Origin of the sequence: Pseudomonas sp. p50(2008) (assembly GCF_015351605.1) — a bacterium.
GTDB lineage: Bacteria > Pseudomonadota > Gammaproteobacteria > Pseudomonadales > Pseudomonadaceae > Aquipseudomonas.
This window is the reverse complement of sequence record NZ_JACMYF010000003.1, coordinates 571,270-628,940: the sequence shown is the minus strand read 5'-3', so window position 1 is coordinate 628,940 and position 57,671 is coordinate 571,270. Positions and strand designations below refer to the sequence as shown.

The window sequence follows — 57,671 nt, the reverse complement described above, 5'->3', positions numbered from 1 at the left end:
ATTGACCGATGAAGTCGACACGCGCCTCAAGCAAGGCGAAAGTGCCGAAGCGGCGTGGATGGGCGTGATCGAAGCGGCGGCCAGACAACAGGAATCGCTGCAGGATGCCTTGCTCGCCGAACGCGCGGCCGACTTGCGTGACATCGGTCGTCGCGTACTGGCGCAACTCTGTGGGGTCGAAACCCCGAGCGAGCCGGAGCAACCGTATATCCTGGTGATGGATGAGGTCGGTCCCTCCGATGTGGCGCGGCTCGATCCCGTGCGGGTCGCCGGCATTCTCACCGCGCGTGGTGGCGCGACGGCTCACAGCGCGATCGTCGCCCGTGCCCTTGGCATTCCGGCGCTGGTCGGTGCTGGCGCCGCCGTGTTGTTACTGGCGCCGGGCACGCCGCTGCTGCTTGATGGCCAGCGTGGTCGATTGCATGTCGACGCCGACAGCGCCACGTTGCAGCGCGCGACGGAAGAACGCGACACCCGCGAAGAACGCCTGAAGATGGCCGCCGAGCAGCGGCATCAGCCGGCACTCACTACCGACGGTCACGCGGTCGAAGTGTTCGCCAACATCGGTGAAAGCGCGGGGGTGACCAGTGCGGTGGAGCAGGGCGCCGAAGGCATCGGCCTGCTGCGCACCGAGCTGATTTTCATGGCCCATCCGCAAGCGCCGGACGAGGCGACCCAGGAAGCTGAATACCGCCGCGTGCTCGACGGGTTGGAGGGGCGGCCGTTGGTGGTACGCACCCTCGACGTTGGCGGCGACAAACCCTTGCCGTATTGGCCGATTGCCAAGGAAGAAAACCCGTTCCTCGGTGTGCGCGGCATTCGCCTGACCCTGCAGCGTCCCAAGGTCATGGAGGCGCAATTGCGTGCCTTGTTGCGCGCTGCCGATAACCGTCCGTTGCGCATCATGTTTCCCATGGTCGGCAGCGTCGATGAATGGCGCCAGGCCCGAGACATGACCGAGCGCCTGCGCCTGGAAATTCCGGTCGCGGACCTGCAACTGGGGATCATGATCGAAGTGCCGTCGGCGGCATTATTGGCGCCAGTGTTGGCCAAAGAGGTCGACTTCTTCAGTGTCGGCACGAACGACCTGACCCAGTACACCCTGGCCATCGACCGTGGTCATCCGACCTTGTCGGCACAGGCTGACGGCTTGCATCCGGCCGTACTGCAACTGATCGACATCACCGTGCGCGCGGCCCATGCCCATGGCAAATGGGTGGGCGTGTGCGGTGAGTTGGCGGCCGATCCGCTGGCAGTGCCTGTACTGGTCGGCCTCGGCGTCGATGAGCTGAGCGTTTCTGGCCGCAGCATCGCCGAGGTCAAGGCGCGCATTCGCGAACTCGACCTGACTCAGGTGCAAACCCTCGCTCAACAGGCCCTGATCGTGGGCAGCGCGAATGAAGTGCGCGCATTAGTGGAGGCGCTGTAATGGCCCGGATCCTGACCCTGACACTTAATCCGGCGTTGGACCTCACCGTTCAGATGTCGCGTATGGAACCCGGTCAAGTCAACCGCAGTGACGCGATGCACACCCACGCCGCAGGCAAGGGCGTGAACGTGGCGCAAGTACTGGCGGACCTCGGGCATCAGCTCACCGTCAGTGGTTTTCTCGGTGAAGACAATCTTCAGGCCTTCGAAGCCCTGTTCGCCAAGCGCGGTTTTGTCGACGCCTTTATCCGGGTTCCCGGCGAAACGCGCAGCAACCTCAAACTGGCGGAAGCCGACGGGCGAATCACCGACATCAACGGCCCCGGACCGCTCGTGAGCGAAGCGGCGCAGCAGGCGTTGCTTGATCGACTCGATCAGATTGCACCCGGTCATGATGCGGTCGTCGTCGCCGGCAGCTTGCCCCAAGGTATCAGCCCTGCGTGGTTGCAGGCGTTGATCGTGCGGCTGAAAAATCTGGGGCTGAACGTTGCTCTCGACACCAGTGGCGAGGCTTTGCGCGCAGCGCTCAAGGCCGGCCCGTGGCTGATCAAGCCCAACACCGAAGAACTGGCCGACGTGCTCGGTTGCGAGGTGGTGTCGGTGGCCGCTCAAGCTGAAGTGGCGAGCCGCCTGCATGCCCAAGGCATCGAGCACGTGGTGATTTCCCACGGCGCCGACGGGGTGAACTGGTTCAGTGTCGGTTCGGCCATGCACGCCACGCCGCCCAAGGTCAGCGTCGTCAGCACGGTGGGCGCGGGTGATTCATTGCTGGCGGGCATGCTCCACGGTTTGCTCAGCGCAGACACGCCTGAGCAGACCTTGCGAACCGCCACTGCAATCGCCGCCATGGCGGTCACCCAGATCGGTTTCGGCATCGGTGATGCCGCGCAACTGGCGCGGCTTGAGCAGGGTGTGCGCGTGCGCCCCCTGACAGAACAATAAGAGGGTTTGTCATGAAGTTAGCCATTGTTACGGCCTGCCCGAATGGCATGGTCACCAGTGTGCTGTGCGCGCGCTTGCTCGATGCCGCCGCGCAGCGTCAAGGCTGGAGCACCAGCGTCGAAGTCACTGATGCCGCGCACCCGGAACGCCAAATGTCGGCCGCCACGATCGAGGCGGCCGAGTGGATACTGCTGGTGACCAGCGCGCCCGTGGACATGTCGCGATTCGTCGGCAAGCGCGTATTCCAGAGCACCCCGGCCCAGGCCCTGCAGGACGTTGAAGCCGTGCTGCGCAAGGGCGCGGAAGAGGCGCAGATGTATGTCGCCCCTGCCGCCGTTGTCGAGCCGGTTGCCACAAGTCAAAACGCCCCCCGAATAGTCGCCATCACCGCATGCCCGACCGGTGTTGCGCACACCTTCATGGCCGCCGAAGCCCTGCAACAAGCGGCCAATCGTTTGGGCTACGACTTGCAGGTGGAAACCCAGGGCTCAGTTGGCGCACGCAACCCGTTGAGCGCTGCCGCCATTGCCGACGCCGATGTGGTGCTGTTGGCCTGCGATATCGAAGTCGCTACCGAGCGTTTCGCCGGCAAGAAAATCTACCGCTGCGGCACCGGAATAGCGTTGAAGCAAGCGGAGGCGACGCTGAAAAAAGCCTTGGCCGAAGGCAAGCAGGAAAGTGCTGCAAGCGGCGCCAAGGGCGCGGTGAAACAAGAGAAGACCGGCGTCTACAAGCACCTGCTGACCGGGGTGTCGTTCATGCTGCCGATGGTGGTGGCGGGCGGTTTGATGATCGCGTTGTCGTTCGTGTTCGGCATCACCGCATTCAAGGAAGAAGGCACCCTCGCGGCCGCCCTGATGCAGATCGGCGGCGAAACCGCGTTCAAGCTGATGGTGCCGCTGCTGGCGGGTTACATTGCCTACTCCATCGCCGACCGCCCGGGGCTGGCGCCGGGGATGATTGGCGGGATGCTCGCCAGCACCTTGGGCGCGGGTTTTATTGGCGGGATCATTGCCGGTTTCATCGCCGGTTATGCAGCCCAGGCGATCAATCGTTATGCACGGTTGCCGCAAAGTCTCGAGGCCCTGAAACCGATCCTGATCATTCCATTGCTGGCGAGTCTGTTCACCGGTCTGGTGATGATTTACGTGGTCGGCAAACCGGTCGCCGGGATGCTCGAAGGCCTTACCCATTTCCTCGACAGCATGGGCACCACCAACGCGATTCTGCTGGGTGTACTCCTGGGCGGGATGATGTGCGTCGATCTTGGCGGGCCGATCAACAAGGCGGCTTATGCCTTCTCGGTGGGGCTGCTGGCTTCGCAAAGTTATGCACCGATGGCCGCCACCATGGCAGCGGGCATGGTGCCGCCGATAGGGCTGGGCATCGCCACGTTCATTGCCCGGCGCAAGTTCGCACAGACCGAACGCGAAGCGGGCAAGGCGGCCTTGGTATTGGGGCTGTGCTTCATTTCCGAGGGAGCGATTCCATTCGCCGCCAAGGACCCGCTAAGGGTGATCCCGGCCAGCATCGCCGGTGGTGCGTTGACCGGCGCGCTGTCGATGTACTTCGGCTGCAAACTCATGGCGCCGCACGGTGGATTGTTCGTGCTGGCGATCCCGAATGCGATCAACCACGCATTGCTGTATCTGCTGGCGATTGTCGCGGGAAGTCTGCTGACGGCAGTGACGTATGCACTGCTCAAACGGCCGGAAGTGGTAGAGCTGGCCGTAGAGCCCGTCAACGCCTGACCCATTCCTCCTGTGGGAGCGCGCTTGGTCCGGGCGGCTCCCACAAGGTTTTTCCAGTCAGTAGACGTCGCGGCGATAGCGGCCTTGCTCGATCAACCGGTCGACCTCGGATATCCCGAGCACTTCGTTGAGTACGTGATCCACGCCCGACGCCATGCCCTGCAAACTCCCGCAGATGTAAATCACCGCACCGTCAGCCAGCCACTTCTTCAATTCTTCTGCTGATTCGCGCAGTCGATCCTGCACATAGATCTTCTCCGCCTGATCCCGCGAGAACGCCAGGTCCAGGCGCTCCAGATCACCCGAAATCAGCCATTCCTGAAGCTCGTCACGGCAGAGGAAATCGTGCTCGCGATTACGCTCGCCAAAGATCAGCCACTGCCGTTGCTGGCCGTCGGCAATCCGCGCCTTGAGCAGGCTGCGCAAACCCGCCAGACCGGTGCCATTGCCCAACAAAATCATCGGTGCCGGCTCGACCGGCAGATGAAAACCGCTGTTGCGACGTACCCGCAGGCTGACAGCGCCGCCCACAGGGGCGTGCTCCGTCAACCAGCCGGAACCGACGCCGAGGCTGCCGTCAGGATGGACTTCCTGGCGCACGATCAGCTCGAGCACGCCATCGGCCGCGATCGAGGCGATGGAGTATTCACGCATGGCCAAAGGCACCAACGCATCCGCCAGCGCCTGGGCATGCAAGCCGACCAGGTGGGTTCGGTTCTCGGGCAGTTGGCGGCTGGCAAGGGCCTGATCCAGTGTTTGCGACAACCCATCAAGTTCCACGGTGGCACGCCCGTCGATCCCCAGGCCGTCGAGGAAGTGCTCGATCGCCCACGGGCAATTACGTGGCATCACTTCCACCAGATCTCCGGCCAGCCAACCGCTAGGAGCAGGGGGCGTCAGACCTAACAGGTAAACCGGTGAACCTGTGCTGTCCGGGTTCATCAATTCCCGGCGGGTCAGCGTCCAGTTGTCATAGCTGGGCGCTTGCCAGGTGTCCACGGGCGCCTGACCGGTCACCACGCCGAGCTGTTGCTGCCAGTGACGCAAGGCGTAAGGGTCGCCGCTGTCGACTTCCACGGGCGCAAACAGCGTCTTGCCGCCGTGCTCACCCAGCCAGCCGTGCAAGCGTCGGGCGAATCCACAGAAGTGTTGATACTGCCGATCACCCAAACCCAGTACGGCGTAGTTCAAGCTGTCCAGGCTCGACGCGCGACCCAGCACTTTGCGCTCGAAACCCCGTGCACTGTCAGGCGCTTCGCCGTCGCCAAAGGTGCTGACCACGAACAGTGCATTATCCGAATCCCGTAAGTCCTGCTCGCTGACAGTGGCCAGCGGCTGAACCTTCACAGGCAGACCGGCAGCCTGCAATTGCCCGGCGGTCTGCCAGGCCAACTGCTCGGCAAAACCGCTTTGGCTGGCGAAACCGATCAACCACGCCGGCGTATCGCTACCGGGTTGTGTCAGGCCTTGGCGCGCATTTTTGATCTGCTTTTTCTTGCGACGACGATCGAGGTACAGCAACCAGCCGGTGACAAAAAACAGCGGCATCATGAGTGCGGAAATTGTCAGGATCACGCGCCCGACAATGCCGAAATAGCTGCCGACATGCAGGGCATAAATGCTGGTCAGCAATTGCGCATTAAGGCTCTTTTCGGTGTAGCGATCATGGCGCTTGACGATGCCGGTCGCCGGATCGAGGGTGATCTGGTTCAGGGCACGGTCGTGGGGCGAGGTGTTAAGCAGGTAGAACACGGTTGCCGGTTGCCCAGCCACCGGCGGCATACGAATGTTGTAGGCGGACAGGTTCGGACCGGCAGCGCTGTAGATGCTGCTCCACATGGCTGCGTAATCCGCTGTCGGCGCCGGACCGCTTGGGGCTGGGCCACGACCGCCACGGACGCGTTCGTTTTGCGGCGAGTCGGAGAGCAATCGGGTGAGGCCCTTGTTGTACCACTCGTAAGACCAGGACAACCCGGTCAAAGCTGCCAAAAGGTAGAACACCAGGCACCAGGTGCCGGCAACCGAATGCAGATCCCAGTTGAAGCTGCGGCCCTTTTTCTTCCAGTCGAGGGTCAGCCAGGCGCGCCAGCTTCGCCACTGCCGTGGCCAGCGCAGGTAAAGTCCGGACAGGCAGAAGAACACCAGAATCAGCGTGCAGGCACCGGTGATCTGCCGGCCGGTATCGCCCATGGCGAGGAAGCGGTGCAGTCGCAGCATCAGGCCAAAGAAGTCCTGGCCGGAGGCATCGCCCATGAACTCGGCGTTGTACGGATTGAAGTAGCGCATCTCGCCGCGACGCTCACCCGGTTTCGGCGTGAACCACACCTTCGCCGCCGCACCGCTGTCCGTCTCGACGGTGAGCATCGAGACCTTTTTTCCGGAAGCGGCTTCGATGTGCTCCACCAGCTCGGCGGGCGGCAACACGCCGGCCACCTGCTTTTCGACCTGCAGCACCGACGGATTCAGTGCGCTCAGGATTTCATCCTGAAACGATACCGTCGCCCCGGTAATGCCCATCAGGGCCAGGACCAGCCCGGCGCTGATGCCGAAAAACCAGTGCAACTGGAACAGGGTTTTCTTCAACACGTCGCTCGCCTTGTTCGTTCGAAAATGAAAATCACGGCGTGCATTATGCCGTGGGTTATCGAGAAGCCTTCTTTATTACGCACAAAAGCCCCGCTCATCTGGATGAACGGGGCGTTTGAAAATCAATAGTGCTTTTGTGGCGAGGGGGCTTGCTCCCGCTAAGCAGTCATGCGGTTTAACTGATAGACCGCACTGTCTGGTATTGGGGTGGCACCGCCACCCCCGCGGGAGCAAGCTCCCTCGCCACAGTTATGCATTCGACCACCGACTAATGATCAGAAGTGGAAGTTGGTGCTCAGCAACGCTGTACGGCCCGCCGCCTGGTTGGCGAAGTGGGTCGAGAACGCTTTGTCGTAGTAGGTTTCGTCGGTCAGGTTTTGCACGTTCAGCTGCAGGTCGACGTTTTTGGTCAGTTTGTAGGCGACCATGGCGTCGTAACGCACGTAGTCATCAACCATCGTGGTGTTGGCCACGCTGCCGAATACGTCGTCGACGTAGAACGCGCCGCCACCGATGGTCAGCTTCGGCGTGACCTGATAGGTCGTCCAGAGGCTGGCACTGTTTTTCGGCGTGTTAGGCAGTTCGTTGCCATCGTTGGCTTTGTTAGCCGGCAGGTCACCACCATCGACTTGCTCGCTGTCCATGTAGGCGTATCCGGCGAAGACTTGCCATTTCTCGGTGATCTTGCCGGTGGCCGACAATTCAACACCTTGAACACGGGTTTTGCCGACGTTTTCGTACGACGTGGTGTCGACTTGAACGCGGGCGTTGTCTTTCTCGGTGCGGAAGATATCGGCGGTCAGGGACAGGCGATCGTTCAGCAGATCCCACTTGGTACCGATTTCGTAGTTCTTGGTGGTTTCCGGCTCCATGTCGCTGCTCAGCAAGTTGCCGGCACGGTCGGTCGAGCCACCCAGCGGGTTGCCTTCCTGACCTTCGCCCAGGGTGTTGCCTGGCGGAGTGGCGGAAGTCGCGTACGACGCATAGATGCTGCCGTTCTCAGCGGGCTTGTAGACCACGCCGAACTGGCCGGTGACGAATTCGCTGGTGTCTTTGCCTTTGGACGCAACGCCGTTGGTCACGACGGTCGCGCCGGCTGCGTTGTAGGTTTTGTACTTGGTGTCGAAGTGGTCGTAACGCAGACCCATGTTCACCAGCCATTGCGAGGACAATTCCAGGGTGTCGAACACGTACAGTGCGCGCGTGGTGCTGGAAGTGTCGGTGCCGGCGTAGTTACGTGCGATCGAACCGTTCCATGGATCGCTCGGGTTCGGGTTGGACAGCGAGGTGCAGTTGTAGCCACTTGGTGCGCCGATCATTGCCGGGGTGCAGTTGGTGGTCGCGGCGGCGGTGCCTGGCGTGGTGTCCGTGTTGACGGTGTACGAGGATTTTTCGCTCTTCTCGTGGCTAAGCTCGATACCGGTGGCGAAGCTGTTCTTGAACCCGGCGATGTAAACGTCACCAAACAGATCGGTCTGGTTGGTCGTTGTATCGGTGTTGCTGACACGGGTGTTGGCCCGCCGCCACACGCTGCCGTTGTTGACGTTGCCCTTGGAGTCGTCCGGCTGGGTCAGGATGTAATCCTGCATGCTGCTGCCGTGGCGCAAGGTGTTCTTGACGGTCAGTGCATCGTTCAGGTCGTGCTCGATGGCGATGGTTGCGGTGTCGGTACGACCCTTGCGGAAGTCGCGGCCGTCGAGACCGTAGAAGTTACTGCTGTCGCCGCCGTCGTCCGGCGTGCTCGGATTGGACTTGGTGCGCGCGGCAGAACCGGCCACCGGAATGCTGTACGGAATACCCGAGTCCGGGGTGTCGTTGCTTTCCAGATGGTAGTAATCAAGGTTGACGCGAGTGTCGGTGCCCAGGCCGAAGGCCACGGATGGCGCGATGCCCCAACGGTCGTAGTCGACGCTGTCACGGCCAGCGACGTTGCTTTCGTGGCTCATCAGGTTCAAACGGCCAGCGGCGGTGTCAGTGAACTGGTAGTTGCCGTCGAAGGTGTAGCGCTGGGTCTGGTCCGAACCCCAGGTGAATCCGCCGTCGAGCGAATCGCCCAGGTGGGCTTTCTTGCTCACCAGGTTGATGCTGCCGCCGGCAGCGCCGCGACCGCCAATGGCCGAGTTCGGGCCTTTGCTGACTTCGATCGATTCGACCGCGAAGATCTCGCGGCTTTGCGAACCGGTGTCGCGTACGCCGTCCAGGTACGTATCGCCCTGGGCATCGAAACCGCGAATGAATGGACGGTCACCCTGTGGGTTGCCCCCTTCACCGGCACCAAAGGTGATGCCCGGAACGGTGCGCAGCGCATCCTGCATGTTGAGGGCGCCGGTGTCCTTGAGAACTTGTTGTGGAATTACGGTAATCGAGCGCGGCGTGTCGACCAGCGGCGCGGTGTACTTGGGCGAGGAGGCTTTCTCGACGTTGTAGCTGGTAGCGTCCTGCGCTTCGCCAGTGATGGCGGTGGCGTCCAGGGAAATCGCATTGCCCGCTGCTTTGGCGTCGGTCTTTTCAGCAGCGAAAACCATTTGGCCAGCCGAGCCGGCGGTGATTGCCACGCCAATTGCAGACGCGAGCAAACGCGGTGAACTGACAGGTAATTGTGGTTGTTGGCGTGACATCGGAATTCCCCTCCCCAAGGATTTGAGGTCGCGGAATATAGGGTAGACGCGTATTTGTATCAATTGCGAAACGTTACTATTTGCGAAGAATTTACATTCTTTACAATTTACCCTTACGGTTTTTGGTGTTTCATTCGTCTGGGGGGTTTTACACAGGCAATAAGAATCAATACCATTGCCGCCCCTTTGCCTTCAGGTGTCTTCCCATGTTGCTGCACATTCCCGGCTTGTTCGCGAAAGAAGAAGTGCAGCGCATCAGAGAGGCCCTGGAGCAAGCTGATTGGGCGGATGGCAAAATCACTGCGGGTTTTCAATCAGCGAAGGCCAAGCACAATCTGCAGCTGCCCGAAGGTCATCCGCTGGCCAAGGAAGTCGGCGCGGCGATGCTGGAGCGGTTGTGGAAAAATCCTCTGTTTATGTCCGCCGCGTTACCGCACAAGGTCTTTCCGCCGTTGCTGAACTGTTACACGGCGGGTGGCAGTTTCGATTTTCATATCGACAACGCCGTGCGCCAGCCTAAAAACAGCATTGAGCGGGTGCGCACCGATCTGTCCGCGACGCTGTTTTTCAGTGAGCCTGAGGACTATGACGGCGGAGAGCTGGAGATCCAGGACACCTTCGGCACCCAGCGAGTGAAGTTGCCCGCTGGCGACATGGTCCTGTACCCCGGCACCAGCCTGCACAAGGTCAATGCCGTCACTCGCGGAACACGCTTTGCCTCATTCTTTTGGACCCAAAGCCTGGTGCGTGAGGACAGCCAGCGCGCCTTGCTGTTCGAAATGGACGGGGCGATCCAGCAGCTGACCCAGGACATGCCCGACCACCCTTCGCTGATCCGCCTGACCGGTACTTATCACAATCTGTTGCGTCGCTGGGTCGAGGTGTAAGTGGCGGACTTCCGTTTACGCCGCGAAGAAGTACTCGACGGTGACGGCCTCAAATCCATGCTCGACGAAAGCCCGGCGCGCGCCGCTCAGGCGATTCTGAGCGCTGCCCGCGAAGACATCGTCGATGCTCAGGCGCTGCTCGGTCAGATCCTCCTGGATGGGCAAGGAATCGAGCAGGATCAGCCGCTGGCCGTGCGCTGGTTCGAGATCGCCGCACAGCGTGGGCATCTGATGGCGCGCAACATGCTCGGTCGTTGTCATGAGCATGGCTGGGGGTGCAACGCCGACGCATCATTGGCGGCGCGGCATTATCGAATCGCCGCTGAAGCGGGCCTGGATTGGGCGATGTATAACCTGGCCAACCTCCTTGCGACCGGTCGCGGGGTGGTCGAGGATCAAGTGCAAGCCTTGGGGTTCTACCGCCACGCCGCCGAGCTCGGTCATGCGAAATCGATGAATTTGCTCGGGCGTTATCTGGAAGAAGGGCAGTTCTGTTCAGCGGATCCGCAGGCGGCGCGCAACTGGTATCGGCGCTCGGCCGTCGGCGGGGATTTTCGCGGGCAGTTCAGTTATGCCGCCGTGCTGGCGGGCGAGGGGAATATCGAGCAAGCGCTGGACTGGTTGCGTCAGGCACTGGCTGGCGGGAATCTGAATTTCCTGCGGGTGGCGAGTAAAGAGCTGATGAACGCAACCGATCCACACATCCGCGCAATGGCCGATGACTATGCCCTACGCACCGCCGAATTGGAGCACAACCTCACCCCACTGTAGAAGCGGTCGAGTGCAACGAGGCTGATCTTGTTTTAGAGCGTGGGAACGATCATCGCAGCGAATGGCAGACACAAAAAAGCCCATGACATGTCATGGGCTTTTTGATGGCTGCGTCGACGTTTACACGTAGAACGATTTCAGTGGCGGGAAGCCGTTGAATTCAACAGCGCTGTAGCTGGTGGTATAGGCACCGGTCGAGAGCCAATACAGGCGGTCGCCAATGGCCAGGTTCAGCGGCAGGCCGTACTTGTAGTTCTCGTACATGATGTCGGCGCTGTCACAGGTCGGGCCGGCGATGACCACTTCTTCCATCTCGCCTTTCTTCTCGGTCCAGATCGGGAACTTGATGGCTTCGTCCATGGTTTCGATCAGGCCGGAGAACTTGCCCACATCCGTGTACACCCAGCGCTCGACGGCGGTACGGGATTTGCGCGCAACCAGCACCACTTCGCTGACCAGAATACCGGCGTTGGCAATCAACGAACGGCCTGGCTCCAGAATGATTTCCGGCAGTTCGTCACCGAAATCTTCCTTGAGGAAGCGGATGATTTCTTCGGCGTAGGTTTCCAGGCTGTTGGTGCGGGTGATGTAGTTGGCCGGGAAGCCACCGCCCATGTTGATCAGCTTCAGGTGGATACCGTCTTCTTCTTTCAGTCGCTCGAAGATCACTTTGACCTTGGCGATCGCCGCGTCCCACACGCTGATGTCGCGCTGTTGCGAGCCGACGTGGAACGAGATGCCGTAAGGCACCAGGCCCAGGTCGCGGGCGAGAATCAGCAGGTCCATGGCCATGTCGGTCTGGCAGCCGAATTTGCGCGACAAAGGCCAGTCAGCCGTGGTCGAGCCTTCGGTGAGGATGCGCACGTAGACTTTCGAACCCGGCGCGGCCTTGGCGATGTTGCGCAGGTCGGCTTCAGAGTCGGTGGAGAACAGGCGCACGCCCTTGTCATAGAAGTAGCGGATGTCTTTGGATTTCTTGATGGTGTTGCCGTAGCTGATACGGTCGGGGCTGACGCCACGGTCCATCACTTTGTCCAGCTCATAGATCGACGCGATGTCGAAGCTCGAGCCTTTCTCTTTGAGCAGGTCGATGATTTCGACGGCCGGGTTGGCCTTGACCGCGTAATAGACTTTGGCGAATTCGAAACCGGCGCGCAGGTCGTCATAGGCCTGGCTGATCATCGCGGTGTCGATCACCACGAACGGGGTTTCTTGCGTGTCGGCGAACGCCTTCAATTTGTTGAAGGTATCGCGCGCGTAATAGTCTTCGACGTTGATCGACATGCTGGGAACTCCTACTGGCAAACTAGATTAATCAATGGGTGCGAGGGTGTGTCATCAATGAAATCGCGAGTGCGTTGCGCCTGAGCGCGGGCCAGGCAAGGCGTAGGCCGCTGCTCATGGTCATTCCCTTCGCAAGGCCTGCAACGCAGCATGGCGCGCGCTCAGGCACAACCCGAAGGGTCGGGCCTGCTTTTGCGCAGGGCTGCGTTGCTCGTCCCTTATTTGGAACAACCAAATCGCGGGCCTCGCGCCTTGCGCTGCACAAAAGCAGGCTCCGGCGCACTCGTGATTTCATTGATGACACACCCTCCTGAACGTCCTCCGTATCCCCACTTTGGTTCGCCTACTTCCCAAGGCATGTCGCCGAAAGCAAAAAGGCCACGGGAGGTGCAGCTTCCCTTGGCCTTGCTGTCTCGTCGTCAGTACTTGAGCCGGATGGATCGTTTCCAGCATGGACGTTCGGCGCGAACTTTAGGGCGTGAGGGGCTTGAGATCAACAAAAAATGTCGCGTTTTTGCACGCTTCCGTCGTGCGGTCCCTGACAGCTACTGATGTAACCGACCTGCATGACAGTGTGATGTTCCCCGAATGGGGATTTTCGAAGGGATTGGTGGTGCTGTTGTGGCGAGGGGATTTATCCCCGTCCGGCTGCGAAGCAGTCGTAAAACCTTAGCGTGCGGTATATCAGGTACACCGTGGGTGCCGGTTTCAGGGCTGCTGCGCAGCCCAACGGGGATAAATCCCCTCGCCACAGGGTTGTCAGGCCAGCGCAGTCTCAGCTGGCGAAACAATACTGGTCTTGCCACCACGGGACTTGCCGGAGCTCAGATACTCGGCAATCGATTCCTGGGTCACTTCACCCAGGAACACCCGATCGGCATCCATCACCGGCAGCCACGAGCGATTGAACTCGTACATGCGCGACAGCAGGATGCGCAGATGTTCGTCGTACGCCGCCGTGGCGTTGAACTCGCGCAGGTACTGCGCGCACGTACCGGTCTGACGGTGCAGATCGCGACGTCGTACGTACCCGAGCGCCTTGTTCTCACCGTCGGTGACGACGACATAACGACGGTCATGCTCGTCCATCAGCTCCAGCGCATCCGCCACCGGCGTTTCCGGGCTCACGGACGGGGCGTTGTCAGCGGCGTCTTCGGCTTTTACCAGCAACAGACGCTTAAGCGTGCTGTCCTGGCCGACGAAATTACTGACAAATTCATCTGCCGGGTGCGCCAGCAACGTGTCCGGATGATCGATCTGCAACAGTTTGCCGGCACGGAAAATCGCAATCTTGTCACCCAGCTTGATCGCCTCGTCGATGTCGTGGCTGACCATGATCACGGTCTTGTTCAGTGCACGTTGCATCTCGAAGAATTCGTTCTGGATCATCTCGCGGTTGATCGGGTCGACCGCGCCGAACGGTTCGTCCATCAACAGCAGTGGTGCATCTGCTGCCAGGGCGCGAATCACGCCGATCCGCTGCTGCTGGCCACCGGACAGTTCACGCGGATAGCGATTCAGATACTGCTTGGGCTCGAGCTTGATCATGCTCATCAACTCGCGGGCGCGGTCGTGGCATTTCTGTTTGTCCCAGCCCAGCAGGCGCGGAACGATGGTGATGTTTTCCTCGATGGTCATGTTCGGGAACAGACCGATCTGCTGGATCACATAACCAATGTTGCGACGCAGGGTGACGGCGTCGAGGTCGGTGGTGTCTTCGCCATTGATCAGGATCTTGCCGGAGGTCGGCTTGATCAGGCGGTTGATCATTTTCAGCGTGGTGCTTTTGCCGCAACCCGATGGCCCGAGGAACACACAGATCTCGCCTTCATTGACGGTCAGGCTTACCGAGTCCACGGCTTTTACGTCTTTGCCGTTGCTTTGGAAGGTCTTGCTGAGGTTTTGAAGTTCGATCATTTCAGGAGTCCTTTTGGAGTCAGCGTGCGTTGCAGCCATTGCAGTAGCAGGTCGGCGAAGATGGCCAGGAGACTGACCAGCACGGCGCCGACGATCAGCATCGACATATCGCTGCGGCTGATTGAAGCGAGAATAAGTACACCAAGGCCACCGGCACCGATGGTCGCGGCGATGGTCATGACACCAATGTTCATGACCACGGCGGTGCGCACACCGGCGAGGATTACCGGCACGGCGATCGGCAGTTCGACCATGCGCAGACGCTGGCCGAAGGTCATGCCGATGCCGCGGGCGGCTTCGCGGATGCCCGGCTCAACGCCGGTCAGCGCCAGGTAGGTGTTACGCATGATCGGCAGCAGCGAGTACAGGAACACGGCGGTGATCGCTGGCATCGGGCCCAGGCCCTGGCCGAATTTCGAGTAGAACGGCAGCAGCAGGCCGAACAGCGCAATCGACGGCACGGTCAGCAGCACTGTGGCGCTGGCTTGCAACGGGCCGGCGAGGCTCGGGAACCGGGTCATCAGGATGCCCAGCGGCACGCCGACGAGGATCGCCAAGGTCACCGCAATGCCGACCAGGGTGATGTGCTGCCAGGTCAGGTGCGCGACCTGCGCCCAGTCGAGATGGGAAAAGGCGTTCAAAAATTCCATGTCTTTTCCTCCTCAGTTGAGTGGGTGCTGGCGCAGGAAATCTGCGGCAACGGATGAAGGGCTTTCGTGGCCGACATCGACCCGCGCATTCAGCGTACGCATGGTGGCGTCATCGAACAGCTCAGCCAGCGGTTTGATTTCTTCCGCCAGTTTCGGATGGGCGCTCAAGTACTCCTGACGCACCACGGGGGCCGCGGTGTAGTCCGGGAAGTAGTGCTTGTCGTCCTCCAGCAGTTTGAGCTTGAAGGCGTTCAAACGACCGTCTGTGGTGTAGACCAGACCGGCAAACACTTGACCATTACGCAAGGCGGTGTAGACCAGCCCGGCGTCCATCTGGCGGGTGTTTTTACGGGTGAGGTTCATGCCGTAGAGGTCGACCATGCCGGCCATGCCGTCGGAACGGTTGGCGAACTCGGTGTCCAGAGCCACGAGGTGGTTGGTTTTCGCCTCAGCCTGCATCACCGTGTTCAGCTCGCTGATGGTGTTGATCTGCGGATAAGCCTTCGCGGTTTTTTCCGGCAGGGCCAGGGCGTAGGTGTTGCTGAACCTCGACGGCGTCAGCCAGACCAGGCCTTTTTTCGCGTCAAGTTCTTTCACCTTGGCGTAGGACTGAGCGCTGTCGAGTTTGTCGGTGATGTGGTTGTAAGCCACCAGCGACACGCCGGTGTATTCCCATATCAGGTCCAGTTGGCCGCTTTCCTGAGCGCTGCGGGCGAGGTTACTACCCAGACCACCCGTAACCTGGGTGTCATATCCCTTGGTGCGCAGGTACTGGGACGTGATTTCCGCGAGCAGGGTTTGCTCGGTGAACACCCGGGCGCCGATACGGATCACGGGTTTGTCGGCGGCTTGGGCAACTCCTGCAAACAGCAGGACACAGCCCAGTAACAAGCCGAACTTCTTTGAAAAGTAGGTCTTCATGATTATTCCTTTGCCGAGGCTTAAGACGGGCGTAGGCCGCGTTCGAGCCAGAGACGACTGGCCAGTATCACCAGGCCGTCGAGCAGCAAGGCCAGCAGGGCGGTGCAGGCCGCGCCGAGCATTAGTTGCGGCTGATTGTTCAGGGCGATGCCAGGGAAAATCAGGCTGCCCAGACTATTGGCGCCGATCAGGAACGCCAAAGGCGCAGTACCCACGTTGATCGCCAGGGCGACACGCACACCACCAATGATGATCGGCACCGCGTTCGGCAGTTCAACCCGCCACAGCACCTGAGCCGGTGTCATGCCGATGCCGACGGCCGCTTCCTTGAGTGAACCCTGGACGTTTTTCAGCCCTTCGTAGGTATTGCGCACAATCGGCAAGAGCGAGGCGAGGAACAGGGCGAAGATCGCAGGGCCGCTGCCGATGCCGAGGATACCCAGGGCGATGGCCAGTACGGCGAGAGGCGGCACGGTGTTGCCGATGTTGAAGATCTGCATGAAGCGTTCGGCGCGTCCAACCATGGTCGGGCGGCTGAGGAAGATACCGGCGGGTATGCCCACGACAAGGGCGGCCAGCATGGAGACAATCACAAGAATCAAATGAGCTTGCAGGTAAAACAACAAATCGTCGCGGTAATGTTCGATCGTGTTGATGCCAATCCAGTGGACCAGCAGGGCCAGAAGGGCGACGACAACCGCTCCTCCTATCAGCCCTTTGCCATAGCGAATAGCCACAGGCGGACTCCTTTTTTCTTTGTCGGCGAACGCAGTCCCGTGTGGCAATGCCATTCCTGGCTGCCGGGTGTTTGGCGTTCGCGAGAAGCAGCTCGTTCTATGTCCGCAAAGGGACATGAATCGGGCCATAAGCGCAGCCTCGTCAGGCTAACTTGCTGATTTATCAGCCCCTGGTACGAGTGCAGTAACAGGGGAGTGGACGTCTGCACCTTTTAAAAGGTTCCATATTTAGCAGCAATTAGCCACCCTTGATGGCCCAACGGTCCCGTTAATCGCCGTGGGCGACTGGGTGAACGGTGGTCTGTCGAGGTCGGTTTGCGCTATACTCGCCGCCCTTTTTTGAATCACCGCCAGGCGATTTCCCATGACCAAACAGGCCGCCGAAGTCGCGAAACGCCGCACTTTCGCCATTATTTCCCACCCCGATGCGGGTAAGACCACCATCACCGAGAAGCTCTTGCTGATGGGCAAGGCGATTGCGATTGCGGGCACGGTGAAGTCGCGTAAATCCGACCGCCATGCCACCTCCGACTGGATGGAAATGGAAAAGCAGCGGGGTATCTCCATTACCACGTCGGTCATGCAGTTTCCGTATCGCGATCACATGATCAACCTGCTCGACACCCCGGGCCACGAAGACTTCTCCGAAGATACCTACCGCACCCTGACGGCGGTCGACTCGGCATTGATGGTTCTCGACGGCGGTAAGGGCGTAGAGCCACGGACCATCGCGCTGATGGACGTCTGCCGTCTGCGTGACACGCCCATTGTCAGCTTCATCAACAAACTCGACCGTGACATCCGCGACCCGATCGAACTGCTCGACGAAATCGAAGCCGTCCTGAAGATCAAGGCCGCGCCAATCACCTGGCCGATCGGTTGCTACCGCGACTTCAAAGGCGTTTATCACCTCGCCGACGACTACATCATCGTGTACACCGCCGGCCACGGCCATGAGCGCACCGAGGTGAAAATCATCGAGAAGCTCGACTCCGATGAAGCCCGCGCGCACTTGGGCGACGAGTACGATCGCTTCGTCGATCAGCTGGAGCTGGTGCAAGGCGCCTGCCATGAATTCAATCAGCAGGAATTCCTCGACGGCCAGCTGACGCCGGTGTTCTTCGGTACCGCACTGGGTAACTTTGGTGTCGATCACGTGCTCGACGCGGTGGTCAACTGGGCGCCGAAACCGCTTGCCCGTGTCGCCAACGAACGCACCGTGGAGCCGATCGAAGAGAAATTCGCCGGCTTCGTGTTCAAGATCCAGGCGAACATGGACCCGAAACACCGCGACCGTATTGCCTTCATGCGTATCTGCTCCGGCAAGTACGAGAAAGGCATGAAGATGCGCCATGTGCGCACCGGCAAAGACGTGCGAATCGGCGATGCCCTGACGTTCTTCTCCTCCGAACGTGAGCAGCTTGAAGAAGCCTTCGCGGGCGACATTATCGGCCTGCACAACCACGGCACCATCCAGATCGGCGACACCTTCACCGAAGGCGAAGTCCTGGGCTTCACCGGTATCCCGCACTTCGCCCCGGAACTGTTCCGCCGCGTACGCCTGCGCGATCCGCTGAAATCCAAGCAACTGCGCCAGGGTTTGCAGCAACTGGCGGAAGAGGGCGCCACCCAGGTGTTCTTCCCCGAGCGCAGCAACGACATCATCCTCGGCGCCGTCGGCGTGCTGCAGTTCGATGTAGTCGCCAGCCGCCTCAAAGAGGAATACAAGGTCGAATGCTCGTACGAGCCAATCACCGTGTACTCCGCGCGCTGGATCGATTGCAGCGATAAGAAGAAGCTCGAAGAGTTCCAGATCAAGGCCGTGGAAAACCTCGCCATCGACGGCGGCGGTCACCTGACCTACCTGGCCCCGACCCGGGTCAACCTGGCGCTGATGGAAGAGCGCTGGCCGGACGTGAAATTCCGCGCGACGCGTGAGCATCACTAAGCGCTGATCCGAAACACCAAAACCCCGTTTCGAAAGCCGCGGGGTTTTTTGTGGCTGAACACAATCCCTGTAGGAGCGAGCCTGCTCGCGATCGCAACGGATCATTCAACATTCATGTTGACTGACACTCAGTCATCGCGAGCAGGCTCGCTCCTAGACGTTTTATGTTGACAGTCGTTACGGGGAATCAATGTTCCTTGATGAAAAACCATCTGCCATCGATCACCCTGCAGACGCCAGATCGAACTGCGCAAGCTTGTGACAGGGGTGATGGAGCCGGTGTGACAGTGATAGGTCACCAATGCCGTGTTGGGTGAGAGCTGCTTGACTGCGAACTCGCTGATGGTCCGTGGGGTAAAGGGTTGATCAGGCAGGTGCTGGACGATGTCAGCTTTGTGCCAGACGCCGCCGCTAGCGCCGAATTCCGTGAAGTCGTCGGCGATCAGGCCCGAAATAACCTCGGCATTGCTTCGAGTAGCCTGCGACATCAGGCATTGCTCCAGCTCGAACAGGGTTTGCACTAGATCCATTGTTCCGACACTCCTCTCAGATACCAGGCCCGACACTTGTAGGCGCAAAGCTTGCTCGCGAGGGTGTGTCAGTTGGCATCAAGTTAGCTGACACACCCTCGCGAGCAAGCTTTGCTCCTACGAGAATCCCTTCCTTCGTAAATAACCAATCGCCCTAATGATTATGCAAAACCAGTCTGGCGATCATTGGCATTTCCACCCATTCGTTAGCGTCCTATCTGGAGAACCGAGTCAATCGGAACTAGATTTCATTCAGCGCCCACACAGGCACTTCCATGCTTCACCCTTAAAAGGATGGATTCAGCTATGAGCATTTTTCAACGCATTGTGCTGTTGCTTAAGGTTTTGGTGATGCTGGCCGTCGGCATGTCAGCGGCGTGGGCCGAATGCCCGGAAAAGGGTGAGCACGTGTCGAACGGGCAGGTCGTGCACACTGGCATGATGATCGCCAAGTCCGAATCGGAACCGGGGGATAAAGGCCAGGGTGGCAGCGCGGACGATGATGACTCCACCACCGATGAGCCGGACTCCGATGACCCGGATGAAGGCGATAGCCAAACGTAAATCCCAGGCAAAAGAAAACCCCTTCAGCCCCGACTGATGCGCAGCCGGGGTGGAAGGGGCTTGGTCAACGCTGAAACTGTGGGAGCAATGTTGCTCCCACTTTTTTACGCCGCGCCGTCCAGAAACTGCTCGGCGTAATGGCAAGCCACCTGCCGGCTGTCGAGCAGGCGCAGGGCCGGTTCTTCAGTGCTGCAGCGCTCGGTGGCGTACGGGCAGCGCTTGTGGAAGGCGCAGCCGGAAGGCGGGTTCAGCGGGTTAGGGAGTTCGCCGACAATCTTGATCTTCGGCTTGTTCGGGTCCGGGTGAATGGTCGGGGTGGCCGACAGCAACGCCTGGGTATACGGGTGCAGAGGACGGGCATAGATGTCGTTCTTCGGGCCCATTTCCACCGGGCGACCGAGGTACATCACCATCACGTCATCGGCGACGTGTTGCACGACCGCCAGGTTGTGGGAGATGAACACGTAGGCGGTGTTGAACTCTTGCTGCAGGTCCATGAACAGGTTCAGTACCTGAGCCTGAATCGACACGTCCAGTGCGGAAGTCGGTTCGTCCGCCACCAGCACTTTCGGCTGTAGCATCATGGCGCGCGCGAGGGCGATCCGTTGGCGCTGGCCGCCGGAGAACATGTGCGGGTAACGCTGATAATGCTCAGGGCGCAAACCCACTTGCTTCATCATCGCCTGCACTTTCTCGCGACGTTCAGCCGCCGACAGATTGGTGTTGATCAGCAGCGGTTCGCCGAGTTGATCACCGACTTTCTGCCGGGGGTTCAACGACGCGTACGGGCTTTGGAACACCATCTGCACGTCTTTGCGCAGTTGCTTGCGCTGAGCCTTGTCAGCACCGGTGACTTCTTGCCCGGCGATTTTCAAGGAGCCGGAAGATGGCTCCTCGATCAGCGTCAACGCACGGGCCAGGGTGGACTTGCCGCAACCCGATTCACCCACGACAGCGAGGGTCTTTCCGGCTTCCAGTTCGAACGACACACCGTTGAGGGCGCGTACGGTCGCATGGCCCTTGAACAGGCCACGGGACACTTCGTAGTGACGGGTCAGGTCGCGGGCGGTAAGTACGACGGCCATTACGCCACCTCCTGGTTCAGCGGGTAGAAGCAGCGGGCGAGGCTGTTGCTTTTCGGGTCAAGGGCCGGACGCTGGGTGCGGCAATTCTCTTGCACATACGGGCAGCGCGGCGACAACAGGCAACCTTGCGGGCGGTCGTAACGACCAGGAACGATGCCCGGCAATGTCGACAGGCGTGACGCACCGAGGCTGTGTTCCGGAATCGCCTTGAGCAGTGCTTCGCTGTACGGGTGTGCCGGGATATCGAACAGTTGCGGCACCTGACCGACTTCCACCGCCTGACCGGCGTACATCACGCACACACGCTGAGCGGTTTCGGCCACGACGGCGAGGTCGTGGGTGATCAGCACCAGGCCCATGTTCTGCTCTTTCTGCAACGCCAGCAGCAAGTCCATGATCTGTGCCTGAATCGTGACGTCCAGTGCGGTGGTGGGTTCATCGGCAATCAGCAGTTTCGGTTCGCCGGCAATCGCCATGGCGATCGCGACACGCTGGCTCATACCGCCGGAGAGTTGATGCGGGTAGGCGTCCATACGGCTCGCAGCACCCGGGATTTCAACTTTTTCCAGCAGTTCGATGGCACGTTTGCGCGCTTGCTTGCCCGACATTTTCAGGTGCAGGCGCAGCACTTCTTCGATCTGGAAGCCGACGGTGTAGCTCGGGTTCAGCGCGGTCATCGGGTCCTGGAAAACCATCGCCAGGTCTTTGCCGACGATTTGCCGACGCTGACGGTTGCTGAGCTTGAGCATGTTCTTGCCATCGAAATTCAGGGCGTCGGCGGTGACGATCCCTGGATGTTCGATCAGGCCCATCAGCGCCATCATGGTCACGGACTTGCCGGACCCCGATTCGCCAACGATGGCCAGGACTTCACCCTTGTCCACAGAAATGTCGAGACCGTCGACCACCGGAACAGCGTTCTTGTCGCCAAAGCGAACGTTGAGATTCTTGATTTCTAGCAATGACATTTGAATCTCCTCAGGCGGCGTTCTTGAGTTTCGGGTCCAGCGCATCGCGCAAGCCGTCACCCATCAAGTTGATTGCCAGCACGCTGAGCAAAATGGTCAAGCCAGGCAGACTCACGACCCACCAGGCGCGTTCGATGTAGTCACGAGCCGAAGCCAGCATGGTGCCCCACTCAGGGGTTGGCGGTTGTACGCCAAGGCCGAGGAAGCCCAGTGCAGCGGCATCGAGAATCGCCGAGGAGAAGCTCAAGGTCGCCTGAACGATCAGTGGCGCCATGCAGTTAGGCAGCACGGTCACGAACATCAGTCGTGGCAGACCGGCACCGGCCAGGCGCGCGGCGGTCACGTAGTCGCGGTTCAGTTCGCCCATTACCGCAGCGCGGGTCAGACGAACATAGGACGGCAACGAAACCACGGCGATCGCAATAATGGTGTTGATCAGGCCAGGGCCGAGGATGGCGACAATCGCCACTGCCAGGAGCAGGGACGGCAGGGCCAGCATGATGTCCATCAGACGCATGATGGTCGGGCCAAGCAAGCGCGGGAAGAACCCGGCGAACAGACCCAGGAGGATGCCCGGAATCAGCGACATCACTACCGATGACAAGCCGATCAGCAGCGACAGGCGCGAACCATGGATCAGCCGCGACAGCAGGTCGCGACCCAGTTCATCGGTGCCGAGCAGGAACTGCAACTGCCCACCTTCCAGCCACGACGGCGGGGTCAGCAGGAAATCACGGTATTGCTCGCTCGGGTTATGCGGCGCAACCCACGGCGCGAAAAGCGCGCAGAAGACCACGAGCAGCATGAACAACAAGCCGGCAACAGCGCCTTTGTTCTTGGAGAACGCTTGCCAGAATTCTTTGTACGGAGACGGGTACAGCAGGCTTTGATCGACTGCTACCGCTTGATTTGCAGTTGAAGCTGGAGTGGTCATGGTCATGATCTCAGCGCTGGTGACGGATGCGTGGGTTGGCAAAGCCGTAGAGGATGTCCACTACGAAGTTGACCAGAATCACCAGGCAGGCGATTAACAGGATGCCGTTCTGCACCACGGGATAATCCCGTGCGCCAATGGCTTCGATGAGCCATTTGCCGATGCCGGGCCACGAGAAAATGGTTTCGGTCAGGACCGCACCGGCCAGCAGTGTGCCGACTTGCAGGCCGACCACGGTCAGTACCGGAATCAGCGCATTACGCAAACCATGGACGAATACCACGCGCGAAGGCGACAGGCCTTTGGCGCGGGCGGTGCGGATGTAGTCTTCACGCAGCACTTCGAGCATCGAAGAGCGGGTCATCCGCGCGATCACAGCCAGCGGGATGGTGCCGAGCACGATGGCCGGCAGGATCAGGTGGTGCAGGGCATCGAAGAATGCGCCCACATCATCGGCCAGCAGGGTGTCGATGAGCATGAAACCGGTGCGGGGCTCGATGTCATAGAGCAGGTCGATCCGCCCGGACACCGGGGTCCAGCCCAGGGACACCGAGAAGAACATGATCAGGATCAGGCCCCACCAGAAGATCGGCATCGAATATCCCGCCAGGGAGATGCCCATCACCCCATGGTCGAACAGGGATCCTCGCTTGAGTGCCGCAATCACCCCGGCCAGGAGGCCCAGGATGCCGGCGAACAACAGGGCGGCCATGGACAGTTCCAGGGTCGCAGGGAATAGAGAAGTGAATTCACTCCAGACGCTTTCACGGGTACGCAGGGATTCGCCGAGATCGCCGTGGGCCAGTTTGCCAATGTAATCCAGGTATTGGGCATACAGGGGTTTGTTGAGACCTAGGCGTTCCATTGCCTGAGCATGCATTTCGGGGTCGACTCTGCGTTCGCCCATCATTACTTCCACGGGGTCGCCTGGAATCATGCGAATCAACGCGAAAGTCAGCAAGGTGATGCCGAAGAACGTGGGGATCAGTAACCCCAATCGGCGGGCAATAAAACTAAACATCTTGTGGTGTACCTCATCAGCCGGTTAGGCGTGCCCGGTATCCCTGGGGTCAGGGACACCGGGAGTTTTCTTATCTACTTCACCTGGGTGGTGGCGAAGTTATTAGTGGTGAGAGGGCTGATGTGATAGCCCTCTACGTTCTTGCGCATTGCAGTAAACATACGGGTGTGTGCCAAGGCGATCCAAGGCTGGTCCTGGTTGAAAATCTCCTGTGCCTGCTCATAGAGCGCTGCGCGTTCGTCCGGGTTCACTTTAGCCCGGGCTTCGTCGAGCAGCGCCTGAAACTTCTCGTTACACCAGCGCGCGTAGTTTTCGCCGTTTTTGGCCGCCTCGCAACTGAGCATAGGCGTCAGGAAGTTATCCGGGTCACCGTTATCACCCGCCCATCCGGCTGCCACCATGTCGTGTTCGCCATTTTTGGCGCGCTTGAGCATCTCGCCCCATTCCATGACGCGGATGTCGAGCTTGATCCCGACCTTGGCCAGATCCGCCTGCATCATCTGCGCGGCGAGCATCGGGTTAGGGTTGGTCGCACCCCCGCCATTACGCGTGAACAGGGTAAATACAGTGCCCTCTGGCACGCCGGCTTCCTTGAGCAGGGCGCGGGCCTTGTCCAGGTCGCGAGGCGGGTTGGTCAATTTGTGGTTGTAGCCCAGCAGGGTGTCAGGGTACGGGTTGACCGCCACGGTGGCATTGCCTTTGCCAAACAGCGCGTTGACCGCTGCGGCTTTGTCGAAGGCGATGTCGATGGCTTTGCGTACGCGTACATCACTCATGTACTTGTGCGAGGTGTTCATGGCGATGTACGAAACGGTCATCGCGTTCATTTCATCAACCTTCAGGTTGGTGTCTTTCTTGATGCTCGGGATGTCATCCGGTTTTGGATACAGCGCGATCTGGCACTCGTTGGCCTTGAGCTTTTGCAGGCGCACGTTGTTGTCGGTGCCGATAGCCAGGATCAGCGCGTCTGCCGGAGGCTTGCCACGGAAGTAGTCCGGGTTGGCCTTGAAACGGACCTGGGCGTCCTTGTTGTAACGCTGAAAAACAAACGGGCCAGTACCGACCGGTTTGTTGTTCAGGTCGCCCATCTTGTCGGCCTTGACCAACTGGTCGGCGTACTCGGCGGAGTAGATCGACGCGAAGGCCATGGCGACGTCGGCCAGGAACGGTGCTTCGCGGCGGGTCAGGGTGAACTTGACGGTGTTGTCGTCAACCTTCTCGACGCTTTTGAGCAGCTCTTTGAAGCCCATGCTTTCAAAGTAGGGGAAGCCCACGGTCGACTGTTTATGCCAGGGGTGATTCGGGTCCAGCTGGCGCTGAAAACTCCAAAGCACGTCATCGGCATTCATGTCGCGGGTCGGCTTGAAATAGTCGGTGGTGTGGAACTTGACGCCTTTGCGCAGGTGGAACGTGTAGGTCAGCCCGTCTTCGCTGATGTCCCAGGACTCGGCCAGCGCCGGAATCACTTCAGTGGTACCCGGCTTGAAATCGGCCAGGCGATTGAAGATGGTTTCAGCTGCGGCGTCGGCGGTGACTGCAGTCGTGTACAGGGCCGTGTCGAAGCCTTCCGGGCTGTTCTCGGTACAAACCACCAAGGGCTTGGCCGAGACGCCGACAGCGACACTCAGCAACGCGGCAGCGATGGCCGCACGTAGGGGAAGCATTTTCATCAAGAACCCTCTGCAATCAGGTGAAAGGCAAACGCCGAACGGTCGATTCATCGCTGAATCAGCCGTTCGGCAGGCGCATTACAGAATGTTGAACGGGATGGTGGTCACGAGACGGAACTCGTTGATGCTGCCATCAGCCTGGTTTTCGCTGGCACGGTGAGCGGTGTAGGTCGCACGAATCGCGGTGGCCTTGAGCGGGCCGCTCTGCACGGCGTACGCGGCGCCGATGCCGTATTCGTAGTGAGTTTCGCCGTCCATAGCCTGCACGCCATCGTAGCCGCCACCTTTGTAGTGGGTACCGTCGATGCCCCAGCCGCGAGCCTGGTAGATGTTGAACTTCAGGCCTGGCACACCGTATTCGGCCATGTTCAGACCGTAGGCGATCTGGAAGGATTTCTCGTTCGGGCCGTTGAAGTCCGACAGCAGGGAGTTGGCCAGGTAGATGCCGTTGGTTTCGTGCAGGTAATCGAAGTACTCGTTACCGTTCACTTCCTGATACGAGAAGGTCAGGCTGTGGGCCATGTGGGTCAGGCCGAGCGACAGGGAGTAGGTGTCGTTGTCGATTTCGCCCAGCAGCTTTTTGCCTTCGTCGACGGTCTTGTAGTAGTTCAGGCCGGTGGTCAGGCTCAGTACCGAGCTGTCACCCAGCACGTGGCTGGCGCCGAAGTAGTACTGGTTCCACAGGTCTTCAGCTTGGGTGCCCCAAAGGCTGGTGGTCAGGCTGGCGAACGGCGTGTAGGTGATACCGGCGGTGTTCACGTGATCGGCTTCGGCGTCGATCGAGCCGTATTCGGAGCGGAACTTGCTCAGGCTTTCTTCGGTACGCGGTGAGTTGCGATCGAAGGTGGCCAGGTCGAAGGACAGGTTGTTCAGTTCTTCGCTGTGGATCGCGATACCTTCGAAGCTCGAAGGCAGGGCACGGTTGCCGATAACGTCGACTTGCGGGCTGCTGAAGTTCATGCGGCCGGCGGTCAGGGTGGTGTTGGAGATACGCGCCTTGACGTTGGCCAGGCCCAGTTTGCTCCACTGACCTTGAGCGTCGCCGCCTTCTTTGGTCAGGGTACGGTTGTTGCCCGCGCCTGGACGGGTGCCCGGTGCGCCGCCGTTGTTGGAAGCCAGGTTCTCGCGGTCGCGCTCCAGCGCAATGGCGTTGTAGGCAGCGACTTCAGTGCTGAAGCCAACGGTGCCTTCAGTGAAACCGGAGTTGTACTTGATGATGGTGCCTTGAACCCAGTTGATACGGCGATCAGTCGGGGTCGAAACGCCGTCTTTCTTGTAAGCGAACTTGCCGCCGCGTTTCAGTTGCTCGTTGGCGTACCAGTTACGGGTCGTGCCGCTGATCGACTGGCCTTCAACAAAGCCAGTGGCTTCGGCTTGGGCGCTTTTGGTGTTGACCGATACCGGGGTGAATTCCTGGCTTTGGGTCTCTGCGTACGCCGTGGCGGTGATGCTGCTGATGGCCAGGGCCAATAACGCGGTGCTGCTCAGTTTCATGGGTGAAGCTCCTTTCTTTCTTTTTTTTATGCCGGTCTTTTTTTGTGATCCGGCTTTTTGGTTTTGAACTCATTTGACGCATGCAAACGTTTGCAACAAGCCTGATAGGCGAATTAAGGCAATACGCTTGCGTGGGGGCGGAACCCGCCCCCAGCGTTTTTCGGCTAATCGGTTATTTTTCTATGCTGACACCCGAGAACACGTTACGACCGAAAGGACTGACCTTGAACCCTTCGATTTTGGCGCTCAACGGCTGGTTGACCGTCGAGTGGGCGACTGGCGTGATCGGCACTTGCTGCTTGAGCAACTGCTGCGCCTGTTTGTAAAGCACGGTGCGCTGGTCGCGATCGGTGACGATCTTGGCCTGCTTGATCAGCTTGTCGTAAGCCGGATCACACCACATGGAGTAGTTGTTGCCGCCAATGGCGTCGCAGCTGTAAAGCGTGCCGAGCCAGTTGTCCGGGTCCCCGTTGTCACCGGTCCAACCGATCAGGCTGATGTCGTGCTCGCCGTTTTTGGTGCGTTTGATGTACTCGCCCCATTCGTAGCTGACGATCTTCACCTTGAGGCCGATCTTCGCCCAGTCAGCCTGAAGCATTTCGGCCATCAACTTGGCGTTGGGGTTGTAGGGACGCTGGACCGGCATCGCCCAGAGGGTGATCTCGGTGCCTTCCTTCACGCCGGCAGCCTTGAGCAATTCCTTGGCTTTTTCCGGGTTGTAGGCGGCGTCCTTAATGGTTTCGTCGTAGGACCATTGGGTCGGCGGCATGGCATTGACTGCAAGCTGGCCGGCGCCTTGATAAACGGCGTTGAGAATCCCCTGCTTGTTCACCGCCATGTCCAGCGCCTGGCGCACTTCGAGCTGGTCGAATGGCTTGTGGCGTACGTTATAGGCGATATAGCCAAGGTTGAAACCGGGCTTTTCGATGAGCTTGAGTTTCGGATCGTTCTTCAGGGCCGGGACGTCGGCAGGGCGCGGATGCAGGGTGATCTGGCACTCGTTGGCCTTGAGTTTCTGCACGCGTACCGAAGCGTCGGTATTGATCGCGAAAATCAGGTTGTCGAGTTTGACCCGGCTCGGGTCCCAGTACTGCTTGTTGCCGGTGTACCGGATGTTCGAGTCTTTCTGATAACTCTTGAACACGAACGGCCCGGTGCCAATCGGCTTCTGGTTGATGTCGCTCGGCTTGCCACCGGCCAGCAGCTTGTCGGCGTACTCGGCGGAGAGGATGGCGGCGAAGCTCATGGCGATGTTCTGGATGAACGCGGCGTCGACACTGTTGAGCGTCATGACCACGGTCAGCGGCCCGGTCTTTTCGACCTTGGCGATGTTCTTGTTGAGGCTCATCCCGTTGAAGTACGGGAACTCGGTTGGATAGGCCTTACGGAAAGGCTGTTGCGGATCCAGCATGCGATTGAACGTGAAGAGCACGTCATCGGCGTTGAAGTCGCGGGTAGGGGTGAAGTACTTGGTCGTATGAAATTTCACCCCTTCGCGCAGGTGAAAAGTGTAGGTGAGGCCGTCCTCGGAAATATCCCAGCTGGTCGCCAGGCCCGGCACGACATTGGTCGCACCTTTTTCGAACTCTGCCAAGCGGTTGTACAGCGGCTCGGCGGCGTCGTTATCGGTCGCGGTCGTGTACTGCGCGGTGTCGAAGCCAGCGGGGCTGCCTTCGGAACAGAACACCAGGCTGTCAGTGGCGGCCTGGCTGATGGACGTGGCGGCCAAGAGGCCGGTGCCCAGCAATGCGGATAAAACCAAGGTATGGCGCATGACGCTCCCTCTTGTTCTCGTAGTGTTTTTCAATGAGCCCGCCGTCCCGTCCGGGGAGGAGGAGGTCTCTTTGAATCCAGACCGTGCATGCAGCAATAACCGAGAGCCCACGCATGGACTGGTCGGATCCCCCGACGGTATGAGCCGTGGGGGCCGGCAGTAAATGCGCAGAGTCCTAAAAACTCGTAGGAAAAGTCGACGCGTCGCACCTCGCTGCTGTAGTCCTCAGCGGAAGTCGACGTAGGGCGTTTCCTGCTTTCTCGGTAGATAAAGCAACGGCGACGTCAAAGACGTCGCCGTTGCCAGATCTTATTTGCTGACGCTGACGCCGTAGAAGGAGTTCAAGCCAAACGGGCTGATCTTGAAGTCCTGCACGTTGTTGCGCATGGGTTGGAACACCGTCGAGTGAGCGATAGGTGTCATCGGAACGGCGTCTTTGAGGACGTGTTGCGCCTGCTTGTACAGTTCGGTGCGCTTGGCCTGGTCGGTTGTGCGCTTGGCTTCCTTGACGATGCCGTCAAATTTCTTGTCGCACCATTTCGAGAAGTTGTTGCCTTCCAGCGAGTCGCAGCCGAACAGCACATTGAGCCAGTTGTCCGGGTCACCATTGTCACCGCTCCAGCCGATGATCATCGCCTGGTTCTCGCCGCCCTTGGAGCGCTTGATGTACTCGCCCCATTCGTAGCTGACGATTTTGACTTTGAGACCGATCTTGGCCCAGTCGGACTGCAGCATTTCAGCCATCAGCTTGGCGTTCGGGTTGTACGGGCGTTGCACTGGCATCGCCCACAGAACGATTTCGGTGCCTTCCTTGACGCCAGCTTCCTTGAGCAGCTCTTTGGCTTTCTCAGGGTCGTACTTGGCATCCTTGATGGTGGTGTCGTAGGACCACTGGGTCGGCGGCATGGCGTTAACGGCCAGCTGGCCAGCGCCCTGGTAAACCGAGTCGATGATCTGCTGTTTATTGACGGCCATGTCCAGTGCCTGACGCACTTTCAGCTGGGCCAGCGGGTTCGCCTCGTTGCTGCCCTTGACCTTGTCCATCACGTTATAGGCGATGTAGCCCAGGTTGAAACCAGCCTGGTCAGGCACTTTCAGGGCTTTGTCTTCTTTCAGCGCCTTCAGGTCCGCCGGACGCGGGAACAGAGTGATCTGGCACTCGTTCTTCTTCAGCTTCTGGATGCGTACCGACGGGTCGGTGGTGATGGCGAAGATCAGGTTGTCGATCTTGACGTCGTCAGGCTTCCAGTAGTCCTTGTTCCCGGTGTAGCGGATGTTGGAGTCTTTCTGGTAGCTCTTGAACACGAACGGACCAGTGCCGACCGGCTTCTGGTTGATGTCGGCGGCCTTGCCGTCCTTGAGCAACTGGGCAGCGTACTCGGCGGACTGCACGGACGCGAAGCTCATCGCCATGTTCTGAATGAACGCGGCGTCTACGTCTTTAAGGGTGAACTTGACGGTGTGGTCGTCGACTTTATCGATCTTGGTGATGTTGGTGTCCATCCCCATGTCGGTGAAGTACGGGAATTCGGTCGGGTACGCCTTACGGAACGGGTCGTCCTTGTTAATCATGCGATTAAACGTGAACAACACGTCGTCAGCGTTGAACTCACGAGTCGGCTTGAAGTACGGAGTGGTGTGGAACTTGACGCCTTCACGCAGGTGGAAGGTGTAAGTCAGGCCATCGTCGGCAATGTCCCAACTGGTCGCCAGGCCAGGAATCACGGCGGTGCCGCCGCGCTCGAACTGGGTCAGGCGGTTGAACATGGTTTCTGCAGAGGCGTCGAAGTCGGTTCCGGTGGTGTACTGACCAGGATCAAAACCGGCCGGGCTCCCTTCGGAGCAAAACACCAGGTTAGTCGCCGCAGAGGCGAAAGGAGCGCTAGCCAACAGGCTGGCGCCGACTAAAAACGGAATGACCGCGTGTTTAAGCATGGTGGCCTCATGATTTGTTGTCATTTTTGGAATTAGAGGACGACCTCGTGAGTCGTGCCTGCGGATACTTATGCAGGGGCCATACCCATTGCAAGATGCTGGGTGGCTACAAGCCTTAAACAGTGGCACGAACGTACCTTAATGTCGCATATGTATAAATTCACGCGCATTTGACCGTTTGCGCCGGTTTTTTTCGGTGCAGATCGCGCACCTGACGGGTGCAACCATGAGAGCGGATGCACCCGGTTGGCGCGGGGTGTTACTTATTTATACCCACTCCGTAGAAGGGCGTCAGTCCAAAAGGACTGATCCTGAAGTCGGTCACTTCCTTGCGCAGTGGCTGGAAAACGGTCGAGTTGGCGATCGGCGTGATAGGTACTTGTTGTTTAAGGATTTGCTGTGCCTGTTGGTACAGTTTGATCCGTTGCTGCTTGTCGGTGGAGACCTTGGCCTGCTGCACGAGTTTGTCGTAGGCCGGGTCGCACCATTTAGCATAGTTACTGCCTTTCACCGCCGCACAGCTGTAAAGCACGCCGAGCCAGTTATCCGGATCACCGTTGTCGCCGGTCCAGCCGTAGATCATCGCGTCATGTTCGCCATTTTTGGCGCGCTTGATGTATTCGCCCCACTCATAGCTGACGATGTTGGCTTTTATCCCGACTTTTTCCCAATCCTGCTGGATCATCTGCGCCGACATCCGCGCGTTGGGGTTCGATGCGCGCTGCACGGTCATGGCCCACAAATTAATAGTGGTACCGGGTGCAACCCCTGCTTCTTTGAGTAGCGCTTTGGCCTTGGCCGGATCGTGGGGTGCATCCTTGATGCCAGGGTCATACGACCATTGCGCCGGTGGCAGGGCGTTCTGCGCGAGTTGTCCTGCGCTTTGGTAAACCGCTTTGATGATCGCCGGTTTGTCGATGGCCATGTCCAGAGCCTGGCGTACCTTGAGTTGATCCAGCGGCGGATGCGTCACGTTGTAGGCCAGGAACCCGAGGTTGAATCCCGCTTGCTTGAGCACCCGCAGATTCGGATCTTTTTCCATGACGTCGATATCGGCCGGGCGTGGGTAGCCGCTGACCTGACACTCACCGGCCTTGAGCTTCTGCAAGCGCACGGCCGCGTCCGGGGTGATCGAGAAGACCAGGTTGTCGAGTTTCACGTCTTCGGGCTTCCAGTACGACCGGTTGGCGGTGTAGCGGATTTGCGAGTCTTTCTGATAGCGCTTGAATACAAAAGGGCCCGTGCCGATGGGCTTCTGGTTGAGATCGGCGGCCTTGTTTTCTTTGAGTAATTGCGCAGCATATTCGGCCGATTGCACCGAGGCGAAACTCATGGCCAGGTTTTGCACGAAAGCGGCATCGACATTGTTCAGGCTGAATCGCACGGTGTGATCGTCGATTTTATCGACGCTTTTTATCGTCGTGTTCAGGCCCATGTCGGTGAAGTAGGGCGATTCGGCGGGGTAGGCTTTGCGGAACGCGTTTTGGGGGTCGAGCAGGCGCTGGAAGGTGAACAACACATCGTCGGCGTTGAAGTCGCGGGTGGGGGTGAAGTAATCCGTGGTGTGAAATTTCACACCGTCGCGCAGGTGGAAGGTGTAGGTGAGGCCGTCCGTGGATACGTCCCAGCTTGTGGCAAGGCCGGGTTCGATTTCCGTGCCGCCGCGCTTGAATTGGGTGAGGCGGTTGAAGACGGTTTCAGCCGAGGCGTCGAAGTCGGTGCCGCTGGTGTATTGACTGGGATCGAATCCGGCGGGGCTCGCTTCGGAGCAGTAGACCAGTGTTGTGGCTGCCTGGGCGAACGGGGTGGTGGAGGCTAAGGCGAGAGCGAGTAACAGCGGTTTGACGGTGGTTCTTTCCATGGAGTCCCCGAGGATGTGGGCAGCGATGTCTTCCTCAGGGTAGCGTTGTTGGCGGGATTCGAGGAAATACCTGTTTTTGAGGACGACCCTCAATAACGGCATACATCGATCTCCCTGTAGGAGCAGCCTCCGGCAGCTCCTACGGGGGGCGACGCGGGTTAAGGCATCAACACTTCAATAGACCCATCCGCCGTCATGCTGACCTGGCTGGTGCCGGCCTCGACTTCCGGGGTCACTGGGGCGGCATCCATGCTGGCTGCTTTCATCATCATCGGGCCGCGCATGTACGGTTGTGGATAACCGTTGCTGTTGAGGTTCAGGTTAACGATTTTATAGCCCTTGCCACCCAGGGCATCCGTGGCCAGTTGCGCACGGGCTTTGAAAGCGGTCACGGCTTCTTTAAGCAATGTGTCTTCGCTGGCCTTGCGGGTTGGCGTAGCGATGGCGAAGTCCATGCCACCCATTTTCAGGTCGGTCAGCAGTTCGCCCGTCAGTTTCGACAGGGCGGCGAAATCCGAACTTTCCAGGCGCAGTTCGGCACGTTCGCGCCAGCCGGTGATTTTCTGGCCCTTGGTGTCGTAGATCGGGTAGCTGTTGCGGCTGCCCTGGCGCAGCGTGATGTCTTTGACTTGTTTGGCCTGGGCCAGCGCCTTGTTCATGGTGGTGCTGACGTCAGCGGCGAGCTTGGCCGGATCGGTGTTCTGATCTTCGGTATAGAGGGTCACGATCATCAGGTCGCGTGCCACTTCCTGACTGACTTCTGCGCGCAGGGAAATCTGGTTGTAATGGAGCTCATCGGCGGCCAGGGCCGGAAGGCTGGCGACGGTGCCAACGGTCAGGGCGAGAAGGGCGGCGCTGCGGCGAAAAGTGTGCATGAAAACTCCTTGGACGGTGCGCAGGGGTTAAGGTCCGAGCCTGCGTGAAACCATCAGACTCTAGCTTTATTGATCCGGTTCGCACAGTTACAACTTCAATACAGATCGACGCGATCCCCTGTAGCAGCTGCCGAAGGCTGCGTTCGACTGCGAAGCAGTCGCTAAACCGGTCCATCAGGAAAACCGCGCATACCGGATATGCGTCTGCTTCTCAGCCGAACGCAGCCTTCGGCAGCTGCTACAAGGGTTGTGCAGTGCCCAACAAGCATGTGGCCGTTTGCCGCACTTTTGCCTGTCAGGCCCTACGCTTGGTTATACTCCCGGCGATCCGCCTGGAGCGCTCATCAGGAGAGCTCATGCTCGCCCCCGTCCAAATTACTTCCGCGACTCGCCAGAACCTCTGGCGTCTGACGTTCATCCGCACTTTGGTGCTGGCTGCCCAGGCCGGCTCCGTTGGTTTGGCTTACTGGCTCGACTTGCTGCCGCTGCCCTGGTTTCAACTGGCCGCCACCCTCGGCTGCTCGATGCTGCTGTGTGCATTCACGGCCATTCGCCTGCGCACTTCGTGGCCGGTGACCGAGCTCGAATATGCCGTGCAACTGGCCTGCGACCTGTTTATCCACAGTGCGCTGCTGTATTTCTCCGGTGGCTCGACCAACCCGTTCGTCTCGTATTACCTCGTTCCGCTGACCATCGCCGCCGTGACCTTGCCATGGCGCTATTCGGTGATTCTGTCGGGTATAGCGTTGACGATGTACACCCTGTTGCTGGCGCGTTTCTATCCGCTGCAAACCTTCCCCATCGCCCGGGAAAACCTGCAGGTCTATGGCATGTGGCTGAGCTTCGCCCTGGCGGCGGCGGTGATTACCTTCTTCGCCGCGCGGATGGCCGAAGAGCTGCGTCGTCAGGAAGAGTTGCGCGCGATTCGGCGCGAAGAGGGTTTGCGCGATCAGCAGTTGCTGGCTGTCGCGACCCAGGCCGCCGGCGCCGCCCATGAGCTGGGCACACCGTTGGCGACCATGAGCGTGCTGCTCAAGGAAATGCAGCAGGATCATCCGGACCCGATGCTGCAGGACGACCTGAAGGTGCTGCAGGATCAGGTCAAGGCGTGCAAGGACACCTTGCAGCAGCTTGTTCGGGCGGCGGAAGCCAATCGGCGCCTGGCGGTGGAAATGCAGGACGTCACCGACTGGCTCGACGAAGCCCTGAACCGCTGGCACCTGATGCGCCCTGAAGCCAGCTATCGCTTCCAGCGCCTGGGGCAAGGAGCGGTGCCGCGCATGGCGCCGCCACCCGACCTGACTCAAGCGCTGCTGAATCTGCTGAACAACGCTGCCGATGCTTGCCCAGAAGGGTTGCAAGTCACGCTGGACTGGAATGCCGAAGATCTGACCATCAGCATCCGTGACCACGGTGCCGGTGTGCCGCTGGCTATTGCCGAACAGATCGGCAAACCTTTTTTTACCACCAAGGGCAAAGGTTTCGGCCTGGGCCTGTTTTTGAGCAAGGCCAGCGTGACACGCGCTGGCGGCTCAGTGAAACTCTACAGTCATGAGGAAGGTGGCACGCTCACCGAGCTGCGCCTGCCCCGTGTCGCCCGAGGAGACGAACATGAGTGACGATATCCAAGTCGAAGGTGAAGGCGAAGAACTGCCGCATTTGCTATTGGTTGACGACGACGCAACCTTCACCCGCGTCATGGCCCGTGCCATGGCTCGCCGTGGCTTTCGCGTCAGCACCGCCGGTTCCGCCGAAGAAGGCCTGACCATCGCTCAGGCTGATCTGCCGGATTACGCGGCGCTGGACCTGAAAATGGACGGCGACTCCGGCCTGGTGTTGCTGCCCAAGCTGCTTGAACTGGACCCGGAAATGCGCGTGGTGATCCTCACCGGTTACTCGAGCATCGCCACCGCTGTCGAGGCGATCAAGCGCGGCGCCTGCAACTACCTGTGCAAACCGGCGGACGCCGATGACGTACTGGCCGCATTGCTCTCCGAGCACGCCGACCTCGACACGCTGGTGCCGGAAAACCCGATGTCGGTGGATCGCCTGCAGTGGGAACACATCCAGCGCGTACTGACCGAACACGAAGGCAACATCTCCGCCACTGCCCGCGCCCTGGGCATGCACCGTCGCACGCTGCAGCGCAAATTGCAGAAGCGTCCGGTCCGCCGCTGAACCGGTGCTGAACAATTGTTGTCACACCGCGTTACAACACGAGCTGATCATCTATGATCGGTTCGTGTGTGTTCTTTTCTCCAATGAGCCTTTTCCATGAATCAGAACGCTGAATATTCCGCGGTCAACGATGCCGTGCACGGGCAGTTTTTTCGCAAAGTCTGGGCAATGATCACGCCTTATTGGCACAGTGAAGAGAAGGTCAAAGCGTGGACGCTGCTGATCGCGGTGATTGCGCTGTCGCTAATCAGCGTGGGGATCTCGGTGTGGTTCAACACCTGGTACAAGGATTTTTACAACGCCCTGCAAAAGAAGGATGAAGCCGCGTTCTGGCAGCTGATTCTGTATTTCTGCGCGATTGCGGCAGTGGCGATTGTTGGCGCGGTTTACCGGCTATACCTGACGCAGATGCTGACCATCCGCTGGCGGGCCTGGCTGACCGAAAAGCATTTTGCCCGCTGGCTCGGCAACAAAAATTACTACCACCTGGAGCAGGGCGGTTACACCGATAACCCGGACCAGCGAATTTCCGAAGACCTCAACAACTTCACCTCCAACACCCTGGAACTGGGCATTGGTTTGCTGCGTAACGTCGTCAGTCTGGTGTCGTTTTCGATCATTCTATGGGGCGTGTCGGGCAGTATTGAAGTCTATGGCTTCACCATTCCCGGCTATATGTTCTGGTGTGTGCTGGTCTACGCCGTGATCGGCAGCTGGCTGACGCACTTGATCGGTCGCCGCTTGATCGGCCTGAACAACAAACAACAACGCTTCGAAGCCGACCTTCGCTTCTCCATGGTGCGAGTGCGCGAGAATGCGGAAAGTATCGCGCTCTACAACGGCGAGCCCAACGAGAATCGTCGCCTGAGCCACCGCTTCGGGATGGTCTGGCACAACTTCTGGGACATCATGAAGGTGTCCAAGCGACTGACGTTCTTCACGGCCGGTTACAGCCAGGCGGCGATCATCTTTCCCTTCATGGTGGCCGCGCCGCGTTACTTCGCCGGCAAGATCGAACTCGGTGAGCTGATGCAGATCAGCTCGGCGTTTGGCAACGTGCAAGAGAGTTTCAGCTGGTTTATCAACGCGTATCAGAGCCTCGCCTCCTGGCGCGCGACCTGTGATCGTCTGTTGAGCTTCCGCCAGGCCATGACTGACAACGAGCAGCGCCCACCGGCGATCGATGTGCAGAACTCGGGCTCGGTGTTGAAAGTGCACAACCTTGGCCTCGATCTCGCTGACGGCCGTCATCTGCTGACCAGCGCCGATATGACAGTGGAAGAGGGTGACCGCGTGATGATCAGCGGCCGCTCCGGCAGTGGTAAATCGACGTTGCTGCGAGCGATGGGGCATTTGTGGCCAGCGGGCCATGGCAGCATTCGTCTGCCAACGGCGCGCTATCTGTTCCTGCCGCAAAAACCCTATCTGCCGATTGGCACCCTGCGTGAAGCGCTCAGTTATCCACAGACGGGTGATACCTATCCGGATGAGCGTTACGCACACGTGCTGGAAGTCTGTCGTTTGCCGCATCTGATTTCCCGTCTGGATGAAGCCAACCACTGGCAGCGCATGCTGTCTCCGGGTGAACAGCAACGCCTGGCATTTGCCCGAGCGCTGCTCTACGCGCCGCAGTGGCTCTATATGGACGAAGCGACGTCGGCAATGGACGAAGAGGACGAAGCGTCGATGCATCAGGCGTTGATTGACGAGATACCGGGCCTGAGCATCGTCAGCGTCGGGCATCGCAGCAGCCTGAAGCGCTTCCACCCACGGCATGTGCGTATCGAAAATGGGCACCTCAATGAACAGCCCGTAACGGCGTAAATTCCTCCGCCCTGCCTTTGGGTGGATCTTGTGGCGAGGGGATTTATCCCCGTTCGGCGGCGAAGCCGTCGCAAATCAGCTTCCTCGGTGTATCAGTTACACCGAGGGCAGCGGTTCTGCGACGGCTTCGCCGCCGAACGGGGATAAATCCCCTCACCACAGTTGCTCCCAAAGGGGTTAGGTGATCGTACAACCGCGTTGAGCTATGATGCGGTTTCAGCCGAAATTTTCGAGACCGATGCACACCATGGAAAATCCGATCGACGCACCACGCCTCCCTCGCAAGCGCCGCAGCCTCGCACAGGAACTGGTGACGGTGCTGTCCGAGCAGATCCGCGACGGGCACCTCAAGCGTGGCGACAAATTGCCCACCGAGTCGGCGATCATGGATGCCCATGGCGTCAGCCGCACCGTGGTGCGCGAAGCGATTTCCCGGTTGCAGGCAGCAGGGCAGGTGGAAACCCGCCACGGCATCGGCACCTTCGTGCTGGACACACCGAGCCCGAGCGGTTTCCGCATCGACCCGGCAACCGTGGTGACCTTGCGTGACGTGCTGGCGATTCTGGAACTGCGCATCAGCCTCGAAGTGGAATCCGCCGGCCTCGCTGCACAACGTCGCAGCCCCGAGCAACTGGCAACCATGCGTGCCGCCCTCGATGCGCTCAACGAAAGTGCATCCCACGCCAGTGACGCGGTGGCCTCGGATTTCGCCTTTCACCTCGAGATCGCCCTGTCCACCGGCAACCGCTACTTCACCGACATCATGACGCACCTGGGCACCAGCATCATTCCGCGAACACGCCTCAACTCCGCGCGGTTGGCCCATGACGACCAGCAGCACTACATGAGCCGGTTGAGTCGTGAACACGAAGAGATCTACGACGCAATTTCCCGCCAGGATTCCGATGCGGCGCGGGCGGCGATGCGTCTGCACCTGACCAATAGCCGTGAGCGGCTGCGCCATGCGCATGAAGAGGCTGAGGCGCAGCGCGGATAGGTAATCTGTCCGTGTCATTCATCGTCTGAATTACCGCTATCGCGAGCAGGCTCGCTCCTACAGTAGATCTCGCCACACTGAAGATCCCTGTAGGAGCGAGCCTGTTCGCGATAGGGCCATAAGCCATAAACTAAAACCTGTAGTCATTCCACATCTTCCGACAACGTATCTCTGAAACGATCTTTTATTATGTCGCTCGGAACGGTCCTCTCTGCGCCGAAACCGGCTAAAAATCTAAGTCGTAGCCTTTTTTGTCGAACAATTTTCACCCGGCAGCGATGAAATGCAGTTGACGATTATATTTTAAGTTGTACGATGACCTACAACTCGGCGAAGGCTGAACGGTTTTCCCAACAACTTAGACGTCGCTACTCAGGGTGTTCGAATAATGAATCCACAAGAACTGAAGTCCATCCTCTCCTCCGGCCTGCTGTCTTTCCCGGTAACCGATTTCAATGCCCAGGGCGATTTCCATCGCGCTGGCTACATCAAACGTCTCGAATGGCTGGCCCCATACGGCGCCTCGGCTCTGTTCGCCGCAGGCGGCACCGGTGAGTTCTTCTCTCTGGCGGCCAGCGAGTATTCGGAAATCATCAAGACCGCCGTCGATACCTGCGAAACCAGCGTACCGATTCTGGCCGGTGTTGGGGGGTCGACCCGTCAAGCCATCGAATACGCACAGGAAGCCGAGCGTCTGGGCGCCAAAGGCCTGTTGCTGCTGCCGCACTACCTCACTGAAGCCAGCCAGGACGGCGTTGCCGCCCACGTTGAAGCCGTGTGCAAATCGGTCAAAATTGGCGTCGTGGTCTACAACCGCAACGTGTGCCGCCTGAACGCTCCGCTGCTGGAACGTCTGGCCGAGCGCTGCCCGAACCTGATCGGCTACAAAGATGGCCTGGGTGATATCGAGTTGATGGTGTCGATCCGTCGCCGCCTCGGTGATCGCTTCAGCTACCTGGGCGGTTTGCCGACCGCCGAAGTCTACGCCGCTGCCTACAAGGCGCTGGGTGTGCCGGTCTACTCCTCGGCGGTGTTCAATTTCATCCCGAAAACCGCGATGGATTTCTACCACGCCATCGCCCGCGAAGATCACGCCACCGTTGGCAAGATCATCGACGACTTCTTCCTGCCCTACCTGGACATCCGTAACCGCAAAGCCGGCTACGCGGTGAGCATCGTCAAGGCCGGGGCAAAAATTGTCGGCTACGACGCAGGTCCTGTGCGTGCACCGCTGACCGATCTGCTGCCAGAAGAGTACGAAGCTCTGGCCGCACTGATCGACAAGCAGGGCGCGCAATAACAACCGACTAAGCAAGGCCGCTGAGTAATCAGCGGCCTTTTGCGTGAGGAGATAGAACAGTGGCAGATGCAAAGCGTTTCGATAACTACATCAACGGCGAATGGGTTGCCGGTGGCGATTATTCCGCCAACATCAACCCGTCCGAACTGACCGACACCATTGGCGACTACGCCAAAGCTGACCTGGCTCAAGTCCATGCCGCCATCGATGCCGCCCGTGCAGCGTTTCCGGCCTGGTCCACTTCGGGCATTCAGGCCCGTCACGATTCCCTGGACAAAGTCGGCAGCGAGATCCTCGCCCGTCGTGAAGAGCTCGGCACCTTGCTGGCTCGGGAGGAGGGCAAGACCCTGCCTGAAGCCATCGGTGAAGTAACTCGTGCCGGCAACATTTTCAAATTTTTCGCCGGTGAATGCCTGCGCCTGTCCGGCGACTATTTGCCGTCGGTGCGTCCGGGCGTCAACGTTGAAGTGACTCGCGAAGCCCTGGGCGTGGTCGGTCTGATCACCCCGTGGAACTTCCCGATTGCGATCCCTGCGTGGAAAATCGCCCCGGCCCTGGCTTACGGTAACTGCGTCGTGCTGAAACCGGCGGACCTGGTACCGGGTTGCGCCTGGGCGCTGGCTGAAATCATCTCCCGCGCAGGCTTCCCGGCCGGCGTGTTCAACCTGGTGATGGGCAGCGGTCGTGTGGTCGGTGATGCGCTGGTGCAGAGCCCGAAAGTCGACGGCATCAGCTTCACCGGTTCCGTGGGTGTCGGCCGTCAGATCGCCGTCAGCTGCGTGTCGCGCCAGGCCAAGGTTCAGCTGGAAATGGGTGGCAAGAACCCGCAGGTCATTCTCGACGATGCCGACCTCAAGCAAGCGGTCGAACTGTCGGTACAGAGCGCGTTCTACTCGACCGGCCAGCGTTGCACCGCATCGAGCCGCTTCATTGTCACTGCTGGTATTCACGACCAGTTCGTTGAAGCCATGGCCGAGCGCATGAAATCGATCAAGGTCGGTCACGCGCTGAAAACCGGTACCGACATTGGTCCGGTGGTTTCGCAGGCTCAGCTTGAACAGGATTTGAAGTACATCGACATCGGCCAGTCCGAAGGTGCACGTCTGGTCAGCGGTGGTGGTTTGGTGACTTGCGAAACCGAAGGCTATTACCTCGCGCCCACGCTGTTTGCCGACAGTGAAGCCGCGATGCGTATCAGCCGCGAAGAGATCTTCGGTCCGGTGGCCAACATCGTTCGCGTCGCGGACTACGAGGCTGCACTGGCCATGGCCAACGACACCGAATTCGGTCTGTCGGCGGGCATCGCCACCACGTCGCTGAAGTACGCCAACCACTTCAAGCGCCACTCCCAGGCCGGGATGGTGATGGTCAACCTTCCGACGGCAGGCGTGGATTACCACGTTCCGTTCGGTGGGCGTAAAGGTTCATCCTATGGATCCCGCGAGCAAGGTCGCTACGCACAAGAGTTCTACACGGTCGTGAAGACCAGCTACATCGGCTCGTAAACGCATTACCCCTGTAGGAGCGAGCCTGCTCGCGATGGTCTTGAAGTCGCGGCGGTAAACTTGATGCCCCGCGTCATCGTTGACCTCCATCGCGAGCAGGCTCACTCCTGCAAGAACCAAAGATTCACCCGCGCATAAAAATAATCAGTGGGAGTACATCTACATGCAAGCGACCAAGCCAACCCATGTCCGCTATTTGATTTTGCTCATGCTTTTCCTGGTGACCACGATCAACTACGCCGACCGGGCTACTATCGCCATCGCGGGCTCCAGCCTGCAAAAAGACCTCGGCATCGACGCGGTCACACTCGGTTATATCTTCTCCGCATTCGGTTGGGCCTACGTGGCCGGGCAAATCCCCGGTGGCTGGCTGCTGGACCGTTTCGGCTCGAAAAAAGTGTATGCACTGAGCATTTTCACCTGGTCGCTGTTCACGGTGCTACAGGGCTACGTCGGTGAATTCGGCATGTCCACGGCGATCGTTGCGCTGTTCATGCTGCGCTTCCTGGTGGGCCTGGCCGAAGCGCCGTCCTTCCCCGGTAACGCGCGCATCGTCGCGGCCTGGTTCCCGACCGCTGAACGCGGCACCGCCTCGGCGATCTTCAACTCGGCGCAATATTTCGCCACCGTGCTGTTCGCACCGCTGATGGGCTGGATCGTTTACTCCTTCGGCTGGGAGCACGTGTTTATCGTCATGGGCGTGATCGGCATCATCTTCTCGGGTATCTGGCTGAAGGTTATCCACAGCCCGCGCCAACACCCGATGATCAACGAAGCCGAGTTCAAGCACATCGCCGACAACGGCGGCATGGTCGACATGGACCAGGACAAGGGCAAAGGCAAAAAAGTCGACGGCCCGAAATGGGACTACATCCGTCAGCTGCTGACCAACCGCATGATGCTCGGCGTGTATCTGGGCCAGTACTGCATCAACGGCATCACCTACTTCTTCCTGACCTGGTTCCCGGTGTACCTGGTGCAGGAGCGTGGCATGACCATTCTCAAGGCCGGTTTCATTGCCTCGTTGCCAGCCATCTGCGGCTTCATCGGTGGCGTGCTCGGCGGGGTGATTTCCGACTACCTGCTGCGCAAAGGCCACTCCCTGACCTTCGCCCGCAAGGCGCCAATCATCGCTGGCTTGCTGGTTTCGAGCAGCATCGTGGCCTGCAACTACGTTGACGTCGAATGGATGGTTGTCGGCTTCATGGCGCTGGCGTTCTTCGGTAAAGGCGTGGGTGCGCTGGGCTGGGCCGTGGTGTCTGACACCTCGCCCAAACAGATCGCCGGTCTCAGCGGTGGCTTGTTCAACACCTTCGGCAACATCGCGTCGATCACCACCCCGATAGTCATCGGCTACATCATCAGCTCCACCGGATCGTTCAAATGGGCGCTGGTGTTTGTCGGTTGCAACGCCCTGGTCGCGGTGTTCAGCTACCTGGTGATCGTCGGCCCGATCAAGCGTGTGGTGCTCAAAGAGCCGCCAGTCAGCGGACCTGAAACACACAACAAATTGTCTCAAGCGCATTCCTGAGGAGCGGCGTCATGCAGTTGATTGAACATTCCGACTCGCCGCGCTACATCCGCCTGCACGAGCGGGACAACGTCGTGATCGTGGTCAATGACCAGGGCGTGCCGGCCGGCACGGAATTTCCCGACGGCCTGGTCACCGTGGACTTCGTGCCACAGAGCCATAAGGTCACTCTGGAAGACATTCCCGAGGGCGGCCAGGTGATTCGTTACGGGCAGACCATCGGTTATGCACTGTTGCCGATTCCTCGGGGTAGCTGGGTCAAGGAAGATCAACTGCGCATGCCCACCGCACCGCCGCTGGACAGCCTGCCGCTGTCCACCGAAGTGCCGGCGGCGCAGGCACCGCTGGAAGGCTTCACGTTCGAGGGTTATCGCAACGCGGACGGCACCGTCGGCACGCGCAATATTCTGGGTATTACCACGACTGTTCAGTGTGTCACCGGGGTGCTGGACCATGCGGTCAAGCGCATCAAGGATGAATTGCTGCCGCTTTATCCGAACGTCGATGACGTGGTCGCGCTGACCCACAGTTACGGCTGCGGCGTGGCAATTACGGCCACCGACGCCTACATCCCGATCCGCACCGTGCGCAATCTGGCGCGTAACCCGAACCTGGGCGGCGAAGCCTTGGTGATCAGTCTGGGCTGCGAGAAATTGCAGGCCGGGCAGGTGATGCACGAGAACGACAGCTCCGTGGATCTGAGCGATCCGTGGCTTTACCGCTTGCAGGATTCGAGTCACGGTTTCACCGAGATGATCGAGCAGATCATGGCGCTGGCCGAGACGCGTTTGAAGAAGCTCGATCAGCGTCGCCGGGAAACCGTGCCGGCGTCCGAGCTGATTCTGGGGATGCAGTGCGGCGGTAGCGATGCGTTTTCCGGCATCACTGCCAACCCGGCGCTGGGTTATGCCTCGGACCTGTTGCTGCGTGCGGGTGCGACGGTGATGTTCTCCGAAGTCACCGAAGTGCGCGACGCGATTTACCTGCTGACCTCCCGAGCGGAAAACCGGGAGGTGGCTCAGGAACTGGTGCGGGAAATGGATTGGTACGACCGTTACCTGGCCAAGGGAGAAGCGGATCGCAGCGCCAATACCACGCCGGGGAACAAGAAGGGCGGGTTGTCGAACATTGTCGAGAAGTCATTGGGCTCTATCGTCAAATCCGGCAGCAGCGCGATCAATGGCGTGCTCGGCCCGGGCGAACGCTTCAAGCGCAAAGGCCTGATCTTCTGCGCGACACCCGCCAGCGATTTCGTTTGCGGGACGTTGCAGTTGGCGGCCGGTATGAACCTGCATGTGTTCACCACCGGACGCGGCACGCCGTATGGGTTGGCCATGGCGCCGGTGGTCAAAGTGTCGACCAGGACTGAACTGGCGCAACGCTGGCCGGATTTGATCGACATCGATGCCGGGCGAATTGCAACCGGGCGGGCGTCGATCGAGGACCTTGGCTGGGAGTTGTTCCACTACTACCTGGACGTGGCCAGTGGCAAGAAACAGACATGGGCTGAAAAGCACAAGCTGCATAACGACATCACCCTGTTCAACCCGGCGCCGATCACCTGATACCGCGTTATCGTTCATCGCCAGCAGGCTGGCTCCCACAGTGATCTTCGGTGTTCACACAGTGTGTGCAACAAAGAAGATCCCCCGTGGGAGCTAGCTTGCTGGCGATGGATCTACCAGACGCCGACGATCGTTCCCACGCTCTGCGTGGGAAAGCAGCCCGGGACGCTCCGCGTCCCTTTCAGAGCAGACGGGGAGCGTCCACTGAGGTATTCCCACGCAGAGCATGGGAACGATCAGGGCGAAAGTGGCCTATCATTAGCCCCCTAACGACGCCCACCAAGGTATACCCCGGCATGCTGGCAATCTTCCTCGAAACCCTGAACATCACCGCGCCGGTGTTTGCCATGCTGTTTCTGGGTGTGCTGCTCAAGCGCATCGACTGGATCAACGACAACTTCATTCATACCGCGTCGGCTCTGGTGTTCAACGTCACCATGCCGGCGTTGTTGTTTCTGGGCATCTTGCATGCCGACCTGCACGCCGCTTTGCAGCCGGCGCTGCTGATCTATTTCTCGGTCGCGACCCTGGCGTGTTTCGCCATCGCCTGGGGCTGGGCGATCTTGAAGTGCCCGCGTGAGGATCGCGGGATTTACACTCAGGGCGCGTTTCGCGGAAACAATGGAGTGATTGGGCTGGCGCTGGCAGCGAGCATGTACGGCGATTACGGGATTTCCCTCGGGGCGATCCTCGCAGCGCTGGTAATCCTGTTTTACAACACGCTTTCGACCATTGTGCTGGCGGTGTACAGCCCGGTGATCAAGTCCGACCCTTGGAGCATCTGCAAGAGCGTGATGGTCAATCCGCTGATCATCAGTGTGATTGCGGCGGCCCCCTTTGCGTATTTCAAGATCGGCTTGCCGGGATGGCTGGAAACGTCCGGTCAGTACCTTGCGCAAACCACCTTGCCGCTGGCCCTGATCTGCATCGGCGGCACGCTGTCGCTGGCATCACTGCGTAAAAGCGGAAACATGGCGCTCAGTTCAAGCCTGGTGAAGATGATCGGCCTGCCGGTGCTGGCGACGCTAGGTGCGTGGTTGTGGGGATTTCGCGGGGCGGAGTTGGGGATTCTGTTTCTGTACTTCGGCAGCCCGACCGCTGCAGCCAGTTTTGTCATGGCCCGGGCGGCCAATGGTAATCATGAACTGGCCGCGGCGATTATCGTGATTACTACGCTGATGGCGGCGGTTACTACCAATCTCGGGATCTTCCTGTTGCAGTGGGGTGGGTGGATTTAACCTCGAGAGCAGGGGCGTTCTCCAGGGCCTCATCGCGGGCAAGCCCGCTCCCACAATGGTATTTGGTGTACATGCAATGTGTGCAACAAAGCAGAACCCTGTGGGAGCGGGCTTGCCCGCGATAGCGATCTCACTGTCACTGCAAAAGCCAGGCTATTACGCCGGTTTCTGGTAGGTATCAATTACTTCCTGCGCCGCCCGGAACGCATCGATGGCCGCCGGCGCTCCGGCATACACCGCACAATGCAGCAGCGTTTCACGAATCTCCTCCACGCTGCAGCCGTTGTTCAGCGCACCGCGCACGTGGCCTTTCAATTCCTGCGGGCACTTCAACGACGTCAATGCGGCGAGGGTGATCAGGCTGCGGGTTTTCAGTGGCAAGCCTTCACGGTTCCAGACCGCACCCCAGGCGTGCTCGTTGACGAAATCCTGCAGCGGCTGGCTGAACTCGGTGGCATTGCCCAGCGCGCGGTCGACGAAAGCGTCGCCCATTACTTGGCGGCGGACTTCAACGCCGGGTTTTTTATTGTCGGTCATGGCGATTCCTTTTTGTGGTGTTGGCGACGCCAGGCGCGCAGCGACGTGAACAGCAAAAACGCCACCAGCGCCGGCAGGACGAAAAACAGCATCAGGTGTTCGAGCTTGCCAGCCAGCGGCATACCGGTAGTGAACGACACCACATGCAGGCCGTAAGCCAGGTACAAACCCATAAACAGCAAGCCTTCGGCGCGCGTCACCCGATACCCGGAATAAAACACGGGCAGGCACAACGCCGCGACGCCGAGCATCACGGGCAGGTCGAAATCCAGGGCATTGGGCGATACCGACAAGGGCGTCGGCGCGACCAATGCGGTGACGCCAAGCACACCCAGAAGGTTGAACAGATTGCTGCCGATCACGTTACCCACGGCGATATCCCGCTGGCCGCGCAAGGCGGCAATCAAGGAAGTCGCCAGCTCCGGCAGTGAGGTGCTGACTGCAACGATCGTCAGCCCGATGATTCGCTCCGACAGCCCAAGATCCGTGGCCACCGCGACCGCCGCGCCCAGGAGCAAGTGGCCGGCGTACACCAGCATTGCCAGCCCGGCGACGATCATCAGCAGGCTGCTGATCCATGGCGTATGGCGCGTCGGGTCGTGAGATGGCGGGCGCGCCGAGTGCCGTGACTGGCGCAGCAGCAACGCCAGGTACAACACCAGGGCTGCCAGCAGCACCATGCCGTCGACGCGGGTCAGTTCTTCATTCCACGCGAGCACGAACACCAACAGGCTGGCGCCAATCATCAGCGGGATGTCCAGCCGCACCAGTTGCCGGGAAACCCGCAGCGGGATGATCAGCGCCGACAGGCCAAGGGTTACCAGGATGTTGAAAATACTGCTGCCGATCACGCTGCCGACCGCGATATCGGCGTTCTGCGCCAAGGTGGCTTGCAAGCTGACCGCCATTTGCGGCGCGCTGCTGCCGAGGGCGACGATGGTGAGACCAATGATCAGAGGTCGCACTTGCAGGCGTGCGGCCAGGCGCACGGCGGCGCGAACCATGAGTTCGGCGCCGGCGATCAGTAGAAACAGGCCGCTGAGCAATTCAATCACGCTGCTCAGGGGTAAATCGGCAAGTCCGAAAATAGTCAGCGCTCCGTCAGTCGTCGAGGGCTTGCACGCGAACCCGCGCAGTGCCGCTGCGCACCATGCCCAATCGCTCGGCTGCTTCGTGCGACACGTCAATAATGCGCCCACGCGTGTGCGGCCCGCGATCGTTGATACGGACCACGCAGGACTTGTTGTTATTCAGGTTGGTGACCTTCACTCGCGTGCCAAAGGGTAACTGGCGATGGGCGGCGGTCAGGGAGTTCTTATTGAAACGCTCGCCACTGGCGGTGCGTTTGCCTTGGTGTTTGGCGCCGTAGTAAGAGGCGGTACCGGTCTTGTCGTAGCCGTGTGGATCAATGATGTCGTTGCTGGCACAACCGGCCAGAAGAGATATGAGGGCGCAAAGGCCGAGCAGACGCTTCATTCAAGGTTTCCCGAAAACAAATGTGGGAGCGAGCCTTCGTGGCGAGGGGACTTGTCCCCGTTGGGTCGCGAAGCGGCCCCAAACGGTGAGTTCGAAATGTCTCTGACACACCGAGAACTCAGGTTTTGGGCCTGCTGCGCAGTCCAACGGGGACAAGTCCCCTCGCCACAAAAGCTCGCTCCCACAAGGGTGGAGCCAGATTTGACGGCTGGCTCCATTCTCATCAGCCTTCGAGCTTGCTTTTCAGCAGTTCGTTGACCTGTTGCGGGTTGGCCTTGCCTTTGGAGGCTTTCATGGCCTGGCCGACGAAGAAGCCGAACATTTTGCCGCGCTTGGCTTCGTCTGCCGCGCGGTATTGCTCGACCTGCTCGGCGTTGGCCGCGAGCATTTCGTCCAGCACCGCAGAGATCGCGCCGCTGTCGGTCACTTGCTTGAGGCCGCGCTTGTCGATGATCTCGTCCGCACTGCCTTCGCCATTGGCCATCGCTTCAAAGACCACCTTGGCGATCTTGCCGGAGATGGTGTTGTCCTTGATGCGCAGCAGCATGCCGCCCAGTTGCTCGGCCGAAACCGGCGACTGATCGATGTCCAGGCCCTGTTTGTTGAGCAAGCTGCCCAGCTCTACCATCACCCAGTTCGCTGCGAGCTTGGCGTCACCGCCGATGCTCACGACCTTCTCGAAGTAATCGGCTTGCTCGCGGCTGGTGGACAGAACGCTGGCGTCGTAGACCGAAAGACCGAACTGCTCCTGGAAGCGCTCGCGTTTCTGCGGTGGCAATTCCGGAAGGGTGGCACGCACCTCATCGAGGAACGAGTTTTCGATCACCACCGGCAGCAGGTCCGGATCCGGGAAGTAACGGTAATCGTTGGCTTCCTCTTTGCTGCGCATCGGACGGGTTTCGTCCTTGTTCGGATCGTACAGACGGGTCTGCTGGATCACCTTGCCGCCGTCTTCGATCAGTTCGATCTGACGTTGCACTTCACTGTTGATCGCCTTCTCGATGAAGCGGAACGAGTTGACGTTCTTGATCTCGCAGCGGGTGCCGTATTCAACCTGGCCCTTCGGACGGATCGACACGTTGCAGTCGCAACGCAGCGAGCCTTCGGCCATGTTGCCGTCGCAGATGCCCAGGTAACGCACGAGTGCGTGGATGGTCTTGACGTAAGCCACCGCTTCCTTGGCGCTGCGCATGTCCGGCTCGGAAACGATTTCCAGCAGTGGCGTGCCGGCACGGTTCAGGTCGATGCCGGTGGCACCGTTGAATTCTTCGTGCAGGCTTTTGCCGGCGTCTTCTTCCAGGTGCGCACGGGTCACGCCGACACGTTTGATCGTGCCGTCTTCCAGGGCGATGTCCAGGTGACCCTTGCCAACGATCGGCAATTCCATCTGGCTGATCTGGTAGCCCTTGGGCAGGTCCGGGTAGAAGTAGTTTTTACGGGCGAACACGTTGTGCTGGCCGATCTCGGCGTCAATCGCCAGACCGAACATCACGGCCATGCGCACCGCTTCCTGGTTCAGCACCGGCAATACGCCGGGCATGCCGAGGTCAACCAGGCTGGCCTGGGTGTTCGGCTCGGAACCGAACGTGGTGGAACTACCGGAAAAGATTTTCGACCGGGTGGTGAGCTGGGTGTGAATCTCCAGTCCGATCACGACTTCCCATTGCATGTGTTTCTCCTCAGAAGCCGGTTGGGGTGCGGGTGTGCCAGTCAGTATTCAATTGATACTGGTGGGCAACGTTCAACAGGCGACCTTCCTGGAAATACGGAGCGAGCAGTTGCACGCCGACCGGCAGACCGTCGACAAAACCTGCTGGCATGGACAAGCCCGGCAGACCGGCAAGGTTGGCAGTGATGGTGTAGACGTCTTCCAGGTACGCAGCGACCGGATCGCTGTTCTTGGCGCCGAGCTTCCAGGCCGGGTTCGGCGTGGTTGGGCCGAGGATGATGTCGACCTCATTGAAGGCCGCCATGAAGTCGTTCTTCACCAGACGGCGGATTTTTTGCGCCTTCAGGTAGTAAGCGTCGTAGTAACCGGCCGACAGGGCGTAGGCGCCGACCATGATCCGGCGCTGAACTTCCGGGCCGAAACCTTCGCCGCGGGAGCGTTTGTAAAGGTCTTCCAGGTTCTTCGGATCTTCGCAGCGATGGCCAAACCGCACGCCATCAAAGCGCGACAGGTTGGAGGACGCTTCTGCCGGGGCGATCACGTAGTACGCAGGGATCGCGTGCTGCATGTTCGGCAGGCTGATTTCCTTGATCACGGCACCGAGCTTTTCCAGCTCCTTGATGCTGTTGTGGATCAGCTCTGCGATGCGCGGATCGAGACCGGCGCTGAAGTATTCCTTCGGCACGCCGATGCGCAGGCCTTTGAGCGATTCGTTGAGGCTGGCGCTGTAATCCGGCACCGGCTCGTCGATGCTGGTGGAGTCATTGGCGTCAAAACCCGCCATGCCCTGCAGCAGGATCGCGCAGTCTTCGGCGGTGCGGGCAAGCGGGCCACCCTGATCGAGACTGGAGGCATAAGCGATCATGCCCCAGCGCGAAACACGACCGTACGTCGGTTTCAGGCCTGTCAGGTTGGTAAACGCAGCGGGCTGACGAATGGAGCCGCCGGTGTCGGTTGCGGTGGCGGCCGGTAGCAGACGGGCGGCCACGGCAGCTGCCGAACCACCGGACGAGCCGCCGGGCACGTGTTCCAGGTTCCACGGGTTTTTCACGGCGCCGTAGTAGCTGGACTCGTTGGCCGAACCCATGGCGAATTCGTCCATGTTGGTCTTGCCAAGGGTCACAGCGCCCGCAGCGGCGAGCTTCGCAACGACGGTGGCGTCGTACGGTGCCTTGAAGTTATCGAGCATCTTCGAGCCGCAGCTGGTGCGGATGCCCTGGGTGCAGAACAGGTCTTTGTGGGCGATCGGCGCGCCGAGCAGGGCGCCGCTCTCACCATTGGCCCGGCGTGCGTCAGCGGCTTTAGCCTGCTGGAGCGCCAGGTCTTCGGTGAGGCTGATGAAGCTGTTGAGCTGCGGATCGAGCTGGGCGATGCGCGCCAGCAGGACTTTGGTCAGCTCTTCGGAGGAAAACTTTTTATCGGCGAGTCCGCGGGCGATCTCGGCCAGAGTCAATTGATGCATTGCAGGCTCTTTCCCTTTAGTCGATGACTTTCGGAACCAGGTACAGGCCGTTTTCGACCGCTGGTGCGATGGACTGATAGGCCTCGCGGTGATTGGTCTCGGTCACGACGTCTGCACGCAGGCGCTGGCTGGCTTCCAGTGGGTGGGCGAGCGGCTCGATACCGTCGGTATTGACCGCCTGCATTTCGTCGACAAGCCCGAGAATGCTGTTAAGGGCCGAAGTGATGTGTGGAAGATCGGCATCATTGAGGCCAAGGCAGGCCAGATGAGCGATTTTTTCCACGTCGGAGCGTTCAAGCGCCATGGGAATCTCCAGTGGAAAACAGAACGGACGGCGTCCGTGTGTTAGATTGTCGGAACACTACCGCATTTCTACGGTCATAAGGCCGCGATTGTGGGGGTTGGTGCACAGAAAAGCGGCCAATTTAACATATTGGCGCCTTGCCCAAAATCCCTGTCGTTGTTAGAGTTTGCCGCACTTTTTTACCCACGCGTTGCCTAGGGTCCTTTCCCCATGTTCAAGAAACTGCGTGGCATGTTTTCCAGCGATCTCTCCATTGACCTGGGCACTGCCAACACCCTTATTTACGTGCGCGAGCGCGGAATCGTCCTGAATGAGCCATCGGTTGTGGCCATTCGGACACACGGTAACCAGAAAAGTGTCGTTGCCGTTGGCACCGAGGCCAAGCGCATGCTCGGCCGTACGCCGGGCAACATTGCTGCCATTCGTCCGATGAAAGACGGCGTGATCGCCGACTTCAGCGTCTGCGAAAAGATGCTGCAATACTTTATTAACAAGGTTCACGAAAACAGCTTTCTGCAGCCTAGCCCGCGTGTGTTGATCTGCGTTCCATGCAAATCCACTCAGGTTGAGCGTCGCGCCATCCGTGAATCGGCCCTGGGTGCCGGTGCTCGTGAAGTGTTCCTGATCGAAGAGCCAATGGCCGCTGCGATCGGTGCCGGCTTGCCGGTTGAAGAAGCCCGCGGTTCAATGGTTGTCGACATCGGTGGTGGTACTACCGAAATCGCACTGATCTCCCTGAACGGTGTGGTTTACGCTGAATCCGTGCGAGTTGGCGGTGACCGCTTCGACGAAGCAATCATCACTTACGTGCGTCGCAACTACGGCAGCCTGATCGGCGAATCCACCGCCGAGCGCATCAAGCAGGAAATCGGTACGGCCTACCCGGGCGGCGAAGTGCGCGAAGTTGATGTTCGCGGTCGCAACCTGGCAGAAGGCGTTCCTCGTGCCTTTACCCTGAATTCGAATGAAGTGCTGGAAGCTCTGCAAGAGTCTCTGGCTACCATCGTTCAGGCTGTGAAAAGCGCGCTGGAGCAATCGCCTCCGGAGCTGGCTTCCGATATCGCCGAGCGTGGCCTGGTGCTGACCGGTGGTGGCGCCTTGCTGCGTGACCTCGACAAGTTGCTGGCCCAGGAAACCGGTCTGCCAGTCATCGTTGCCGAAGACCCGCTGACATGTGTTGCTCGCGGCGGTGGCCGTGCATTGGAAATGATGGATAAACACACCATGGACCTGCTTTCCAGCGAGTAAATCGTTGGCATGCATCTATGCTGTTGAGCGCGCAGGCAGCACTTTGCAGTGCTGCCTGTTGGCGTTTATCTTCTGTCAGTCTGCATCCAGGCCGGTTTGATGCCGTATGAATAAAGAAAACATTTGCCTGGGAGGAGCGGCTTATTAAACCGCTTTTCACCAAAGGGCCTTCACTGGGCGTGCGCTTGTTGGTGCTGGTCGTGCTATCGGTCGCGCTGATGGTGGTCGATGCCCGCTTCACACTGTTCAAGCCAGTGCGTAGCCAAATGTCGCTGGTACTGATGCAGTCCTACTGGATCACCGACCTGCCACAGCGGTTATGGCAGGGTGTGGCCAGCCAGTTTGGCAGCCGGACCGAACTCGTCGCCGAAAACGAAAAACTCAAGACTGAAAACCTGCTGTTGCAGGGCCGCATGCAGAAGCTTGCCGCCCTCACCGAGCAGAACGTTCGGCTGCGCGAGTTGCTCAATTCCTCAGCATTGGTCAACGAAAAGGTCGAAGTCGCCGAGTTGATCGGCATGGACCCCAACCCCTTCACCCATCGCATCATCATCAACAAAGGTGAGCGCGACGGTGTGGTCCTCGGCCAGCCGGTGCTCGACGCCCGTGGCCTGATGGGCCAGGTGGTGGAGTTGATGCCCTACACCTCCCGCGTCCTGCTGCTGACCGACACCACCCACAGCATCCCGGTGCAAGTGAACCGTAACGGTCTGCGGGCGATTGCCAGCGGCACCGGCAATCCGGAACGCCTGGAACTGCGTCACGTGGCCGACACCGCCGACATCAAGGAAGGTGATCTGCTGGTCAGCTCCGGCCTGGGTCAGCGCTTCCCGGCGGGTTATCCCGTAGCGACGGTCAAGGAAGTGATTCACGACTCCGGTCAACCCTTCGCCATTGTTCGCGCCGTACCCACTGCCGCGTTGAATCGCAGCCGCTACTTGCTGCTGGTGTTCAGCGACGGTCGTACGGCCGAAGAGCGTGCCAATGAAGCCGCCCAGGCTCAGGAGGCGCTGGATCAGTATGGTGGTGGCCCGGTTATTCCTCCCACCGTGTCGAAACCGGCCATTGTGCCCGCAGCGGTGGCGGCTCCTGCCGCTCCTGTAGCACCGGCTGCCGCAACACCGGCCGCACCGGCCACACCGGTCGCGCCGGTCGCGCCGACCCCGGCCAAACCTGCCGCATCCAAACCTCCTGCCAAACCACCCGCTGCCGCCAAGCCTGCTGCCAAGCCGCCTGTCTCCGCGCCGGCTTCCACTGGGGGACGAGAATAATGGTCGGTACGACTGCTTCCCGAAATGGCTGGATTGTCTGGCTGACGTTTGCCATCGGCATGCTGCTCAGCGTTTCACCGCTACCGCAGTTCATGGAAATTCTCCGTCCTTTGTGGCTGGCACTGCTGCTGGCCTTCTGGGCATTGGCGATGCCGCAGAAAGTCGGCATGGTCACTGCGTGGTGCCTGGGCCTTGCTGAAGATGTGCTGTATGGCACCTTGCTGGGGCAAAACGCGTTGATCCTGACGCTCATCACCTTCCTGGTGCTGTCGCTGCAACAGCGCCTGCGGATGTTCCCGATGTGGCAGCAAAGCCTGGTGATCCTGGTGATCTTCGGCCTCGCACAACTTGTTCAATTGTGGCTCAGTGCCCTGACCGGCAATCGTCAGCCAACGTTGGCGCTGGTATTGCCGGCACTGGTCAGTGCCTTGCTCTGGCCATGGATCAGCTACGGTTTGCGCGGTTTGCGTCGACGCTACAAAATCAATTAATCCGGTCAGGCATTGGCCTGCACCTGTGACCTGTCTCGCCAATAAGGAACAGCATTTGTGAGACAGGGCACTGGACAGGGAGATGTCGTGATGAAACAGCTTTACCTCGCCTCAGGCTCGCCACGTCGCCGTGAACTGCTCACGCAGATTGGCGTGCCGTTCTCCGCCATCAGCGCGGACATCGATGAAACCCCTCTGATTCATGAGTCCCCATCGGCGTATGTCGAGCGCCTGGCGCGCGGCAAAGCCGAGGCCGGGCGCGGCACAGTCCTGTCCGCCGCAGAGTGTTGCGTGCTGGGCGCCGATACTGCCGTGGTGCTGGACGGGAAAATTCTTGGCAAGCCGGTGGACGAAGCTGACGCGTGCGCCATGCTTATGATGTTGTCCGGACGTGAACATGAAGTTCTGACAGCCATCGCACTGCTTGATGGAGAGCGATGCGAGTCGAGGGTAGTGCGCAGTCAGGTGCGTTTTCGCAACATCAGTCCTGAAGAAGCTGCGGCCTACTGGGTCAGCGGTGAGCCTCGGGACAAGGCGGGTGGCTATGGCATTCAGGGGCTCGGCGCGGTGTTTGTTGCCCAGCTCAATGGCAGCTACTCGGCGGTGGTCGGATTGCCGCTGTGCGAAACCGCAGAACTGCTGGGCCATTTCGGCATACCCTGTTGGCAAACCCTTAACGCGCTCTGAGCGTCGTAATGACAAGATGCGGCCATTATCGTGAACATGCCTGAACGAGACCCTGCCATGAGTGAAGAGATCCTGATCAACATCACGCCGATGGAATCGCGCGTGGCGGTGGTTGAAAACGGTGTTCTGCAAGAAGTTCATGTCGAGCGCACGCAAAAGCGCGGGATCGTCGGCAACATCTATAAAGGCAAGGTCGTACGGGTCCTGCCAGGTATGCAGGCGGCCTTCGTCGACATCGGCCTGGACCGTGCCGCCTTCATTCATGCCTCGGAAATTTCCCTGCGCGAAGGCCCGGCGGTCGAGAGCATCAGCGCGCTGGTTCACGAAGGCCAAAGCCTGGTCGTGCAAGTCACCAAAGATCCTATCGGTTCCAAAGGCGCGCGCCTGACGACGCAATTGTCGATTCCATCGCGTTACCTGGTGTACATGCCGCGCACCGCGCACGTCGGTATCTCGCTGAAAATCGAAGACGAAGCCGAGCGTGAACGACTCAAGCAAGTAGTGACCGATTGCGTGGCCAAGGAAGGTATCAAGGAAGCCGGCGGATTCATTTTGCGGACCGCGGCTGAAGGCGCCGGCGCCGATGAAATCCTGATGGACATCCGCTACCTGCGCAGGCTCTGGGACCAGATCAACGACCAGATAAAAACCATCAGCGCACCCAGTGTGATCTACGAAGACCTCGGCCTGGCGTTACGCACCTTGCGCGACCTGGTCAGCCCGAAGATCGAGAAGATTCGCATCGATTCCCGGGAAACTTTCCAGAAAACCACACAGTTCGTCGCCGAACTGATGCCGGAAATTGCCGATCGTCTGGAACACTACCCTGGCGAACGGCCCATTTTTGATCTGTACGGTGTTGAGGACGAAATCCAGAAAGCCCTTGAGCGTAAAGTCCCGCTCAAATCCGGTGGCTACCTGGTGGTGGATCCGGCGGAAGCCATGAGCACCATCGACGTCAATACCGGGGCATTCGTCGGTCATCGCAACCTCGAAGAAACCATCTTCAAGACCAACCTCGAAGCGGCGACCGCCATTGCTCGGCAACTGCGCCTGCGCAACCTCGGCGGGATCATCATCATCGATTTCATCGACATGGAAGATGAAGAGCACCAGCGTCAGGTGTTGCGCACGCTCGAGAAGCAGCTGGAACGCGATCACGCCAAGACCAACATTATCGGCATCACCGAGCTGGGCCTGGTGCAGATGACCCGCAAGCGCACCCGCGAAAGTCTCGAGCAAGTGCTGTGCGAGCCCTGCAGCAGTTGCCAGGGTCGCGGCAAGCTCAAGACGCCGGAAACCGTCTGCTACGAAATCTTCCGCGAAATCCTCCGTGAGGCTCGCGCCTATCAGGCGGAAGGCTATCGTGTATTGGCGAACCAGAAAGTTGTCGATCGTCTGCTCGATGAAGAGTCGGGCAACGTTGCGGAACTGGAAGGATTTATCGGTCGCACCATTCGGTTCCAGGTAGAAACCATGTATTCCCAGGAACAATACGACGTGGTGCTGCTCTGAAACGCTGTGTTGCAAACCAAATAGAACAGCTGGTCTCAGCTTTTAGCAGTTTTAACGCCATGGGAGCCAACTGACATGGACCGTCTGACACGCATATTGGCCGCACTGACCCGCTGGGGTCTGGGCCTGTGCGCGTTGGTTCTGGTGTTGATGGCGCTTTACGTCAGCCTCGGCCGGGAGCTGACACCGCTGGTGGCCGAATACCGGGCCGAAGTCGAGGACAAGGCTGGTGCTGCCTTGGGCATGCCGCTGCACATCGGTGAACTGGAAGGAAACTGGAGCGGTTTTGCGCCCATCCTGCTGGCTCACGATGTGATGGTAGGTGAAGGCGCGAATTCGCTGCGTCTGGATCAGGTGCGCGCCGTGCCTGACCTGTGGGCCAGTTTGCTGGCTCGTGAAGTGCGCATCGCTCATCTCGAACTCAACGGCCTGAAGATCAGCCTCAAGGAAGGCGAGGACGGTCATTGGGCGCTGGAAGGTTTGCCGGTCCAGCAGGATCAACCGCTGGATCCGGAGCAGTTGCTCAATCGCATGCAGATGGTTCAGCAGCTGTCGATTCTCGACAGCCAGGTGACTTTGCAGCCACTGGATCATCCTCCGCTCACCTTGACGTACGTCGGCGTAAATCTGAAGACCGGCGCTTCACGCCAACGAATCGATGCCCGACTGACCCTGCCCGATGGTCAGCCAGTGGCCCTGAGCCTGCGCACCCGCATACGCGCCAGCGATTGGCAGAATGGCGAGGCCGATGCCTACCTCAGCCTGCCGCAAAGTGATTGGTCGAAGTGGCTGCCCGAGCGTCTCACCCAGCAATGGAATTTTTCCGAGATCAAGGCCGGTGGAGAGCTCTGGTTCAATTGGAACAAAGGCGCTCTGCAAAGTGGTGCCGTTCGGTTGAATGCACCGCAACTCAAGGGTGCCTACGCCGAGCGCAAACCGGTCCAGATCAACAATCTGGCGCTCAACGGCTATTTTCAACGCAGTTCCCAAGGCATCCTGGTGACGCTGGATTCTTTGTCGATGAACCTCGGCGAAACCCGTTGGGAGACCCGCCTGCAGCTCAAGCAGACCTCCGCCAGTGGCAAGTCCGATGAACTGTGGCACCTGCAAGCCGATCGCCTGGACCTCACCCCGCTGACCCCGTTATTGAACGCGCTGGGACCACTGCCTGAAGGCGTGGCGACGGCGGTCGAGCGTCTCAAGGTCACGGGTGGTCTGCGTAACGTGCTGATCGACTTCCGGCCCAACGCGACAGACAACAGCAAGTTCAGCTTTGCCGCCAACCTCGACCGCGTAGGCTTCGATGCCTACCACGGCGCTCCAGCGGCGCGTAATGTGAGTGGCAGCATCAGCGGCGACCTGGGTCAGGGTGAGCTGCGCATGGACAGCAAGGATTTTTCCCTGCACCTCGTTCCGATTTTCGCCAAGCCGTGGCAATACATTCAGGCCAACGCCCGATTGACCTGGAAGCTCGATAAAGAAGGTTTCACCCTGATCGCGCCCTACCTGAAGGTCCTGGGCGAAGAGGGAAAGATTGCCGGCGATTTCCTGATCCGCCTGCATTTCGACCATACCCAGGAAGACTACATGGACCTGCGGGTCGGCCTGGTGGATGGCGATGGCAAATACACGGCGAAATACTTGCCTGAGGTACTGAGCCCGGCCCTGGACGAATGGCTGCGCACTGCCATTCTCAAAGGGGCCGTGGACGAAGGGTTCTTC

46 protein-coding genes (2 of these 46 only partly in view) are annotated in these 57,671 nt (G+C 59.6%); 22 read left to right on the top strand and 24 right to left on the bottom strand.

Annotation, left to right across the window (positions count from 1 at the left end):
* The 3 genes in view from ptsP to H7698_RS11330 are tightly spaced (at most 11 nt apart) and all read left to right on the top strand, a layout consistent with a single transcriptional unit that may run on beyond the window.
* Positions 1-1,429, top strand: the final stretch of a protein-coding gene (gene ptsP / locus H7698_RS11340; protein WP_194691429.1) for a phosphoenolpyruvate--protein phosphotransferase. Its footprint begins 1,433 nt before the window's first position; only the last 1,429 of its 2,862 coding nucleotides appear in the window; its start codon lies beyond the left edge, outside the window; the stop codon is at positions 1,427-1,429.
* Positions 1,429-2,370 carry a 1-phosphofructokinase gene (gene pfkB, locus H7698_RS11335; protein WP_162440771.1) on the top strand — a complete coding sequence of 314 codons (942 nt, stop codon included), beginning with the start codon at positions 1,429-1,431 and terminating at the stop codon, positions 2,368-2,370. Before ptsP ends, pfkB begins: the two co-directional genes overlap by 1 nt.
* An 11-nt stretch (positions 2,371-2,381) precedes the next feature.
* Positions 2,382-4,121: a PTS fructose-like transporter subunit IIB gene (locus tag H7698_RS11330; RefSeq protein ID WP_194691428.1), complete on the top strand. Its 1,740-nt coding sequence runs from the start codon at positions 2,382-2,384 to the stop codon at positions 4,119-4,121.
* A gap of 57 nt (positions 4,122-4,178) precedes the next feature.
* On the opposite strand, the gene H7698_RS11325 is transcribed toward H7698_RS11330, so the two are convergent.
* Together H7698_RS11325 and H7698_RS11320 are read right to left on the bottom strand one after the other, a co-directional pair.
* Complete coding sequence (locus H7698_RS11325; protein ID WP_194691427.1) at positions 4,179-6,707, bottom strand: PepSY domain-containing protein; 2,529 nt, start codon at positions 6,705-6,707, stop codon at positions 4,179-4,181.
* 275 nt (positions 6,708-6,982) lie between these two features.
* Positions 6,983-9,325 carry a TonB-dependent receptor gene (locus H7698_RS11320; protein ID WP_194691426.1) on the bottom strand — a complete coding sequence of 781 codons (2,343 nt, stop codon included), beginning with the start codon at positions 9,323-9,325 and terminating at the stop codon, positions 6,983-6,985.
* Positions 9,326-9,531: 206 nt separating this feature from the next.
* Here H7698_RS11320 and H7698_RS11315 point away from each other — a divergent pair, with 206 nt between their 5' ends.
* Both H7698_RS11315 and H7698_RS11310 read left to right on the top strand, forming a co-directional pair.
* Positions 9,532-10,212 carry a Fe2+-dependent dioxygenase gene (locus H7698_RS11315; RefSeq protein ID WP_162440775.1) on the top strand — a complete coding sequence of 227 codons (681 nt, stop codon included), beginning with the start codon at positions 9,532-9,534 and terminating at the stop codon, positions 10,210-10,212.
* 57 nt (positions 10,213-10,269) lie between these two features.
* Positions 10,270-10,983: a tetratricopeptide repeat protein gene (locus tag H7698_RS11310; RefSeq protein ID WP_194691481.1), complete on the top strand. Its 714-nt coding sequence runs from the start codon at positions 10,270-10,272 to the stop codon at positions 10,981-10,983.
* Between the two features lie 120 nt (positions 10,984-11,103).
* On the opposite strand, the gene H7698_RS11305 is transcribed toward H7698_RS11310, so the two are convergent.
* The 5 genes from H7698_RS11305 to H7698_RS11285 form a co-directional block, all read right to left on the bottom strand.
* Positions 11,104-12,267, bottom strand: coding sequence for a type III PLP-dependent enzyme (locus H7698_RS11305; protein ID WP_162440776.1), 1,164 nt, complete (start codon positions 12,265-12,267; stop codon positions 11,104-11,106).
* A gap of 759 nt (positions 12,268-13,026) precedes the next feature.
* The gene (locus H7698_RS11300; protein WP_162440777.1) at positions 13,027-14,184 is read right to left on the bottom strand and encodes an osmoprotectant ABC transporter ATP-binding protein OsmV; all 1,158 of its coding nucleotides are present in this window, start codon (positions 14,182-14,184) and stop codon (positions 13,027-13,029) included.
* Positions 14,181-14,834, bottom strand: a complete 654-nt coding sequence (locus H7698_RS11295; RefSeq protein ID WP_162440778.1) for an ABC transporter permease — start codon at positions 14,832-14,834, stop codon at positions 14,181-14,183. The genes H7698_RS11300 and H7698_RS11295 overlap by 4 nt, the downstream gene beginning before the upstream one ends.
* Before the next feature lie 12 nt (positions 14,835-14,846).
* Entirely contained in the window at positions 14,847-15,755 is a 909-nt protein-coding gene (locus tag H7698_RS11290) for a glycine betaine ABC transporter substrate-binding protein (RefSeq protein WP_194691425.1), read from the bottom strand.
* A 20-nt stretch (positions 15,756-15,775) separates the two neighbouring features.
* Complete coding sequence (locus H7698_RS11285; protein WP_162440780.1) at positions 15,776-16,492, bottom strand: ABC transporter permease; 717 nt, start codon at positions 16,490-16,492, stop codon at positions 15,776-15,778.
* A gap of 364 nt (positions 16,493-16,856) precedes the next feature.
* Between H7698_RS11285 and H7698_RS11280 the strand changes: the two genes are divergently transcribed.
* Positions 16,857-18,440: a peptide chain release factor 3 gene (locus tag H7698_RS11280; RefSeq protein ID WP_194691424.1), complete on the top strand. Its 1,584-nt coding sequence runs from the start codon at positions 16,857-16,859 to the stop codon at positions 18,438-18,440.
* Positions 18,441-18,568: 128 nt separating this feature from the next.
* Here the strand turns inward: H7698_RS11280 and H7698_RS11275 are convergent, their stop codons facing one another.
* Positions 18,569-18,970, bottom strand: coding sequence for a nuclear transport factor 2 family protein (locus tag H7698_RS11275; RefSeq protein ID WP_194691423.1), 402 nt, complete (start codon positions 18,968-18,970; stop codon positions 18,569-18,571).
* 306 nt (positions 18,971-19,276) lie between these two features.
* On the opposite strand from H7698_RS11275, the gene H7698_RS11270 reads away from it, so the two are divergent.
* Positions 19,277-19,534, top strand: a complete 258-nt coding sequence (locus H7698_RS11270; protein WP_194691422.1) for a hypothetical protein — start codon at positions 19,277-19,279, stop codon at positions 19,532-19,534.
* A 104-nt stretch (positions 19,535-19,638) separates the two neighbouring features.
* Here the strand turns inward: H7698_RS11270 and H7698_RS11265 are convergent, their stop codons facing one another.
* From H7698_RS11265 to H7698_RS11220, 10 genes are all read right to left on the bottom strand, one after another.
* Complete coding sequence (locus H7698_RS11265; RefSeq protein ID WP_162440064.1) at positions 19,639-20,619, bottom strand: peptide ABC transporter ATP-binding protein; 981 nt, start codon at positions 20,617-20,619, stop codon at positions 19,639-19,641.
* Positions 20,619-21,587 (bottom strand): ABC transporter ATP-binding protein, encoded by a 969-nt coding sequence (locus H7698_RS11260; protein ID WP_162440065.1) that lies wholly within the window; start codon positions 21,585-21,587, stop codon positions 20,619-20,621. The genes H7698_RS11265 and H7698_RS11260 overlap by 1 nt, the downstream gene beginning before the upstream one ends.
* A gap of 10 nt (positions 21,588-21,597) precedes the next feature.
* Entirely contained in the window at positions 21,598-22,521 is a 924-nt protein-coding gene (locus H7698_RS11255; RefSeq protein WP_162440066.1) for an ABC transporter permease subunit, read from the bottom strand.
* Positions 22,522-22,531: 10 nt separating this feature from the next.
* Positions 22,532-23,542, bottom strand: coding sequence for an ABC transporter permease subunit (locus H7698_RS11250; protein ID WP_017336505.1), 1,011 nt, complete (start codon positions 23,540-23,542; stop codon positions 22,532-22,534).
* Between the two features lie 74 nt (positions 23,543-23,616).
* Entirely contained in the window at positions 23,617-25,212 is a 1,596-nt protein-coding gene (locus tag H7698_RS11245) for an ABC transporter substrate-binding protein (RefSeq protein WP_194691421.1), read from the bottom strand.
* Positions 25,213-25,290: 78 nt separating this feature from the next.
* Positions 25,291-26,706, bottom strand: coding sequence for an OprD family porin (locus tag H7698_RS11240; RefSeq protein ID WP_194691420.1), 1,416 nt, complete (start codon positions 26,704-26,706; stop codon positions 25,291-25,293).
* Between the two features lie 172 nt (positions 26,707-26,878).
* Positions 26,879-28,480: an ABC transporter substrate-binding protein gene (locus tag H7698_RS11235; RefSeq protein WP_194691419.1), complete on the bottom strand. Its 1,602-nt coding sequence runs from the start codon at positions 28,478-28,480 to the stop codon at positions 26,879-26,881.
* 309 nt (positions 28,481-28,789) lie between these two features.
* Entirely contained in the window at positions 28,790-30,415 is a 1,626-nt protein-coding gene (locus H7698_RS11230; protein ID WP_194691418.1) for an ABC transporter substrate-binding protein, read from the bottom strand.
* A 259-nt stretch (positions 30,416-30,674) separates the two neighbouring features.
* Entirely contained in the window at positions 30,675-32,276 is a 1,602-nt protein-coding gene (locus H7698_RS11225; RefSeq protein WP_194691480.1) for an ABC transporter substrate-binding protein, read from the bottom strand.
* Positions 32,277-32,434: 158 nt separating this feature from the next.
* Positions 32,435-33,151, bottom strand: coding sequence for an SIMPL domain-containing protein (locus H7698_RS11220; protein WP_194691417.1), 717 nt, complete (start codon positions 33,149-33,151; stop codon positions 32,435-32,437).
* 356 nt (positions 33,152-33,507) lie between these two features.
* Between H7698_RS11220 and H7698_RS11215 the strand changes: the two genes are divergently transcribed.
* From H7698_RS11215 to H7698_RS11175, 9 genes are all read left to right on the top strand, one after another.
* Positions 33,508-34,770, top strand: a complete 1,263-nt coding sequence (locus H7698_RS11215; RefSeq protein ID WP_162440072.1) for an ATP-binding protein — start codon at positions 33,508-33,510, stop codon at positions 34,768-34,770.
* Positions 34,763-35,329, top strand: coding sequence for a response regulator transcription factor (locus tag H7698_RS11210; RefSeq protein WP_045061485.1), 567 nt, complete (start codon positions 34,763-34,765; stop codon positions 35,327-35,329). The genes H7698_RS11215 and H7698_RS11210 overlap by 8 nt, the downstream gene beginning before the upstream one ends.
* 96 nt (positions 35,330-35,425) lie before the next feature.
* Positions 35,426-37,153 carry an ABC transporter ATP-binding protein/permease gene (locus tag H7698_RS11205; RefSeq protein ID WP_194691416.1) on the top strand — a complete coding sequence of 576 codons (1,728 nt, stop codon included), beginning with the start codon at positions 35,426-35,428 and terminating at the stop codon, positions 37,151-37,153.
* Positions 37,154-37,400: 247 nt separating this feature from the next.
* Positions 37,401-38,150 (top strand): FadR/GntR family transcriptional regulator, encoded by a 750-nt coding sequence (locus tag H7698_RS11200; RefSeq protein ID WP_194691415.1) that lies wholly within the window; start codon positions 37,401-37,403, stop codon positions 38,148-38,150.
* Between the two features lie 388 nt (positions 38,151-38,538).
* Positions 38,539-39,450 (top strand): 5-dehydro-4-deoxyglucarate dehydratase, encoded by a 912-nt coding sequence (gene kdgD, locus H7698_RS11195; protein ID WP_194691414.1) that lies wholly within the window; start codon positions 38,539-38,541, stop codon positions 39,448-39,450.
* 59 nt (positions 39,451-39,509) lie between these two features.
* Positions 39,510-40,955 (top strand): aldehyde dehydrogenase family protein, encoded by a 1,446-nt coding sequence (locus tag H7698_RS11190; RefSeq protein ID WP_194691413.1) that lies wholly within the window; start codon positions 39,510-39,512, stop codon positions 40,953-40,955.
* Positions 40,956-41,118: 163 nt separating this feature from the next.
* Positions 41,119-42,486, top strand: a complete 1,368-nt coding sequence (locus H7698_RS11185) for an MFS transporter (protein WP_162440077.1) — start codon at positions 41,119-41,121, stop codon at positions 42,484-42,486.
* Between the two features lie 11 nt (positions 42,487-42,497).
* Complete coding sequence (gene garD / locus H7698_RS11180; RefSeq protein WP_194691412.1) at positions 42,498-44,051, top strand: galactarate dehydratase; 1,554 nt, start codon at positions 42,498-42,500, stop codon at positions 44,049-44,051.
* A 296-nt stretch (positions 44,052-44,347) separates the two neighbouring features.
* Positions 44,348-45,289 (top strand): AEC family transporter, encoded by a 942-nt coding sequence (locus tag H7698_RS11175; protein WP_162440079.1) that lies wholly within the window; start codon positions 44,348-44,350, stop codon positions 45,287-45,289.
* 156 nt (positions 45,290-45,445) lie between these two features.
* Here the strand turns inward: H7698_RS11175 and H7698_RS11170 are convergent, their stop codons facing one another.
* The 6 genes from H7698_RS11170 to gatC form a co-directional block, all read right to left on the bottom strand.
* Positions 45,446-45,826 (bottom strand): carboxymuconolactone decarboxylase family protein, encoded by a 381-nt coding sequence (locus tag H7698_RS11170; protein ID WP_194691411.1) that lies wholly within the window; start codon positions 45,824-45,826, stop codon positions 45,446-45,448.
* Complete coding sequence (locus H7698_RS11165) at positions 45,823-46,881, bottom strand: calcium/sodium antiporter (protein WP_194691410.1); 1,059 nt, start codon at positions 46,879-46,881, stop codon at positions 45,823-45,825. Before H7698_RS11165 ends, H7698_RS11170 begins: the two co-directional genes overlap by 4 nt.
* Positions 46,882-46,927: 46 nt before the next feature.
* Complete coding sequence (locus H7698_RS11160) at positions 46,928-47,302, bottom strand: septal ring lytic transglycosylase RlpA family protein (RefSeq protein WP_194691409.1); 375 nt, start codon at positions 47,300-47,302, stop codon at positions 46,928-46,930.
* Positions 47,303-47,525: 223 nt separating this feature from the next.
* Positions 47,526-48,971, bottom strand: coding sequence for an Asp-tRNA(Asn)/Glu-tRNA(Gln) amidotransferase subunit GatB (gatB, locus tag H7698_RS11155; protein WP_162440083.1), 1,446 nt, complete (start codon positions 48,969-48,971; stop codon positions 47,526-47,528).
* Positions 48,972-48,981: 10 nt separating this feature from the next.
* Positions 48,982-50,433 carry an Asp-tRNA(Asn)/Glu-tRNA(Gln) amidotransferase subunit GatA gene (gatA, locus tag H7698_RS11150; protein WP_162440084.1) on the bottom strand — a complete coding sequence of 484 codons (1,452 nt, stop codon included), beginning with the start codon at positions 50,431-50,433 and terminating at the stop codon, positions 48,982-48,984.
* A 16-nt stretch (positions 50,434-50,449) separates the two neighbouring features.
* Positions 50,450-50,737: an Asp-tRNA(Asn)/Glu-tRNA(Gln) amidotransferase subunit GatC gene (gene gatC, locus H7698_RS11145; protein ID WP_007901429.1), complete on the bottom strand. Its 288-nt coding sequence runs from the start codon at positions 50,735-50,737 to the stop codon at positions 50,450-50,452.
* Positions 50,738-50,947: 210 nt separating this feature from the next.
* On the opposite strand from gatC, the gene mreB reads away from it, so the two are divergent.
* From mreB to H7698_RS11115, 6 genes are all read left to right on the top strand, one after another.
* Positions 50,948-51,985 (top strand): rod shape-determining protein MreB, encoded by a 1,038-nt coding sequence (gene mreB / locus H7698_RS11140; protein ID WP_002555108.1) that lies wholly within the window; start codon positions 50,948-50,950, stop codon positions 51,983-51,985.
* A gap of 143 nt (positions 51,986-52,128) precedes the next feature.
* Entirely contained in the window at positions 52,129-53,256 is a 1,128-nt protein-coding gene (gene mreC, locus H7698_RS11135) for a rod shape-determining protein MreC (protein ID WP_194691479.1), read from the top strand.
* On the top strand, positions 53,256-53,747 hold the full coding sequence (mreD, locus tag H7698_RS11130) for a rod shape-determining protein MreD (RefSeq protein WP_045061471.1): 492 nt from the start codon (positions 53,256-53,258) through the stop codon (positions 53,745-53,747). The genes mreC and mreD overlap by 1 nt, the downstream gene beginning before the upstream one ends.
* Positions 53,748-53,837: 90 nt before the next feature.
* Positions 53,838-54,434 carry a Maf family protein gene (locus tag H7698_RS11125; protein WP_194691408.1) on the top strand — a complete coding sequence of 199 codons (597 nt, stop codon included), beginning with the start codon at positions 53,838-53,840 and terminating at the stop codon, positions 54,432-54,434.
* Between the two features lie 57 nt (positions 54,435-54,491).
* The gene (rng, locus tag H7698_RS11120; RefSeq protein WP_162439239.1) at positions 54,492-55,949 is read left to right on the top strand and encodes a ribonuclease G; all 1,458 of its coding nucleotides are present in this window, start codon (positions 54,492-54,494) and stop codon (positions 55,947-55,949) included.
* Between the two features lie 75 nt (positions 55,950-56,024).
* Positions 56,025-57,671, top strand: partial view of a YhdP family protein gene (locus tag H7698_RS11115; protein WP_194691407.1) — the 5' end (the start) only. The gene runs 2,157 nt beyond the window's last position; only the first 1,647 of its 3,804 coding nucleotides appear in the window; the start codon lies at positions 56,025-56,027; its stop codon lies off the right edge, out of view.

Bases quoted from the DNA above. Each gene is read 5' to 3' on its own strand.
- H7698_RS11210 (WP_045061485.1), top strand. From the start codon at position 34,763: ATGAGTGACGATATCCAAGTCGAAGGTGAAGGCGAAGAACTGCCGCAT.
- H7698_RS11240 (WP_194691420.1), bottom strand. From the start codon at position 26,706: ATGAAACTGAGCAGCACCGCGTTATTGGCCCTGGCCATCAGCAGCATC.
- H7698_RS11315 (WP_162440775.1), top strand. From the start codon at position 9,532: ATGTTGCTGCACATTCCCGGCTTGTTCGCGAAAGAAGAAGTGCAGCGC.
- H7698_RS11330 (WP_194691428.1), top strand. From the start codon at position 2,382: ATGAAGTTAGCCATTGTTACGGCCTGCCCGAATGGCATGGTCACCAGT.
- H7698_RS11230 (WP_194691418.1), bottom strand. From the start codon at position 30,415: ATGCTTAAACACGCGGTCATTCCGTTTTTAGTCGGCGCCAGCCTGTTG.
- H7698_RS11215 (WP_162440072.1), top strand. From the start codon at position 33,508: ATGCTCGCCCCCGTCCAAATTACTTCCGCGACTCGCCAGAACCTCTGG.
- rng (WP_162439239.1), top strand. From the start codon at position 54,492: ATGAGTGAAGAGATCCTGATCAACATCACGCCGATGGAATCGCGCGTG.
- pfkB (WP_162440771.1), top strand. From the start codon at position 1,429: ATGGCCCGGATCCTGACCCTGACACTTAATCCGGCGTTGGACCTCACC.
- H7698_RS11225 (WP_194691480.1), bottom strand. From the start codon at position 32,276: ATGGAAAGAACCACCGTCAAACCGCTGTTACTCGCTCTCGCCTTAGCC.
- H7698_RS11250 (WP_017336505.1), bottom strand. From the start codon at position 23,542: ATGTTTAGTTTTATTGCCCGCCGATTGGGGTTACTGATCCCCACGTTC.
- H7698_RS11295 (WP_162440778.1), bottom strand. From the start codon at position 14,834: ATGGAATTTTTGAACGCCTTTTCCCATCTCGACTGGGCGCAGGTCGCG.
- H7698_RS11305 (WP_162440776.1), bottom strand. From the start codon at position 12,267: ATGTCGATCAACGTCGAAGACTATTACGCGCGCGATACCTTCAACAAA.
- H7698_RS11235 (WP_194691419.1), bottom strand. From the start codon at position 28,480: ATGCGCCATACCTTGGTTTTATCCGCATTGCTGGGCACCGGCCTCTTG.
- H7698_RS11185 (WP_162440077.1), top strand. From the start codon at position 41,119: ATGCAAGCGACCAAGCCAACCCATGTCCGCTATTTGATTTTGCTCATG.
- H7698_RS11205 (WP_194691416.1), top strand. From the start codon at position 35,426: ATGAATCAGAACGCTGAATATTCCGCGGTCAACGATGCCGTGCACGGG.
- H7698_RS11175 (WP_162440079.1), top strand. From the start codon at position 44,348: ATGCTGGCAATCTTCCTCGAAACCCTGAACATCACCGCGCCGGTGTTT.
- mreB (WP_002555108.1), top strand. From the start codon at position 50,948: ATGTTCAAGAAACTGCGTGGCATGTTTTCCAGCGATCTCTCCATTGAC.
- H7698_RS11160 (WP_194691409.1), bottom strand. From the start codon at position 47,302: ATGAAGCGTCTGCTCGGCCTTTGCGCCCTCATATCTCTTCTGGCCGGT.
- H7698_RS11275 (WP_194691423.1), bottom strand. From the start codon at position 18,970: ATGGATCTAGTGCAAACCCTGTTCGAGCTGGAGCAATGCCTGATGTCG.
- H7698_RS11170 (WP_194691411.1), bottom strand. From the start codon at position 45,826: ATGACCGACAATAAAAAACCCGGCGTTGAAGTCCGCCGCCAAGTAATG.
- H7698_RS11300 (WP_162440777.1), bottom strand. From the start codon at position 14,184: ATGATCGAACTTCAAAACCTCAGCAAGACCTTCCAAAGCAACGGCAAA.
- H7698_RS11310 (WP_194691481.1), top strand. From the start codon at position 10,270: ATGCTCGACGAAAGCCCGGCGCGCGCCGCTCAGGCGATTCTGAGCGCT.
- H7698_RS11220 (WP_194691417.1), bottom strand. From the start codon at position 33,151: ATGCACACTTTTCGCCGCAGCGCCGCCCTTCTCGCCCTGACCGTTGGC.
- H7698_RS11280 (WP_194691424.1), top strand. From the start codon at position 16,857: ATGACCAAACAGGCCGCCGAAGTCGCGAAACGCCGCACTTTCGCCATT.
- gatB (WP_162440083.1), bottom strand. From the start codon at position 48,971: ATGCAATGGGAAGTCGTGATCGGACTGGAGATTCACACCCAGCTCACC.
- H7698_RS11200 (WP_194691415.1), top strand. From the start codon at position 37,401: ATGGAAAATCCGATCGACGCACCACGCCTCCCTCGCAAGCGCCGCAGC.
- kdgD (WP_194691414.1), top strand. From the start codon at position 38,539: ATGAATCCACAAGAACTGAAGTCCATCCTCTCCTCCGGCCTGCTGTCT.
- H7698_RS11255 (WP_162440066.1), bottom strand. From the start codon at position 22,521: ATGACCACTCCAGCTTCAACTGCAAATCAAGCGGTAGCAGTCGATCAA.
- garD (WP_194691412.1), top strand. From the start codon at position 42,498: ATGCAGTTGATTGAACATTCCGACTCGCCGCGCTACATCCGCCTGCAC.
- gatC (WP_007901429.1), bottom strand. From the start codon at position 50,737: ATGGCGCTTGAACGCTCCGACGTGGAAAAAATCGCTCATCTGGCCTGC.
- gatA (WP_162440084.1), bottom strand. From the start codon at position 50,433: ATGCATCAATTGACTCTGGCCGAGATCGCCCGCGGACTCGCCGATAAA.
- H7698_RS11125 (WP_194691408.1), top strand. From the start codon at position 53,838: ATGAAACAGCTTTACCTCGCCTCAGGCTCGCCACGTCGCCGTGAACTG.
- H7698_RS11260 (WP_162440065.1), bottom strand. From the start codon at position 21,587: ATGTCATTGCTAGAAATCAAGAATCTCAACGTTCGCTTTGGCGACAAG.
- H7698_RS11265 (WP_162440064.1), bottom strand. From the start codon at position 20,619: ATGGCCGTCGTACTTACCGCCCGCGACCTGACCCGTCACTACGAAGTG.
- H7698_RS11245 (WP_194691421.1), bottom strand. From the start codon at position 25,212: ATGAAAATGCTTCCCCTACGTGCGGCCATCGCTGCCGCGTTGCTGAGT.
- H7698_RS11320 (WP_194691426.1), bottom strand. From the start codon at position 9,325: ATGTCACGCCAACAACCACAATTACCTGTCAGTTCACCGCGTTTGCTC.
- mreD (WP_045061471.1), top strand. From the start codon at position 53,256: ATGGTCGGTACGACTGCTTCCCGAAATGGCTGGATTGTCTGGCTGACG.
- H7698_RS11270 (WP_194691422.1), top strand. From the start codon at position 19,277: ATGAGCATTTTTCAACGCATTGTGCTGTTGCTTAAGGTTTTGGTGATG.
- H7698_RS11290 (WP_194691425.1), bottom strand. From the start codon at position 15,755: ATGAAGACCTACTTTTCAAAGAAGTTCGGCTTGTTACTGGGCTGTGTC.